51 protein-coding genes and 1 riboswitch (2 of these 52 only partly in view) are annotated in these 56,620 nt (G+C 69.1%); of the genes, 24 read left to right on the top strand and 27 right to left on the bottom strand.

Going from position 1 to position 56,620, the window contains the following annotated elements:
• The 3 genes in view from ASC55_RS05640 to mfd are tightly spaced (at most 34 nt apart) and all read right to left on the bottom strand, a layout consistent with a single transcriptional unit that may run on beyond the window.
• Positions 1-1,909, bottom strand: the 5' portion of a protein-coding gene (locus tag ASC55_RS05640) for an aminotransferase (RefSeq protein ID WP_055873492.1). The gene continues 1,061 nt to the left of window position 1, outside the view; only the first 1,909 of its 2,970 coding nucleotides appear in the window; it begins with the start codon at positions 1,907-1,909; its stop codon lies beyond the left edge, outside the window.
• Positions 1,906-2,532, bottom strand: a complete 627-nt coding sequence (locus tag ASC55_RS05645; RefSeq protein WP_017828749.1) for a gamma carbonic anhydrase family protein — start codon at positions 2,530-2,532, stop codon at positions 1,906-1,908. Before ASC55_RS05645 ends, ASC55_RS05640 begins: the two co-directional genes overlap by 4 nt.
• A gap of 34 nt (positions 2,533-2,566) precedes the next feature.
• Positions 2,567-6,142 carry a transcription-repair coupling factor gene (gene mfd / locus ASC55_RS05650; protein ID WP_055873494.1) on the bottom strand — a complete coding sequence of 1,192 codons (3,576 nt, stop codon included), beginning with the start codon at positions 6,140-6,142 and terminating at the stop codon, positions 2,567-2,569.
• 77 nt (positions 6,143-6,219) lie between these two features.
• Here mfd and ASC55_RS05655 point away from each other — a divergent pair, with 77 nt between their 5' ends.
• The 7 genes from ASC55_RS05655 to ASC55_RS05685 all read left to right on the top strand — a co-directional run bounded on the left by ASC55_RS05655 (position 6,220) and on the right by ASC55_RS05685 (position 11,828).
• On the top strand, positions 6,220-6,783 hold the full coding sequence (locus ASC55_RS05655; protein ID WP_055864695.1) for a GNAT family N-acetyltransferase: 564 nt from the start codon (positions 6,220-6,222) through the stop codon (positions 6,781-6,783).
• 81 nt (positions 6,784-6,864) lie between these two features.
• Positions 6,865-7,728 (top strand): Fpg/Nei family DNA glycosylase, encoded by an 864-nt coding sequence (locus ASC55_RS05660; RefSeq protein WP_055873497.1) that lies wholly within the window; start codon positions 6,865-6,867, stop codon positions 7,726-7,728.
• Between the two features lie 77 nt (positions 7,729-7,805).
• Positions 7,806-7,950, top strand: a riboswitch (FMN riboswitch).
• A gap of 63 nt (positions 7,951-8,013) precedes the next feature.
• Positions 8,014-9,057: a bifunctional diaminohydroxyphosphoribosylaminopyrimidine deaminase/5-amino-6-(5-phosphoribosylamino)uracil reductase RibD gene (ribD, locus tag ASC55_RS05665; RefSeq protein WP_055873500.1), complete on the top strand. Its 1,044-nt coding sequence runs from the start codon at positions 8,014-8,016 to the stop codon at positions 9,055-9,057.
• Positions 9,057-9,686 (top strand): riboflavin synthase, encoded by a 630-nt coding sequence (locus ASC55_RS05670; RefSeq protein WP_055864704.1) that lies wholly within the window; start codon positions 9,057-9,059, stop codon positions 9,684-9,686. The genes ribD and ASC55_RS05670 overlap by 1 nt, the downstream gene beginning before the upstream one ends.
• Positions 9,683-10,951: a bifunctional 3,4-dihydroxy-2-butanone-4-phosphate synthase/GTP cyclohydrolase II gene (locus tag ASC55_RS05675; RefSeq protein WP_055864707.1), complete on the top strand. Its 1,269-nt coding sequence runs from the start codon at positions 9,683-9,685 to the stop codon at positions 10,949-10,951. The genes ASC55_RS05670 and ASC55_RS05675 overlap by 4 nt, the downstream gene beginning before the upstream one ends.
• The gene (ribH, locus tag ASC55_RS05680; protein ID WP_055864713.1) at positions 10,948-11,421 is read left to right on the top strand and encodes a 6,7-dimethyl-8-ribityllumazine synthase; all 474 of its coding nucleotides are present in this window, start codon (positions 10,948-10,950) and stop codon (positions 11,419-11,421) included. The genes ASC55_RS05675 and ribH overlap by 4 nt, the downstream gene beginning before the upstream one ends.
• 53 nt (positions 11,422-11,474) lie before the next feature.
• A complete protein-coding gene (locus ASC55_RS05685) occupies positions 11,475-11,828 on the top strand; it encodes a hypothetical protein (protein WP_017828757.1) in 354 nt (117 codons plus the stop codon).
• Between the two features lie 6 nt (positions 11,829-11,834).
• On the opposite strand, the gene ASC55_RS05690 is transcribed toward ASC55_RS05685, so the two are convergent.
• Genes ASC55_RS05690 through ASC55_RS05735 form a run of 10 tightly spaced genes read right to left on the bottom strand, consistent with a single transcriptional unit; the run spans position 11,835 to position 21,990 of the window.
• A complete protein-coding gene (locus ASC55_RS05690) occupies positions 11,835-13,241 on the bottom strand; it encodes an FGGY-family carbohydrate kinase (RefSeq protein ID WP_055873503.1) in 1,407 nt (468 codons plus the stop codon).
• Positions 13,238-14,722 (bottom strand): FAD-binding oxidoreductase, encoded by a 1,485-nt coding sequence (locus ASC55_RS05695; protein WP_055873506.1) that lies wholly within the window; start codon positions 14,720-14,722, stop codon positions 13,238-13,240. Before ASC55_RS05695 ends, ASC55_RS05690 begins: the two co-directional genes overlap by 4 nt.
• A gap of 51 nt (positions 14,723-14,773) precedes the next feature.
• Positions 14,774-15,550, bottom strand: a complete 777-nt coding sequence (locus tag ASC55_RS05700) for an SDR family oxidoreductase (RefSeq protein ID WP_017828760.1) — start codon at positions 15,548-15,550, stop codon at positions 14,774-14,776.
• 29 nt (positions 15,551-15,579) lie between these two features.
• Positions 15,580-17,052, bottom strand: coding sequence for an NAD-dependent succinate-semialdehyde dehydrogenase (locus ASC55_RS05705; RefSeq protein ID WP_055873514.1), 1,473 nt, complete (start codon positions 17,050-17,052; stop codon positions 15,580-15,582).
• On the bottom strand, positions 17,049-17,990 hold the full coding sequence (locus tag ASC55_RS05710; protein WP_055873517.1) for an NAD(P)-dependent oxidoreductase: 942 nt from the start codon (positions 17,988-17,990) through the stop codon (positions 17,049-17,051). Before ASC55_RS05710 ends, ASC55_RS05705 begins: the two co-directional genes overlap by 4 nt.
• Before the next feature lie 5 nt (positions 17,991-17,995).
• Positions 17,996-18,520: a formaldehyde-activating enzyme gene (gene fae / locus ASC55_RS05715; protein ID WP_017828763.1), complete on the bottom strand. Its 525-nt coding sequence runs from the start codon at positions 18,518-18,520 to the stop codon at positions 17,996-17,998.
• A complete protein-coding gene (locus tag ASC55_RS05720; protein ID WP_017828764.1) occupies positions 18,520-19,461 on the bottom strand; it encodes a glycine betaine ABC transporter substrate-binding protein in 942 nt (313 codons plus the stop codon). Before ASC55_RS05720 ends, fae begins: the two co-directional genes overlap by 1 nt.
• A 39-nt stretch (positions 19,462-19,500) precedes the next feature.
• Complete coding sequence (locus tag ASC55_RS05725; RefSeq protein WP_055873520.1) at positions 19,501-20,292, bottom strand: ABC transporter permease; 792 nt, start codon at positions 20,290-20,292, stop codon at positions 19,501-19,503.
• Positions 20,293-20,294: 2 nt separating this feature from the next.
• On the bottom strand, positions 20,295-21,332 hold the full coding sequence (locus ASC55_RS05730) for an ABC transporter ATP-binding protein (protein WP_288967751.1): 1,038 nt from the start codon (positions 21,330-21,332) through the stop codon (positions 20,295-20,297).
• Positions 21,325-21,990 (bottom strand): ABC transporter permease, encoded by a 666-nt coding sequence (locus tag ASC55_RS05735; protein ID WP_055873523.1) that lies wholly within the window; start codon positions 21,988-21,990, stop codon positions 21,325-21,327. The genes ASC55_RS05730 and ASC55_RS05735 overlap by 8 nt, the downstream gene beginning before the upstream one ends.
• A gap of 116 nt (positions 21,991-22,106) precedes the next feature.
• Here ASC55_RS05735 and ASC55_RS05740 point away from each other — a divergent pair, with 116 nt between their 5' ends.
• A complete protein-coding gene (locus ASC55_RS05740) occupies positions 22,107-22,967 on the top strand; it encodes an IclR family transcriptional regulator (protein ID WP_055873526.1) in 861 nt (286 codons plus the stop codon).
• 92 nt (positions 22,968-23,059) lie between these two features.
• On the opposite strand, the gene ASC55_RS05745 is transcribed toward ASC55_RS05740, so the two are convergent.
• Positions 23,060-24,046 (bottom strand): LacI family DNA-binding transcriptional regulator, encoded by a 987-nt coding sequence (locus tag ASC55_RS05745; protein ID WP_082524335.1) that lies wholly within the window; start codon positions 24,044-24,046, stop codon positions 23,060-23,062.
• Positions 24,047-24,205: 159 nt separating this feature from the next.
• Between ASC55_RS05745 and ASC55_RS05750 the strand changes: the two genes are divergently transcribed.
• From ASC55_RS05750 to ASC55_RS05770, 5 genes are all read left to right on the top strand, one after another.
• Positions 24,206-25,123 carry a carbohydrate ABC transporter permease gene (locus ASC55_RS05750; RefSeq protein WP_017828770.1) on the top strand — a complete coding sequence of 306 codons (918 nt, stop codon included), beginning with the start codon at positions 24,206-24,208 and terminating at the stop codon, positions 25,121-25,123.
• Between the two features lie 46 nt (positions 25,124-25,169).
• A complete protein-coding gene (locus tag ASC55_RS05755) occupies positions 25,170-26,015 on the top strand; it encodes a carbohydrate ABC transporter permease (protein WP_017828771.1) in 846 nt (281 codons plus the stop codon).
• A 69-nt stretch (positions 26,016-26,084) separates the two neighbouring features.
• Positions 26,085-27,440: an ABC transporter substrate-binding protein gene (locus ASC55_RS05760; protein WP_055873532.1), complete on the top strand. Its 1,356-nt coding sequence runs from the start codon at positions 26,085-26,087 to the stop codon at positions 27,438-27,440.
• An 85-nt stretch (positions 27,441-27,525) separates the two neighbouring features.
• Positions 27,526-29,295: a glycoside hydrolase family 35 protein gene (locus tag ASC55_RS05765; protein WP_055873535.1), complete on the top strand. Its 1,770-nt coding sequence runs from the start codon at positions 27,526-27,528 to the stop codon at positions 29,293-29,295.
• Between the two features lie 115 nt (positions 29,296-29,410).
• Positions 29,411-30,871, top strand: coding sequence for an MFS transporter (locus ASC55_RS05770; protein ID WP_055864728.1), 1,461 nt, complete (start codon positions 29,411-29,413; stop codon positions 30,869-30,871).
• A 23-nt stretch (positions 30,872-30,894) separates the two neighbouring features.
• Here ASC55_RS05770 and ASC55_RS17755 read toward each other — a convergent pair whose 3' ends face one another.
• Positions 30,895-31,020 carry a hypothetical protein gene (locus tag ASC55_RS17755; protein WP_268775989.1) on the bottom strand — a complete coding sequence of 42 codons (126 nt, stop codon included), beginning with the start codon at positions 31,018-31,020 and terminating at the stop codon, positions 30,895-30,897.
• A gap of 98 nt (positions 31,021-31,118) precedes the next feature.
• On the opposite strand from ASC55_RS17755, the gene ASC55_RS05775 reads away from it, so the two are divergent.
• On the top strand, positions 31,119-33,005 hold the full coding sequence (locus tag ASC55_RS05775) for an ABC transporter ATP-binding protein (protein ID WP_055873538.1): 1,887 nt from the start codon (positions 31,119-31,121) through the stop codon (positions 33,003-33,005).
• 143 nt (positions 33,006-33,148) lie between these two features.
• Here ASC55_RS05775 and ASC55_RS05780 read toward each other — a convergent pair whose 3' ends face one another.
• Entirely contained in the window at positions 33,149-35,011 is a 1,863-nt protein-coding gene (locus ASC55_RS05780) for a phosphoenolpyruvate carboxykinase (GTP) (protein ID WP_055864739.1), read from the bottom strand.
• A 112-nt stretch (positions 35,012-35,123) separates the two neighbouring features.
• On the opposite strand from ASC55_RS05780, the gene ASC55_RS05785 reads away from it, so the two are divergent.
• Positions 35,124-36,566 (top strand): helix-turn-helix transcriptional regulator, encoded by a 1,443-nt coding sequence (locus ASC55_RS05785; protein WP_017828778.1) that lies wholly within the window; start codon positions 35,124-35,126, stop codon positions 36,564-36,566.
• 98 nt (positions 36,567-36,664) lie between these two features.
• Here the strand turns inward: ASC55_RS05785 and ASC55_RS05790 are convergent, their stop codons facing one another.
• Both ASC55_RS05790 and ASC55_RS05795 read right to left on the bottom strand, forming a co-directional pair.
• Positions 36,665-37,711, bottom strand: a complete 1,047-nt coding sequence (locus ASC55_RS05790) for a winged helix DNA-binding domain-containing protein (RefSeq protein WP_055873540.1) — start codon at positions 37,709-37,711, stop codon at positions 36,665-36,667.
• Between the two features lie 44 nt (positions 37,712-37,755).
• A complete protein-coding gene (locus tag ASC55_RS05795; protein ID WP_055873543.1) occupies positions 37,756-39,204 on the bottom strand; it encodes a glyceraldehyde-3-phosphate dehydrogenase in 1,449 nt (482 codons plus the stop codon).
• A 194-nt stretch (positions 39,205-39,398) separates the two neighbouring features.
• On the opposite strand from ASC55_RS05795, the gene ASC55_RS05800 reads away from it, so the two are divergent.
• The 3 genes from ASC55_RS05800 (at position 39,399) to ASC55_RS05810 (ending at position 41,506) form a co-directional block, all read left to right on the top strand.
• Positions 39,399-39,767 carry a DMT family transporter gene (locus tag ASC55_RS05800; RefSeq protein ID WP_055864747.1) on the top strand — a complete coding sequence of 123 codons (369 nt, stop codon included), beginning with the start codon at positions 39,399-39,401 and terminating at the stop codon, positions 39,765-39,767.
• Positions 39,764-40,087, top strand: a complete 324-nt coding sequence (locus ASC55_RS05805) for a DMT family transporter (protein ID WP_157559415.1) — start codon at positions 39,764-39,766, stop codon at positions 40,085-40,087. The genes ASC55_RS05800 and ASC55_RS05805 overlap by 4 nt, the downstream gene beginning before the upstream one ends.
• A 72-nt stretch (positions 40,088-40,159) precedes the next feature.
• Positions 40,160-41,506 (top strand): amidohydrolase, encoded by a 1,347-nt coding sequence (locus tag ASC55_RS05810; protein WP_055873546.1) that lies wholly within the window; start codon positions 40,160-40,162, stop codon positions 41,504-41,506.
• A gap of 186 nt (positions 41,507-41,692) precedes the next feature.
• Here ASC55_RS05810 and ASC55_RS05815 read toward each other — a convergent pair whose 3' ends face one another.
• The 8 genes from ASC55_RS05815 to ASC55_RS05850 all read right to left on the bottom strand — a co-directional run bounded on the left by ASC55_RS05815 (position 41,693) and on the right by ASC55_RS05850 (position 50,963).
• Complete coding sequence (locus ASC55_RS05815) at positions 41,693-42,682, bottom strand: methyltransferase family protein (RefSeq protein WP_055873548.1); 990 nt, start codon at positions 42,680-42,682, stop codon at positions 41,693-41,695.
• A 71-nt stretch (positions 42,683-42,753) separates the two neighbouring features.
• The gene (locus tag ASC55_RS05820; protein ID WP_055873551.1) at positions 42,754-43,452 is read right to left on the bottom strand and encodes an alpha/beta fold hydrolase; all 699 of its coding nucleotides are present in this window, start codon (positions 43,450-43,452) and stop codon (positions 42,754-42,756) included.
• Positions 43,453-43,486: 34 nt separating this feature from the next.
• The gene (locus ASC55_RS05825) at positions 43,487-44,074 is read right to left on the bottom strand and encodes a TetR/AcrR family transcriptional regulator (protein ID WP_017828786.1); all 588 of its coding nucleotides are present in this window, start codon (positions 44,072-44,074) and stop codon (positions 43,487-43,489) included.
• 47 nt (positions 44,075-44,121) lie between these two features.
• The gene (locus ASC55_RS05830; protein ID WP_055873555.1) at positions 44,122-44,955 is read right to left on the bottom strand and encodes an ATP-binding cassette domain-containing protein; all 834 of its coding nucleotides are present in this window, start codon (positions 44,953-44,955) and stop codon (positions 44,122-44,124) included.
• The gene (locus tag ASC55_RS05835) at positions 44,952-46,736 is read right to left on the bottom strand and encodes a dipeptide/oligopeptide/nickel ABC transporter permease/ATP-binding protein (protein ID WP_055873558.1); all 1,785 of its coding nucleotides are present in this window, start codon (positions 46,734-46,736) and stop codon (positions 44,952-44,954) included. Before ASC55_RS05835 ends, ASC55_RS05830 begins: the two co-directional genes overlap by 4 nt.
• On the bottom strand, positions 46,733-47,674 hold the full coding sequence (locus tag ASC55_RS05840) for an ABC transporter permease (protein WP_055864765.1): 942 nt from the start codon (positions 47,672-47,674) through the stop codon (positions 46,733-46,735). The genes ASC55_RS05835 and ASC55_RS05840 overlap by 4 nt, the downstream gene beginning before the upstream one ends.
• 76 nt (positions 47,675-47,750) lie before the next feature.
• Positions 47,751-49,280, bottom strand: a complete 1,530-nt coding sequence (locus tag ASC55_RS05845; protein WP_235563104.1) for an ABC transporter substrate-binding protein — start codon at positions 49,278-49,280, stop codon at positions 47,751-47,753.
• Between the two features lie 342 nt (positions 49,281-49,622).
• A complete protein-coding gene (locus tag ASC55_RS05850) occupies positions 49,623-50,963 on the bottom strand; it encodes an HNH endonuclease signature motif containing protein (protein ID WP_055873564.1) in 1,341 nt (446 codons plus the stop codon).
• A gap of 142 nt (positions 50,964-51,105) precedes the next feature.
• On the opposite strand from ASC55_RS05850, the gene ASC55_RS05855 reads away from it, so the two are divergent.
• The gene (locus ASC55_RS05855; RefSeq protein WP_055873567.1) at positions 51,106-51,486 is read left to right on the top strand and encodes a DUF4259 domain-containing protein; all 381 of its coding nucleotides are present in this window, start codon (positions 51,106-51,108) and stop codon (positions 51,484-51,486) included.
• A 6-nt stretch (positions 51,487-51,492) separates the two neighbouring features.
• Here the strand turns inward: ASC55_RS05855 and ASC55_RS05860 are convergent, their stop codons facing one another.
• Positions 51,493-52,455, bottom strand: a complete 963-nt coding sequence (locus ASC55_RS05860; RefSeq protein WP_055873570.1) for an aldo/keto reductase — start codon at positions 52,453-52,455, stop codon at positions 51,493-51,495.
• A gap of 99 nt (positions 52,456-52,554) precedes the next feature.
• Here ASC55_RS05860 and ASC55_RS05865 point away from each other — a divergent pair, with 99 nt between their 5' ends.
• The 5 genes in view from ASC55_RS05865 to ASC55_RS05885 are tightly spaced (at most 32 nt apart) and all read left to right on the top strand, a layout consistent with a single transcriptional unit that may run on beyond the window.
• Positions 52,555-53,289: an SDR family NAD(P)-dependent oxidoreductase gene (locus ASC55_RS05865; protein ID WP_055873573.1), complete on the top strand. Its 735-nt coding sequence runs from the start codon at positions 52,555-52,557 to the stop codon at positions 53,287-53,289.
• Between the two features lie 21 nt (positions 53,290-53,310).
• Complete coding sequence (locus ASC55_RS05870) at positions 53,311-54,423, top strand: zinc-binding dehydrogenase (protein WP_055873576.1); 1,113 nt, start codon at positions 53,311-53,313, stop codon at positions 54,421-54,423.
• 8 nt (positions 54,424-54,431) lie between these two features.
• A complete protein-coding gene (locus ASC55_RS05875; protein WP_055873579.1) occupies positions 54,432-55,391 on the top strand; it encodes an aldo/keto reductase in 960 nt (319 codons plus the stop codon).
• Positions 55,392-55,423: 32 nt separating this feature from the next.
• The gene (locus ASC55_RS05880; RefSeq protein WP_055873582.1) at positions 55,424-56,422 is read left to right on the top strand and encodes an alpha/beta hydrolase; all 999 of its coding nucleotides are present in this window, start codon (positions 55,424-55,426) and stop codon (positions 56,420-56,422) included.
• Positions 56,419-56,620: the 5' portion of an alpha/beta hydrolase gene (locus ASC55_RS05885; RefSeq protein ID WP_055873585.1), read on the top strand. It continues 782 nt past the right edge of the window; only the first 202 of its 984 coding nucleotides appear in the window; it begins with the start codon at positions 56,419-56,421; the stop codon falls past the right edge of the window. The genes ASC55_RS05880 and ASC55_RS05885 overlap by 4 nt, the downstream gene beginning before the upstream one ends.

Consider the following 56,620-nt stretch of genomic DNA (forward strand, 5'->3'; position numbering starts at 1 on the left):
GGAAGCGGGAGTTCGTGGCGAGAGTCCGCAGCTGGCGGTCCGCGGCGTCCGCGACCTTCGGATGGGCGTGGCCGAGACCTGCGACGTTGTTGACCATGTCCACGTACGTGCGCGCGGTGGTGTCGATCAGGTAGTGCTGCCAGCCGCGTTCGATCTGCGGGGGACGCTCGTAGTAGCGCTCCTGCGCCGCAGCGAAGATCCTCTCGCGACGGCCGAGCTCCGCCGCGGCATCGTCGTGCTGCGTGAAAGAGGGCAGTCCGAGGACGGGTGCGGGGTCGGCGGTCAGCCGGCTCCACGCCGGGACGCGGTCGGGGGCGACCAGGGCTGCGCCGTCCGCCTGTTGCTCCGGAGCATCGTCTCGCCGGATGCCCACCGTCAGCCGCCGCGGTTCGAAAGCTGCGGCGAGCCACCCCACGGTCTCGCCGGCGCCCACAGGGCGCTCACGGCGCTCCTCCGCATCGAGTCCCGTGATCTCGAGCACCCAGTCGTGGCCGCCGTCAGGATCGTCGAGGTCGAGGATGAGCCGAGCGGTCCCGCCCCGTTGCGTCACACGCCCACTCGCGGGCGCCGCCACTCGCGCCCGGGGCCCCGGAGGGAAGTGCAGTTCGCAGGCGGTCGCCCAGGTCTGCCCCGCCTCTGCGTCGTCGACGCGCGCTCGCGTCAGCCGGAACGCGCCGTACGGCATCACCGCCACGGCGACCCCGAGCTCGATCGCCTCGGCGATCAGCTCCTCCTCCGCGTCCTCCCGGAGCCAGCGCCCGCCGTCGAGGGCTGCGGACTCGACTCCGGGATCGATCACGGCGACGCGGCCGGTGAGATCCGGCAGCAGCGAGGCGAGAGGGGCGACCTCCGCCTCCGCCGCCAGATCCGCCGCATCGAAGCCGCCTTCGTCGATTCCGACCGCGACGAGCACGTGCTCGGTCATCTCGACCAGCGGCAGCAGGGTCGCGGCGTCGAAGATCGCCTGCTCGCCCGCGATCCGCTCCCGCGCGTAGTCGTTGTCGCCGTCGATCTCGAGCTGACGCCACCCGCTCGCCACCAGCAGCGCGGCGCGCAGCACCACGAGAGGCCAGACCGCTCTGGCCTCCGCCACGCTCAGCGGGGCATCCCGGTGGAAGGCGGCGATCGTCTCGATCACGCGCAGCGGCCGCTCCGGCTCGTGGTGCAGCATCGACGATGCGCACACCGCGAGCTCGGCCACGCGCCATCCGAGTCCGAGATCGCCCAGATCGAGGACCGTGTGCGGATGCAGGCGGGAATCGTCGCCCCGCGTGCCCATCACGTTGTCGTCGGTGAGGTCGCCGTGGATCGCCTGCACCGGAAGGCCCGCGGCGAGCGGGGCGAGAGCGGCATCCGCCTTCGCCGCCGCACGCAGCACGCGCCCTCGCAGTGCGGCGTCGGCGATGGACGGTGCGAGTGCCGTGGTCTGCTCGTGCGCGACGCGCATGTCCCACATCTGCGGGCGATCGAGACCGGGATGACCGAGGGGCGCCAGCGCATTCGCGGAAGCGGCGGCGAGCGCGCCGAACTCGGCGAGCACCACCGGGGCGAGGTACCCCGCATCCACCAGCGGCTCCCCCGGGGCGAACTCGCTGCGCCGCACGGCGAATCCGTTCCAGTGCTGGGTGAGCGCACCGTCGAGACCCGGGAGCACCGCCGGCACCCGGACCCCCGCGTCACGGTAGGCGTCGAGGGCGGCATGCTGCGCGTCGCGCGCCGCATCACCGAACACCGCGTTGTCGATGCGCAGCACGCTCTTCGCGCCGTCCTCCGCCGTGAGGAGGAAGTTCCGGTCCTGATTGCTGCCGAGCTCCTGCGCGCTCGCCGTGATCCCATAGCAGTCCAGGGCGATGCGCGCGGCATCCGCCGTGCTCACGTCGGGGCGGACCAGGCCCACTCCGCCCGTCATGCGCGGTGCTGCCGGTGGTGCGCGCCGTCGATGCTCACGTCGTGCGCATGCCGTGCGAGCGACGTGCCGTAGCGCTCGGTCAGCTGCACCATCAGGTCGGGGGTGTCGCGGTCGACACCGAACACATGCCCGGGGAAGTCGAGATCGGGCTGCGCCGCCGCGATCTCGGCCTCGCGATCCGGCGAGAACAACTGCGCGGGGTCGCCGACGGCCACCCAGCCGATCGGGACGACGGTGCCCTCCGGCAGCACGGCACGACGGAGCACGATCGCATTGACGCGCACCTCGCAGCGCGGCCCGATCAGCGCACCGTTGAACAGTCGCGACCCCGAGGCGAGGAACGTCTCCTCTCCGACGGTCGCGCCCGCGATGCTGGACAGCGTGCCGATCAGGGTGTGCGACCCGATGTGCACGGCGTTCGCCGCCGTGGCGCGGATGAGCGCGTTCTCCATCACGATGACGTGCTCACCGAGGGTGATCGCTCCTCCCTCGGCGGTGATCACGGCGCCGTGCAGCACCTGGCAGCCCGGCCCGATCTCGACGTCGCCGGAGATCACGGCGGTGGGGGCGATGACGGCGGTGTCATGGACGCGGGGCCGAGCCCCGAGGTGCTCGTACAACATGCCGCCAGACTAGTCCCGCGGCCGCGGCGGCGCGCTACTCGGACGCGGCCGGCTCAGGGAAGATCGCAGTGAACAGCTGACCGACCCACTCGAGCAGCTGCGCGTCGGGAAGCGGCTCGAGCCCCACGCCGACGGCGGCGGGGACCGTGGGCATCGGCACGACCAGCGCCTCTCCCCCTCCCACGAGCTTCGCCTTCGGGTAGAGCCGCTGCAGCCGTACCTTGATCGAATCCTCGAGCCGGGCGGGCGCGATGCGCAGATTCGACCCCATCACCACGACGTCCGTCAGGCCCGCACGCGCGGCGCGCCGGCGCAGGCGCGAGATCGCCAGCAGCCCCTCGACCTCTTCCGGCGGCGTTCCGTACCGGTCGACGAGCTCTTCGATGACCAGGTCGATCGCGTCGTCCTTGGCCGTCGCCGCCGAGGCGGCGGAGAGCTTCTGGTAGGCCTCCAGGCGCAGCCGCTCGCTGTCGATGTAGTACTCGGGGATGCGCGCGTCGAGGGGAAGCTCGAGACGCAGTTCCTGCCCCGTCTCGACCTCGTCGCCGCGGAAGGTCGCCACGGCCTCGCCGATCATGCGCAGATACAGGTCGAACCCGACGCCGGCGATGTGACCGGCCTGCTCGGCGCCGAGCAGGTTGCCCGCGCCGCGCAGCTCGAGGTCCTTCAGGGCGACCTGCATACCGGAGCCCAGGTCGTTGTTGACCGCGATGGTCTGCAGCCGGTCGGCGGCGGTCTCGCTCAGCGGCTTCATCTCGTCGTACAGGAAGTACGCGTACGCGCGCTCGCGCCCTCGCCCGACGCGCCCGCGCAGCTGGTGCAGCTGGCTGAGTCCGTACTTGTCGGCGCGGTCGATGATGATCGTGTTCGCGTTCGCGATGTCGAGACCCGTCTCGATGATCGTCGTCGAGACGAGCACGTCGAACTTGCGCTCCCAGAAGTCGTCGACGACCTGTTCGAGCTGGTGCTCGCCCATCTGTCCGTGCGCGACGGCGATCCTGGCTTCGGGCACGAGTTCGGCGAGCTCGCTCGCGACGCGCTGAATCGACTGCACGCGGTTGTGCACGAAGAAGATCTGCCCCTCGCGGAGGATCTCGCGACGGATCGCCGCGGCCATCTGCTTGTCGCTGCGCGGACCGACGAAGGACAGGATCGGATGCCGGTCCTCGGGCGGAGTCGCCAGCGTCGACATCTCACGGATGCCGGTCACCGCCATCTCGAGCGTGCGCGGGATCGGGGTGGCGCTCATGGCGAGGATGTCGACGTTGGTCTTCATCTTCTTGAGCGCGTCTTTGTGCTCGACGCCGAAACGCTGCTCCTCGTCGATGATCATCAGACCGAGGTCTTTGAACATCACCTGGTCGGTGAGGATGCGGTGGGTGCCGATGACCATGTCGACGGACCCCTCCAGCAGACCCTGCAGAGTGAGCCGCGCCTCCTTGTCGGTCTGGAAGCGCGACAGCGGCCGCACCTTGACCGGGAAACCGGCGAAGCGCTCGGTGAACGTCTCGAGGTGCTGCTTCACGAGCAGCGTCGTCGGCACGAGCATCGCCACCTGTTTGCCGTCCTGGATCGCCTTGAAGGCGGCCCGGACGGCGACCTCGGTCTTGCCGAAGCCGACGTCTCCCGAGAGGAGGCGGTCCATCGGGATGGGCCGTTCCATGTCGGCCTTGATCTCGTCGATCGTCTGCAACTGGTCCAGGGTCTCCGCGAACGGGAACGCCTCCTCCAGCTCGCGCTGCCATGGCGTGTCAGGGCCGAAGGCATGGCCCTTGGCGCTCATCCGTGCGGAATAGAGCTTCACGAGCTCGACCGCGATGTCGCGGACGGCCTTGCGGGCCTTGCCCTTTGCCTGCGACCAGTCGCTGCCGCCCATCTTCGACAGGGTCGGGGCCTCGCCGCCGACGTACTTCGAGAGCAGGTCGAGCTGATCCGTGGGCACGAACAGCTTGTCGCCCGGGTACCCGCGCTTGGACGGCGCGTATTCGAGCACGAGGTAGTCGCGGATCGACTTGGTGGCGTTGCGCCCGCCGGTGGACACCTCGCGCTGGGTCATCTCCACGAAGCGGCCGATGCCGTGGGTCGCGTGCACCACGAAGTCGCCCTGCTTGAGCTGCAGCGGGTCGACGACGTTCTTGCGCCGCGATGCGAGCTTCTTGACGACGCGCTGGTCGCCACCGATCGTGCGACCGTAGAACTCGTTGTCGGTGAGCACGGCGAGCTTCGCCTCGGCCACCTGGAAGCCGGCCTCGACGGATCCGGTGACCAGCGTCGCGACACCGCCCTCCGGCGCCTCGGTGAGCGTCTCGACCACACGGGCCGCGAGTCCTCGGTCGGCGAGCACGTCGCGTGCGCGGTCGACCAGGCCGTGACCGGCGGCGATCACGACCACGCGCCAGCCGTCGGTGACCTTCGCCTCGACGAAGGAGATCGCGCCGTCGACGTTGCCGTGGAAGGAGGGGATGACGGCGGCGCCGAGGTTGGTGGCCTCCGCATCGCCTTCGCCGAGTCCGGCGCCGAACGGGCTGAGCCGCCACCACACGCCGCCCCGGTCGCGCACCACCTCGCGGAGGTCGGCGATCGTCAGGAAGTCGCCGGCGCCCAGATCGATGGGCGCGGAGGCGCCGGAGGTGGCCGCGCTCCAGGCAGCATCCAGGAACTCGCGGTTCGTGTCGCCCAGGGTGATCGCACGTGCGGTCGCGCGCTCGGGGTCGATGACCGCCGTGGCGCTCCCGGAGGGCAGATACTCGGCGAGCGACTTCAACGGGCCGGCGACGGCGGGCAGCAGCGACTCCATGCCCTCGACCGGGATGCCCTCGGCCATCTTCTCGAGCATTCCGGAGATCGCTGGGAAGCCGCCGACGAGCGCGCGGGCGCGCTCGCGGACCTCTGCCGTGAGCAGCAGTTCGCGGGTCGGAGGAAGGTCGACGCTCGCGACATCGCCCGGGAGCGAGCGCTGGTCGGCAACCGAGAACGCGCGGATCTGGTCGATCTCGTCGCCGAAGAACTCGATGCGGTACGGGTGCTCGGAGGTGGGAGGGAAGACGTCGAGGATGCCGCCGCGCACCGCGAACTCGCCGCGCCGCGACACCATGTCGACGCGCGAGTAGGCGCGCTCGACCAGCTGCTCGACCACGCGGTCGAGTTCGTGTCCTCGGCTGCCGGCGGCGAGCTCGAGCGGGGCGATCTCGCCCAGGTTCCCCGCGATCGGCTGGAGAGCGGCCCGCACCGATGCCACGACGACGAGCGGGTGATCCCCCGACCACTCCGCGATCCGTCGCAGCGTCTGCAGGCGCTGCCCGACGGTGTCGGGGCTCGGGCTGAGGCGCTCGTGCGGCAGCGTCTCCCAGGCGGGGAAGGTGAGGATGTCGGCGTCGGGCAGATAGGCGTGCATCGCCAGCGCGAGGCTCTCGGCCCGCCTGCCCGTCGGCACGACGGCGAGGAGGGCGGCCGGGTGTCCTGCCGCCGTCCGCTTCTCGAGCAGGCCGGCGAGCGCCGGGGCGTCGAGCCCGTCGACCAGGCCGAGGTCGGCATCGGTGCGCGCCCAGCTGAGGGCGTCACGGTACAGAGACGCCTCTTCCAAGGCGCGCAGAATCCCCGGAACAGTCACCGGATAAGACTAGTCGCGCCCACGGACACTCCGGCCGCTGCCCCTGCCACGGGTGCGCACCTCAATAGGCTGTCGGGATGGATTCCGTCGCCCTCACCACCGAACGCCTCGTCCTGCGCCCCCCGACGGAGGGCGACATCGATGCGATCACCGTCGCCTGCCAGGACCCGGAGATCGGGCGCTGGACCACGGTGCCGAGCCCGTATGCACGCGAGGACGCCGAGGAGTTCGTGCGTCTCATCGCGGGGTGGTGGGCCGACGGCTCGGAGGTCGTCTGGGCGATGTACGCCGACGACCTGCTCGTGGGCATGATCGGTCTGCACAACATCGCCGACCACTTCACGGGCGCTGCCGCCGAGCTCGGCTACTGGGTGACGGCCGACGCCCGGGGCCGGGGGTATCTCACGGAGGCCGCCCGCGCGGTGCTCGACTGGGGCTTCGGCGAGCTCGGGCTCGTCCGCATCCGTTGGCAGGCCGTCGTCGGGAACATCCCCTCGGCCCGCGCCGCCCGCGCTCTCGGCTTCCGCTACGAGGGCCTCCAGCGGCAGGCGCTCACGAGCCCCCGCGGTCGCGACGACGGATGGATGGCCGCTCTGCTGCCGGACGACGACCGCACGCCGGTGGACTGGCCGGTGCTCTGAGGCGCGAGCGCACCGGGTACGAGCCCGAGGAGCGACAGGTCACCAGGTGACAGTGTCGGCGGCCGATGACAGGATGAACGCATGCCGGAGATGCCGGAGGTCCAGGGCCTGACCGCCTTTCTCGCCGAACGCGCCGTCGGGCGCACGATCACCCGCGCGACCGTCTCGGCGATCGCCGCGCTGAAGACCTACGATCCGCCGATCACCGCGCTGCAGCAGGCCACGATCACGGCGTCTGCTCGCCTCGGGAAGTTCGTGGTGCTCTCCTGCGGCGACGACCTGCACCTGGTGTTCCACCTCGCCAAGGCCGGGTGGCTGCGCTGGTACGAGACGCTCCCGGCGACGCTCATCAAACCCGGCAAGTCGCCCATCGCCCTGCGCATCGCGCTCGACGACGGCAGCGGCTTCGACCTCACCGAGGCGGGAACGAAGAAGTCGCTCGCGGTCTACGTGGTGCGCGATCCGCACGACGTGCCCGGCATCGCGCGACTCGGCCCCGACCCCCTCGACGCCTCCTTCACCCGCGACGCGTTCGCGGCACTGCTCGAGGATCGGCGCATGCAGATCAAGGGGCTGCTGCGCGATCAGGCGGTGATCGCCGGCATCGGCAACGCCTACTCCGATGAGATCCTGCATGCCGCACGCATGTCGCCGTATGCGATCGCCGGAAAGCTCGACGATGCCGAGATCGACCGCCTGTTCACCGCCATGCGCGAGACGCTCGGCGAGGCGGTGGCCGCAGCCTCCGGCAAGCCCCCCGCCGACCTGAAAGACGCCAAGCGCCGGGGGATGCAGGTGCATGCACGCCGCGGCGAGGCCTGCCCGGTGTGCGCAGACACGGTGCGCAGCGTGTTCTTCGCCGACCGCTCTCTCGAGTACTGCCCCACGTGCCAGACCGGCGGCAAGGTGCTCGCCGACCGGCGTCTGTCCCGACTGCTCAAGTGACGGCGGGCGATCGGAGGGCACCGATCCATGTCTTGGAATGAAATCTGCGCAGACGCGTTGAGTACACTCAGAGCAACAACGTGCTCCGGGGTCGGTGGGAATCCGAACCGGCGGTGACAGTCCGCGAGCGTCTCGAGAGATCGAGATGCCGATCCGGTGGAATTCCGGGACCGACGGTGATGCGAGGGAGACCTCGCTAGTCCGGAAGGGAGGCAGCACGAGACGCATCCGTGCGTCCGTTCCGCCACCCCTGTCTGACCCCGGAGCCTCAGAGGAGGACGACGGATGGCAGTGAACGCGGCAGAGCGAAACGCGATGGATCGCGCGCTCCACCTCGCCGCCCGAGGGCCGCGCGGGGCGAACCCGCAGGTCGGCGCGGTCATCCTCTCCCCCGACGGCACGGTCCTCGCCGAGGGCTGGCACCATGGCGCCGGCACCCCGCACGCCGAGGTCGACGCGCTCTCGAAGCTCGCCCCCGGCGAAGCCCGCGGCGCCACCGCCGTCGTGACCCTGGAGCCGTGCAACCACACCGGCCGCACGGGGCCCTGTGCCGTGGCGCTCATCGAAGCGGGGATCGCCCGAGTGGTCTACGCACTCGATGACCCCGGCGCCGTCTCGGGCGGCGGTGCGGAGCGTCTGCGGTCCGCGGGTGTCGACGTCGAAGCGGGCGAGCAGGCCGATGCCGCGCACGCCCTGATCGCCGGATGGCTCACGGCCCAGCGCCTCGGACGCCCGCAGATCACCGTCAAGTGGGCGCAGAGCCTCGACGGGCGCGCCGCCGCCGACGACGGCTCCAGCCAGTGGATCACGGGTCCCGCAGCCCGCGCCGACGTGCATCGCCGCCGCGCGGAAGCCGATGCCATCGCGGTCGGCACCGGAACCGTGCTCGCCGACGATCCGGCCCTCACCGCCCGCGACGGCGACGCCCTGCTGCCGCACCAGCCGATCCCGGTGGTCATCGGGTCGCGGCCCACCCCTGCCGACGCCGCGGTGCACCGGCATCCGCACTCCCCCCTGTTCTTCGACACGCACGATCTGCACACGGTCGTCGCCGACCTGCACGCCCGCGGGGTGCAGAGCCTGTTCGTGGAGGGCGGTCCGACGCTCGCCAGCGCCTTTATCCAGGCCGGGCTCGCCGACCGCCTGCTCGTCTACATCGCGCCGGTGCTGCTCGGCGGCGGCCGCCTGGCCCTCACCGACATCGGTGTCGCATCCATCGGCGAGGCACGCCGCCTGACCATCGACGAATGGGTCCCCCTCGGGAGCGACCTGCTTGCGATCGCGCACCCTGCGCACGACGCACACCCGCGGAACGAAGGAGCGGCCTGATGTTCACCGGAATCATCGAGGAGATGGGCGAGATCACCGCGATCGCGCCCGCGGGCGACGGCTGGCGCCTGACCGTGCGCGCACCCCGCGCGGCAGCGGACGCCGTACACGGCGAGTCGATCGCGGTCTCCGGCGTGTGCCTGACCGTCGTCGGCTCGACCGCGGACACCTTCGACACCGACGTGATGAAGCAGACGCTCGACGTCGCCGCGATCGGGTCGGCGACGGTCGGCACCCGCGTCAACATCGAGAAGGCCATGCCGGTGGGGGCGCGACTGGGCGGGCACATCGTGCAGGGCCACGTCGATGGGGTCGGCGACGTGCTCGAAGTACGACCGGGCGCCCAGTGGAGTGTGCTGCGCATCAGCCTGCCCGCCGACCTCGCCCCGCTCGTCGTCGACAAGGGTTCGATCTCGGTCGACGGCACGTCGCTGACCGTGAGCGCGGTGAGCGCGCCCGCAGACCCCTCCCCCTGGTTCGAGATCTCACTGATCCCGGAGACCCTCGCCGCGACCACCCTCGGCATCCGCGCCGTCGGCGACCGCGTGAACCTGGAGACCGACATCCTCGCCCGGCACGTCGAGCGCCTGCTCGCGTTCCGCGCCGCACCGGAAGGAGGCTCGCGATGAGCCTTTCCACGATCGCCGAGGCCCTGGAGGCGCTGCGCGCCGGGCGCCCCGTTCTCGTCGCCGACGACGAGAACCGCGAGAACGAGGGCGACGTCATCCTGTCGGCAGAGCTCGCGACGCCGGAGTGGGTGGCCTGGACGGTGCGCTGGTCGTCGGGATTCATCTGCGCTCCGATGCCGGCCGACCTCGCCGACCATCTGAACCTTCCGCCGATGGTGGCCGCCAGCGAAGACGCCCGCTCGACCGCGTACACCGTGAGCGTCGATGCCGCCCAGGGCGTCACCACCGGCATCAGCGCCCACGATCGCGCGCACACCCTGAACGTGCTGTCGAACCCGGAATCGACGTCGACGAGCATCATCCGCCCGGGGCACGTGCTGCCGCTGAGGGCTGTCGACGGCGGCGTGCGCGAGCGCAGCGGCCACACCGAGGCCGCTGTCGAGCTCATGAAGCTCGCCGGACTCCGACCCGTCGGCGCGATCGCCGAGGTCGTCGCGGAGGACGGCAGCATGATGCGCCTTCCCGGGCTGATCGAACTCGGTGCCCGTGACGGCGTGCCGGTGATCACCATCGAGCAGCTCATCGCCCACCTCAACGAGATCGACCCGGACGGAGCGACCCCGAGCGCGCACCGGGGCCGCCGGGTGAGTCTGCGTGCCGACGCCACGGTTCCCACCACGCACGGCACCTTCCGCTTCCTCGCCTACAAGGACCGCGTCACCGGCACCGACCACATCGCGGTCGTCTCGGGCGAGCTCAGTGAGACCGCGCTGGTGCGCGTGCACTCGGAGTGCCTGACCGGCGAGGCGTTCGGCTCGCTGAAATGCGAGTGCGGCCCCCAGCTCGACTCCGCGCTCGACGCGATCGAGAAGGAGGGCGGGATCGTGATCTACATGCGCGGGCACGAGGGGCGCGGGATCGGCCTCATCAACAAGCTGCGCGCGTACAGCCTGCAGGAGGAGGGCCTCGACACGGTCGATGCCAACCTCGCGCTGGGGCTGCCCGCCGACGCCCGCGACTACGCCGCGGCCGCCGGCATCCTCTCCGACCTGGGCGTGTCGAAGGTGCGTCTGCTGACGAACAACACCGACAAGGTCGCGCAGCTGCGTGAGCTCGGCCTCGACGTGATCGAGCAGGTGCCGCTGATCGTCGGAGTGGGACCCAACAACCATCAGTACCTGGAGACCAAGCGTGACCGCATGGGTCACATCATCGGCGAAGCGGAACTCGCAGAGGCGCTCGCCCACGGAGAGGACGACGAATGAGCGGCGCAGGAGCACCCGAGACCGGCAACATCGACGGACGGGGACTGAACGTCGTCATCGTCGCCGGCACCTGGCACGAGACGATCTCCAACGGCCTGATCGCCGGCGCGGAGCGTGTGCTGGATGAGGCGAAGGCCACGCACCGACTGGTGCGCGTGCCCGGATCATTCGAGCTCGCGATCGCCGCGCAGGCCGCGTTCGCCGGCGGAGCGGATGCGGTCGTCGCGCTCGGCGTGATCATCCGCGGAGGCACTCCGCACTTCGAGTACGTCTCGGCGGCGACCACCGACGGCCTCACCCGCGTCGCCCTCGATGCCGGCAAGCCTGTCGGATTCGGTGTGCTCACCCTCGACGACGAGCAGCAGGGTCTCGACCGCGCCGGTCTCGAAGGCTCCAAGGAGGACAAGGGCGCCGAAGCCGCCGATGCCGCGTTGCGAACGGCCCTGGTCACCCGGGAGCTGCGCGGCTGAGGTCAGCCTGCCCTTGCTAGCGCGGAAGGGCGCCGCACTCGTACGGTGAGGGCATGGAGACCCTCCGCCACATCGTGCTGTTCGTCCACCTCATCGGATTCGCCGTGCTCTTCGGCGCCTGGGCCGCCCAGGCATTCGGAGGCAAGCGGGAGTTCACCCGGCTGATGAACATCGGCATGGCGATCGCCGCGGTCGCCGGCCTCGCTCTCGCCGCACCGTGGGGGCTCTCCTACGAGCTCAACTACGTCAAGGTCGGCGTCAAGCTCGTGATCCTGCTCGTCATCGGCGCCCTGCTCGGTATCGGCCTGGCTCGTCAGCGTCGCGGAGCAGCCATCCCGTCCGCGGTGTTCTGGCTGGTCGGCATCCTCACCGCGGCCAATGCCGCGATCGCCGCGATCTGGCGCTGACCGCACTCAGTCCGTCTCGCTGAACAGCCGACGGATGCGCGGTATCACCGTCGCGTAGGTCCGCGCGACCTCCTCGTAGCCGCGCGCCATTTCGAGGTCGACGTCGACGCGTTCGCCCTCCCGGACCATCGCGTCGACCGCGCCCTCCCAGCTCCGATGCATGCCGACACCGACCGCGGCGCAGATCGCCGCTCCCATGCCCGCCGCATCTCGCACCAACGGGGTCCGCACCGGCACGCGATACACGGCGGCGAGGATCTGCAGCATCAGCGGTGAACTGCTCCCGCCGCCCGTGACCACCAGACTTCTCCGCCTCCTCCCGAGAACTGCGCGTGCGCGGTCATCACTGGCTGCCGTCTCGATCGCGAGCGCCTCGAGGATCGCCCTGTAGATGTGGAACCGGCCCTGCGTTCCGTCGAAACCCACGAGCGCACCCCGACGCCACGGTTCGTCGGGCGGTGCGAGCCAGTCCAACGCCGCGACGATCCCGCCCGCGCCGACAGGCACCTGCGCGGCACCGACGTTCAGCTCCTCTTCCGTCATTCCGCACCCGGACGACGAGATCAGTTCACGGAACCAGCTGACGGTCCACATCCCCCGTCGCACACCGTTGCTCTCGTAGAGGTAGGCGCCCGGCTCCGCTCCGAAGTTGGTCCAGACGTCCGCATTCGAGCCGAGCGGGCGATCCCCTACCGTCATGGTGGCCACATATGTGCCCAGCGACAGCAGCGCGTCGCCCTCTTCCCGAAGGCCTGCCCCGAGCGCCTCCACAGCCTTGTCGTTCGAAGTGGCGATCACGGGGATGCCTGCCGGGAGCCCGGTCCGGTGCGCAGCCGCTGCCGTCACACGTCCCAGTGCCTCCCCCGGCGCAACAAGCTCGAAGAGCATCTGCGGATCCATGCCAGTGCGGGCATATTCGGAGGCGTCCCCGCTCCACGTCCACCGTTCGGAGTCGATCGGCCACATGCCCTGATAGTTTCCGGCGGCATCACGACGTTCACCGGTGAGCCGATGCCCGATGTACCCCGACGAGGTCGTGACGTACGCCGCATCTTGGACTTCTCGTTCGTACGCGTGAGGCAGTCGTTCGTCCATCCAGCTCATGATCGGCTGCGCCAGGGAGCCGTCGTTGCGCAGCACGGCACGGCAGAAGCGGATGGTGCACAAGCCGACGCCGCGGATCTCCGAGTGATCACCGTCGAAGCGCGCGAGGGCCTCACGCACAGCGGCGACCACCGAGTCCCAGAGGTCGTCGTCCGGGTGTTCCCAGCGGCCGGGCGAAGGCGACGCGTACGGGCGCAGCGGGACGCGCGCGCTGGCGTGCACGACCCCGTCGCCGTCGACGATCAGCACCTTCGTGCTCTGGGAGCCGTTGTCTATGGCGACGACGTACCCTCGCGCCGTCACGGTCACGCCGGCGACGCCGTCTCCGCTGCATCCAGCGGATAGATGGTGCCGTGGTTCATGATGCCGTGAGGGTCGATGCCGTCCTTCAGCACGCGCAGCAGCTCGAAAGCGCTGCCATGTTCCTCGAGCGTCCAGGGCGTGCGGTACTTCCCGATGCCGTGGTGGTGGACCATGGATCCGCCGAGCCGCAGCGCCTCCTCGACCACGATGGCGTTGAGCGGCTCGTGATACACGGTGATCTCCTCGCGCGGCTCGCACGAGATGTCGTAGTCGTACACGAAGTACAGGTTGGTCCCGGTCTGGTAGCTGTGGGAGGAGTGCGCGCCGAGCATCGTGAGGTCGGCCGCGTGCGGGAACTCGGTCCGCGCGCGCCGCATCACGGAGTCGAAGAGCTCCGCGACACCCGACCAGTCGATGGAGACCTCGGTGGTGTAGCCGAGGTGCGACTTCTCGAGCATCTCCCGTTTCTCGGCATCGATCTTGTCCTGGCCCCAGTTAAGGTTGTCGAACCAGTTCTCGATGAGTGCGGGGTCGACCTTCTCGTGCGGGATGCCGGCGAAGATCGCCTCCACGCCGTCAGCGGTCGCGTCGGCGATCGCCTTCGGCCCCTCCGTGACGACCACGACCACGGCCTTGCCGTCGGCGAAGTGCGAGAAGTGCTGCGCGGCATCCTCTTCGGAGTATGCTCTGGCGACCGAGGGGTGATACCCCGCGACGATGATCTCGCGCAGTCCCGCGACGCCCGCGGGCAGCGAGTCGACCAGATATCCGAGGAAGCGGTTGTTCTCGGGCTGGTACCGGAACACCTTCACCGTCACTTCGGTGATCACGCAGAGTGCGCCTTCGTTGCCGATCACGATGTGCCGGATGTCGGGACCTGCGGCACGACGGGGCACGTTCTTGATCCGGGTGACCCGTCCACCGGGGAGCACCGCTTCGAGGCCGACCACCATATCCTCGATGCCACCGTAGAGCGTGGAGAACTGGCCGATGGAGCGCGTCGCGACGAGTCCGCCCATCTGCGCCAAGGGCTTGGACTGCGGGGAGTGTCCTGTCGTCAGGCCCTGCGCGCGGAGGGTGTCCTCGAGCACCTGGAGCGGAACCCCGCACTGCGCGGTGACCATCATGTCGATCGGGTCGATCTCGAGGATCGCGTCCATGCGCGAACCGTCGAGCACGATCGTGTCCTCGACGATGGTCTCCAGCCCGCCCTCGGTCGCGGTCCTGCCCGTGCGGGGCACGATGTTGATCAGGTTCTCCTCTGCGAAGGAGAGGATCGCCGAGACGTCCTCCGTGGAGCGGGCGTAGGCGATCGCCGCGGGGATCGGTCCGTCGAAGATCCCGTGCACCGACGTGTACTTCTTGAAGCGATCGACGCTCGCCTCGCGCAGTTCCCGGGCGTCGGTGTCGACCTGATCATCGCCGATGAGATCGCAGAGTCGGTCGACGATCTCCGCGCGGGTGAGGGCGGATCGTGAAGCAACCATGGGAGAGATTTCCTGTTCGTTCGTGGATTCGAGGTGCAGCGGGTCAGCGCATCAGCGCACGAGATAACCGCCGTCGACGGTCAGCACGTGGCCGTTGACGAAGTCGGATGCGGGGCTGGCGAGGAACACTGTCGCTCCCATCAGGTCGGCGACATCGCCCCACCTCCCCGCGGGGGTGTGATCGATGATGCGGCCATTGACGGTGGGGTCGGCGCGGGACTCCTCTGTGATGCGGGTCTTGAAGTAGCCCGGCGCGATCGCGTTCACCTGGATGCCGCTTCCTCCGAGCTCGTCCGCATAGGCGCGGGTCAGTCCGACGATGCCGTGCTTGGTCGCGGCATAGGCGGGTGAGCCGAGACCGCCGAGGAAGGAGAACAGCGAGGCGATGTTGATGATCTTGCCCGCACCCTGCGGGATCATCCGCTTCGCCACCTCGTGGGCCATGTCGAACGCCGCGGTGAGGTTGACGGCGACCATGGGGTCCCATTCCTCCCGGCCGAACTCCGTGACATCCGCGATGCGGCTTATCCCGGCGGAATTGACGAGGATGTCTACTCCGCCCAGGGCCGCCACGCACGCGTCCACGGCCCTGGCGGGCGCTCCGGGCGCGGTGATGTCGATCATCTGCTGCTCGTACCGGCCGCCTTCCGCATGCACGAGGTCGGCGGTCTCACCGCCGTCGTCGAAGAGTGTCGGCACGGAGACGTCCGCTCCCGCCTTGGCCAGGGCGAGCGTGAATGCCTGCCCCAGTCCGGTGTTCCCGCCCGTGACGATCGCTCTCCTACCCCGCAGGGAGAAGTGGTCCAGGGAGAAATCAGTGATGTGCAATGCAGGCTCCTTCAGAACGTGCGGACGGATCAGGCGAAAGGGTCTGAGATGCCGATGTAGGTCGTCTCGAGGTACTCGTCGATCCCCTCGAATCCGCCCTCCCGACCGATCCCGGACTGCTTCACGCCACCGAACGGTGCGGCCGGATTGGAGACGAGACCGGTGTTCAGCCCGAGCATCCCCGTCTCCAGGCGCTCCGCGAGACGCAGCGCGCGGTTCAGATCGCGGGTGTAGGCGAAGCAGACGAGTCCGTACTCGCTGGCGTTCGCCAGTCGCACCGCCTCCTCCTCATCGCGGAACGTCGTGATGGGGGCGACCGGCCCGAAGATCTCTTCGCGGAGGATGCGCGCATCCTGCGGCACATCGACCAGCACCGTGGCCGGATAGAAGTAGCCCCGCCCGGACGGCACGACACCTCCGAGGGCGACCCGTGCACCGTCTTCGACGGCACCGGCGACGAGTTCGGCGACCTTCTCCCGCGTGGACTCGTCGACGAGAGGACCGAGAGTGGAGGCGGGCTCGGTACCCCGGGCGTTGACGTAGCCGGCCATGCGCTCGATCAGCCGAGCTGTGAACTCCTCGGCGATGCTCTCGTGCACATGGAAGCGGTTCGCCGCGACACACGCCTCTCCGCCGTTGCGGAGCTTGGCGAGCAATGCGCCCTCCACGGCTGCGTCCAGATCGGCGTCTTCGAAGACCAAGAACGGGGCATTCCCACCGAGCTCCATGGACACCCGGAGCACCTGGTGCGCGGCATCGGCGATTAGGCGACGTCCCACCTCGGTGGACCCGGTGAAGGAGAGCTTGCGCAGCCGGCGGTCGGTGATGAGCGGTCCGGTCACGGCACCGGCGCGGGTGGTCGGGATGACGTTGACGACGCCATCAGGGACGCCCGCCTCGCGCAGTATCTCCGCGAACAGGAGGGCGGTGAGGGGCGTGAGGGCGGCAGGCTTCAGCACCGAGGTGCAGCCCGCGGCGAGCGCGGGTGCGATCTTGCGCGTCGCCATCGCCAGCGGGAAGTTCCACGGCGTGATGAGCAGGCTCGGACCGACAGGTCGCTTCGCGACGAGCAGGCGGTTGCGGCCGTCAGGCGCGGTGGCGTAGCGCCCCGAGATGCGCGGTGCCTCTTCCGAGAACCACCGGAGGAACTCCGCACCATACGCCACCTCCGCACGGGACTCGGCGAGCGGTTTGCCCATCTCGAGCGTCATGACGAGCGCGAAGTCCTCGGCGCGCGCCGTCACCAGCTCGAACGCCCGCCGCAGGATCTCCCCACGCTCGCGCGGGGCGGTGGCGGCCCACGATGCCTGAGCGGCCGCGGCCGCATCGAGGGCCGCGGCGCCGTCTTCCGGAGACGCATCCGCCACGTGGGCGAGCACCTCACCGGTTGCAGGGTCGACGACAGGGAACGTGGCACCGGAGTGCGCGACGCGCCACTGCCCAGCGATGAACAGGCCCGTGGGGACGGCGGCGAGCAGCTCGGCCTCGTGTGCGGCGCTCATGCGGCCACCTCCCGACGAAGGTCGCGGCCGAGGAGTTCTTCGTACAGTCGCACCGGCGTCATCTCCCCCGCGCGATCACCGTACTGAGCCCGCGCCCGCCGGAAGATCTGCTCGACCAGCGACGACAGCTCGACCGGCATCCCGACCGAGCGCGCCAGGTCGACGGACAGGCCGAGATCCTTGCACGCCAGCGCGATCGCGAAGCCCTCGTCGTAGTCGCCGTGGTCGAGGATCGAGAGCACGTCGCGGGAGACGAACGTGCTGTTCGCCGGACTGGCGATGAGCGCATCACGCAGCACCCCGAGGTCCACCCCGGCGGCGACGCCGACCGAGAGCACCTCGGCGGTGGCGACCAGGTGCGAGAACCACAGCTGGTTGATCATGAGCTTGACGGCGTATCCCGCGCCGTTCCCTCCGACGTGGAGGATGCGCTCTGGATCACCCATCGCCTCGAACACCGGGCGCAGACGGGCCACGTCGTCGGCGTCTCCCCCGATGAAGATCTGCAGCATGCCGGTCGCTGCGCCGACCGACATCCCGCTCACCGGAGCATCGAGCAGATGCAGCCCCCGGCCCGCCTGCTCGATGCGCACGGCCTCGAGCACATCGGGAACCGACGTCGACATGTCGATCCAGGTGCCGCCGTCGGGTAGTCCGGCGATGAGGCCATCCGCCCCGGCAGCAACCGCAGCGACGTGCTTCGGCGTCGGCAGCATGGTGATGACGAGATCACTCGTGGCAGCGACCTCGCGCGGCGTCTCCGCCCATCGCGCGCCGCCGGCGATGAGCTCTGCTGCCGACTCGCGGCGGAGATCCGTGACGACGAGCGGGAAGCCTGCGGCCTGCAGGTTCCTCGTCATGCCTGATCCCATGTTGCCGAGTCCGATGAACCCGACGGTGGGGAGGGCCTCGGCGAGCGGAGGCGTGGGGGAACTCATGGGGCTTACGTGTCCTTCGTGGTGGAGAGGGGGGTGAAGAAGGGATTGGTCGGGTGATCGCGGGCGGCGAGCACCTCGTCGAGGGCCGGCAACGACGCTGCCCCGTTCGCGAGCGCCGCGCGGGTCGCCTCGCGGTTGTTGCGGTAGACCGTCTCGGCATCGTCCGCGGCCGGGTTGACCCACACCGCGGCGATCACCGCGTGCGTGTCGGCGGCTTCCCGCGGGATGACCCCATCTGCGACGGCATCCGCGACGCCCGCGGCGACCCCGGCCTGCGCGGGACCCCAGATGAGGAGCCCGTGCTCGTCGCCCGCCGGGGCGGCCTTCGTGACGAACAGGGTCATCGGCTTGACCGGGAGTGAGGGACGCAGGACCGCGACGAACGGTACGTGACCCTGACTGGGGCTGGCGAGGGCTGTGGCCCACGCCGTCCCCGCCGGCCCGTCACGGTGGCCGAGGACCGTGTTGATGTGCGCAGCGTTGACGCCGTCGCCGACGAAACTCTCGCCCAGCTGGACAGCAGCGGTCATCAGATGAGTCCCTGGTCCTCGAGCCATTCGATCGCGACGTCTTCCGGGTCCTCGCCGTCGACATCGACCTTCGCGTTGAGCGTCTGCATGACCTCGGTCGTGAGCAGCGGGCTGAGCTCGGCGAGGACGTCGGCGATCCCGGGGTGCTCGTCGAGCGTGCTCTGCTTGAGGGTGAATCCGCCCTGGTAGCTCGGGAAGAACTCCTTGTCGTCCTCCATCACGACCAGGTCGAGAGCGGGGATGCGGCCGTCGGTCTGGAACACCTCGCCGAAGTTGCAGTCGTCGCCCTTCTGGGTCGCGGTGTAGATCACGCCGGTGTCGAGCATCGTCACATTGGCGGCGGGTGCATCGAATCCGTACGCCGCAGAGAGCCCCGGCCATCCGTCGTCGCGCGTCGAGAACTCGCTCTCGATGCAGAACGTCTGGTCGGCGCTGGGGAGCTTCGCGACATCGCTGAGCGTCTTCACACCGAGCTTGTCGGCCTCGCTCTGCCGGATGGCGAACGCGTAGGTGTTGTTGAACGGTGCGGGGTCGAGCCACGCGATGCCGCTCTCGGCGTCGGCCTCCTTTACGGCCTCGAACTGCGCCTCGGCTCCTTGCACCGGCGTCGTGTTGCCGTTGTAGGTGATCCACGACGTGCCCGTGTACTCCCAGTAGCCCAGGAACTGGTCGTTCTCGAGTGCCTGGCGCACATTCGCCGAGCCGACGAGCTTGGTGTTCGCCTCGACGTCGGCGCCATGGGCGTTGAGGAGCTCAGCGGTCATGTAGGCGAGGATGTACTGCTCGGAGAAGTCCTTCGAGCCGATCTCACCGGTGAGACCTTCCAGCTCGTCGCCCTTGGCGCCGGAGCCGCCCGCGCCGCCGGCGGTACAGCCGGTGAGGAGGAGTGCTCCGGCGGCGAGTGCCGCCAGTGTTGCCGTTGCGAGGGTGCGCGATGTCATTGCAGGTTCCTTTCGGGAGGGATTACGAGAGTCGATGACTCAGAGGCCTTTGGGGCGGACGATGTCTTCCACGACGCTGGCTGCCCAGTCGATGAGCACGGCTATCGCGGCGACGAGGATCGCCCCGACGATGAGCACGGGATAGCGCTGCAGCTTCAGACCGTTGATGATCATGTCGCCGAGGCCACCCGCGTTGATGAAGGTCGCGACGGTCGCCACTCCGACCGCAAACACCAGTGCGGTGCGGAGCCCGGCGAGGATCACGGGGGAGGCGAGCGGCAACTCGACCCGACGTAGCACCTGGCCGGAGGTCATCCCCATGCCCCGCGCCGATTCCTTGATGTTCGGGTCGACCTGCGCGAGGCCAGCGATCGTGTTCTGGAGCACGGGGAGGAAGGAGTAGATGACGAGCGCCACGAGCGCCGTCGTGAAACCTGTCTGCCACACGATGGCGAGGAGGATCACGACGCCGATGGCCGGCGTCGCCTGTCCGATGTTCGCGATGCCGATCACGACACCACGGAAGACACGTGATGACGAGCGGCTGACCGCGATGCCGGCGGGGATCGCCAGCACGGCCACCAGGATCGATGCCGTGATCGACAGGATCAGATGCTCGCCGATGCGCGCCGTGATGTAGTCGGCGTTGAGCGTGCGCTGTTCGATCGAGTCGAGCTCGAGCGTCGAGATCCAGAGGAACGTGACCAGCAGCACGGCCGCGACGACGATGAGCGGCATCATCCTCCGCAGCAACACGGGCATACCGCGCCGCTCGACGGACTGCGTCTGCAGGACCGTCGTCGCGGAGGGCACGATATCGGGCGCCTGCATGGTCACTCGCCCTCCGTGCGGCGTGCGGGTGCGATGGCCCCGAGCGCGGCGGAGATCGCCGCCTGATCGATGGAGCCGACGATGCTCCCCCCACGCGTCACGTTGACGCGCGGGGCGCCGGTCAGGACCAAGAGGTCGAGCGCCTCGCGCAGCGAGGTCTGCTCGTCGATCGTCGCCACGGGAGCGTGGGAGTCCGGTGCGCCCACGTGCGCGCCGTTCACGGGGATGAGCGCGAGCCGCTTCAGCGCCGCCCCTTCGCCGATGAACGAGCGCACGTACTCGTTGGCCGGGTTCGCGAGGATGCGCGCCGGGGTGTCGAACTGCTCGATCCGGCTGCGCTCGCTCAGCACCGCGATGCGATCACCCATTCGGATGGCCTCTTCGAAGTCGTGCGTGACGAAGATGATCGTCTTGCCGATGTCGGCCTGCAGCCGGAGGAACTCCGCCTGCAGCTTCTCGCGCGTGATCGGATCGGTCGCGCCGAACGGCTCGTCCATGAGCATCACCGGAGGGTCGGCGGCGAGGGCTCGAGCGACTCCGACCCGCTGCTGCTGCCCGCCGGAGAGCTGGCGCGGGTAACGATCCGCGAAGGTACCAGGGTCGAGCTGCACCGTGTCGAGGAGCTCCTCGACACGTGCCGCGGTACGCGCCTTCGACCAGCCGAGCAGCTTCGGCACGACGGCGATGTTCTCCGCGATCGTGAAGTGCGGGAAAAGCCCGATCTGCTGGATCACGTACCCGATGTGGCGGCGCAGCTCGTTGCCGTCGAGGGAAAGGACGTCGTCGCCGTTGATGCGGATGGATCCGGATGACGGCTCGATGATGCGATTGATCATCTTCATCGTGGTGGTCTTGCCGCAGCCGCTGGGGCCGACGAACATGACCAGCTCGCCGGGCTCGATGCGCATCGAGAAGTCCTCGACGGCGGGAGTCGACTGCCCCGGGTACTGCTTGGTGATGTGGTCGAGGACGATGTCGACGCCGCCCTGCTGCGAGGCGAGAGAGGTGAGTACGCCGGTGTTCGTGGTGATGTCAGACACGGAGGCCCCTTGAGGTGGTGAGACGGGCGATGAGCACGAGGATGCCGTCGAGGACGAGCGCGAGGAGGATCACGGCGACGGTGCCGGTGAGCGCGTAGTTGAGGGCGTTCTTGGATCCCAGGGAGGACAGCCCCTTGAAGATGTACTCGCCAAGTCCTGGGCCGGCGACATAGGCGGCGATCGCTGCGATGCCGACCGTGAGCTGCGCGGCGACGCGGATGCCGGTCATGATCACCGGCCAGGCGATCGGCAGCTGCACGGTGAAGAGCACCCGGGTGGGGCTGAGGCCCATCCCCCGTGCAGATTCCAGCACCGAGATCGGCACCTCACGGAGTCCGACGACGGTGTTGCGCACGACAGGGAGCAGGGAGTAGAAGACCAGCGCGACCACGGTCGGCAGCCAGCCGAGGCCGAGGATCGGGCTGAGCAGGGCGAGCAGCGCGAGCGAGGGGATCGTGATCGCGACAGCGGCGGCGGTCAGCACCGTCGTCCGGGCGATGCGTCGATTGCGGACGAGGATCCCCAGCCCGATCCCGATGGCCGAGGCCAGCGCGACGGAGATGAGCACGACGACGAGGTGATCGCGGGTCAGCTCGAGGATGTCGTCTGCGCGACGTGTGAGGAAGACCACGAGGTCTTCCCAGTTGAATCCGGTCAAGAGGGCTCCTGTCTCGTCGTTGAGGCCGGTACCGGGATGTCACTCACCGTAGCCGCTGTAACCATTTCGTCAAAGGGTGTTGTGACTATGGCAACTATGCGAGATAGACTCACGCTGTGAACACCCCGAAGACTCCCCCCGCGCCCCGACGGAACTCCTCGGGTCTGGGGCGTGATATCGAGATCCTCGAACTGCTCGGCACCGACGAGGCGCTGAGATCCGGGGGGCTCGGCGTCTCCCAGGTCGCACAGTCGACCGGACGGGACAAGGCGGTGGTGTCACGCACCCTGGCGACGCTGGCCGAGAGCGGCCTGGTCGAACGGGACGACGACACGCTGCGCTACCTGCTGGGACCGCGGCTGTACGCACTCGCCGCCCACACCGCCAGCACGACCCTCGTGCACGCCTCGCGCAGCATCCTGCGCCGGCTGGTCCAGTCGACGAGGGAGACCAGCCACCTCTGCGTGCTTCGCGGAGGCAACGTCCTCACCCTGTTGAGCGAACTCAGCCCGCACGATGTGCGGACCACAGGCTGGGCGGGTACGACCACGGCCGCTTGGCGCACCCCCTCGGGGCGGGCACTGCTGAGCGACTGGGATGAGGAGTCCCTCGCGCGATGGTACGAAGATCACGGTCAGGACCGGCCGCTGGTCGGCCGATTCGACCAGTCGGACCCCTCGGTGTTCCCCGTGCTCGATGCCCCGCCCCCCGGCAACGCCCCCGTGACCGATCTCGCCAGCCTCCTGACCGAGCTCGACCGCATCCGCGAGCAGGGTTACGCACTCTCCGACGAGGAGCTCGAGTTCGGCGTCGTCGCCGCGTCCGCACCGATCACTGACTTCACGGGGCGCATCGTCGCCGCGGTGAACGTCAGCGCTCCCAAGGCGCGCATCGGACAGCGCCTCGACGCCCTGGGCGTCTTCGTCTCACGCGCCGCACGGGAGCTCTCGTCGCGGCTGGGAGCGAGCGGAGTCTAACCCGGGCGGAGCCTCGCGCCTCAGGAGGATTCCGTTCTCACTCCCCTCCCCATGCAGGATCTTCTCCGCGACAGCGCGCGGAGTGAGTCGACTCAGCGCTTCCGCGGTGCCGCCGTGCTCTCGCGCACGATGAGTTCGGTGGCCACCAGCGGGGTCTGCTGCCGTTCGACGCCGTCGAGTTCCGCGAGCAGCGCGTCCACCGCGAGCGCTCCCACACGCTCCGGATGCTGCTGCACCGTCGTCAGCGGCGGCCACAGCTGCGCGGCATCGGGCAGGCCGTCGAACCCGACGATGCTGACGTCTTCCGGAACGTCGCGCCCGACCTCACGGAAGGCGCGCAGCACTCCGATCGCCATCTGGTCGTTCGCCGCGAACACGGCGGTGACCCCGTCGATCTCGCGCAGCTCCACACCGGCCGCGTAGCCGGATGCAGCGGTCCAATCGCCCGACAGAGGAGCCGGGACATCACGTCCGTGCCCTTCGAGGGTCTGCTGCCATGCTTCGCGCCGACGCTCCGCGGAGTACGAGCGCGCGGGGCCGGTGACATGCCACACCGTGTCGTGCCCGAGCCCGAGCAGGTGCTCGGTCGCCAGACGCGCACCCTGCGCCTGGTCGGTGTCCACGAACGGGTGGGTGTCTCCGCGGTTCGAGTCGACGAACACGACCGGAAGCGCGTCGGGGATCTCGATGTCGGCCTCGTCGAGCTGATGAGCCTCGATCACGATGATGATGCCGTCGACCGCGTGTTCCTCCAGTCGTCGGAATGCTCCGGCCACCGTCTCACCGGCACTGGATTCGACGGGGATGAGGGTGAGGGCGTAGCCGAGCTGGGCGGCGCGTACGGCGATCGCATCGAGCGTGCGCTGGTTGCCGTACGAGCTGAACGAGAACATCACGACACCGATGGTGCGGAATCGCCCTGATCGCAGCGCTCGAGCGGCACTGTTGGGTCGATAGCCGAGGCTGTTCATGGCCGCTTCGACGCGCTCGCGCGTGGCGGCGCCGACGTATCCCCTGGCATTCACGACGCGGGACACCGTCTGACCGGAGACACCGGCCTCCCTGGCGACGTCTTCCATCGAGGGCTCGCGTCTGCGCGTCGACGTCGCTGTCGGATGCTCTGGGGTCACGATCACCCATCCCCTCATATGTTGACGTTGACACACTACCAGTCCATCCAATATGTTGACGTTGACACACGGCGCACGGTGCGCCCGAAACGTAAGAAGGACTCGTCGATGACGACTGAAATCCCCGCAGCCCTGGGTGCCCCCGGCATCCGGCGCCGCGACAAGCGCGACTGGAAGGGATGGGCCTTCGTCGGCCCGTTCATGGTCGTGTTCGCCCTGGTGTTCCTGACACCCCTCGCCTATGCGCTCTACCTGAGCTTCTTCCAGGAGAAGCTCATCGGCGGCACCGCTTTCGTCGGGCTGGACAACTACGCACGCGCACTCTCCGATCCGCAATTCTGGGAGGCGTTCGGCCGCGTGCTGGTCTTCCTCGTCGTGCAAGTGCCGATCATGCTGATCCTCGCGCTCGGAGCCGCTCTCGCCCTCGACAGCGCCCGCCTGCGCGGAGCATCCTTCTTCCGCATCCTGATCTTCCTGCCCTACGCCGTCCCCGCGGTGGTGGCGGTACTGATGTGGGGCTACATCTACGGAGACCAGTTCGGTCTCACGAGCAACATCAACGACTTCCTCGGGGTCGACGCGATCACCCCGTTCGCGAAGGAATGGATGCTGCTCTCGATCGGCAACATCGTCACGTGGGAGTTCGTCGGCTACAACATGCTGATCTTCTACTCCTCACTCAAGACCATCCCGACCGACATGTACGAGGCCGCTTCCCTCGACGGCGCCGGGGCCTGGCGCACGATCTTCTCGATCAAGATCCCCTCCGTGCGCGGGGCGCTCGTGATCGCGACGATCTTCTCGATCATCGGGAGCTTCCAGCTCTTCAACGAGCCCAACATCCTGCGTCCGCTGGCACCGAACGTGATCACCACGTTCTTCACCCCGAACATGTACGCGTACAACCTGTCGTTCGCCGGGCAGCAGTTCAACTACGCCGCGACGATCGCCATCATCATGGGCGTCATCACCGCGGTCATCGCCTACGTCGTGCAGCTGCGCGGCTCGAAGTCGGAGGTGCGCTGACATGGCACTCCCCCTCGCCCGTCCCTCTCGCAGACGCCATGACCCGATGAATCCGCGTAAGTCCAACACGCTGCTCATCGTCATGATCCTGTACGCGCTGTACACCCTCGTCCCGCTGGTCTGGCTGCTGTTCAGCTCGACCAAGACGCAGGCCGGACTCTTCAGCTCGTTCGGACTGTGGTTCGCCGACGACTTCGCCTTCATCGACAACCTCGTCGCCACGTTCTCCTACCGCGACGGCATCTTCCTGCGCTGGTTGGGCAACACCCTGCTGTACGTGGTGGTGGGTGCGGGAGGAGCGACGCTGCTGGCCACCATGGCGGGTTACGGACTCGCGAAGTTCCGCTTCCCCGGGCGCCGTGCGGTGTTCGCCGTGGTCCTGGGCGCCGTGGCCGTTCCCGGCACCGCCCTCGCGGTCCCGACCTTCCTGCTCTTCAGCGAGCTCGGGCTGACCAACACCCCGTGGGCGGTGATCATCCCCTCGCTGATCAGCCCGTTCGGTCTGTACCTGATCTGGGTGTTCGCGTCCGAGTCGGTGCCCACCGAGCTGCTCGAAGCGGCCCGTATCGACGGTGCCGGCGAGTTCCGCACGTTCTTCACGATCTCGATGCGACTGCTCGCACCCGGCATCGTGACGGTCGCGCTGTTCACGGTGGTCGCCACCTGGAACAACTACTTCCTGCCCCTGATCATGCTGTCCGACCCCGCGTGGTATCCGCTCACCGTCGGGTTGAACCAGTGGAGCGCCCAGGCCATCGGGGCCGGATCCCAGCCCATCTACAACCTCGTGATCATGGGCTCGCTGCTCACGATCATCCCGATCGTCATCGCCTTCCTGCTGCTGCAGCGTTTCTGGCAGTCAGGTCTCACCGCGGGAAGCGTCAAGCAGTAGCTCCCCGCACCTCCCCTGCATCACCTCGGCGATCCGACGCTGGATCGCCCCTCCCGAAAGGACACAGCAATGAAGCACCTTCCCTCCCCGACGCGGCGCACCCTCGCGGTGCTGGCCGCGGGAACCGTGGCAGCGCTGGCGCTGGCCGGTTGCAGCACCGGCGGCGACACCGGTGCCGGCGGCAACGCGGGCTCCGGCTCCTTCGACTCCATCGAGGCCGCACTCGAGAAGGGCGGCGAGATCACGTACTGGTCGTGGACGCCGTCTGCCGAGGCGCAGGTCGAGGCGTTCCAGAAGGAGTACCCCAACGTCAAGGTCAAGCTGGTGAACGCCGGGACCAACAACGAGGAGTACACCAAGCTGCAGAACGCGATCAAGGCGGGTTCCGGCGCGCCGGATGTCGTGCAGATCGAGTACTACGCCTTCCCGCAGTTCGCCCTGACCGACGCCTTCACCGACCTGTCCCAGTACGGTTTCGCGGACTTCGAGGACGACTACACCGCCTCGACCTGGAACTCGGTGACCGACGGCGACGCGATCTACGGCCTGCCGCAGGACTCCGGCCCCATGGCGCTGTTCTACAACAAGACGGTGTTCGACGCCGCCGGCGTCGCCGTGCCCACCACCTGGGACGAGTACTACGAGGCCGCCAAGGCGATCCACGCGGCGAACCCCGACGCGTACATCACCAACGACACGGGAGATGCAGGCTTCGCGACCTCGATGATCTGGCAGGCCGGCGGAAAGCCGTTCGAGACCTCGGGTACCGACGTCACGATCGACCTGCAGGACGCCGGGTCCGTGAAGTGGACCGAGAACTGGAACCGCCTCGTCGAGGAGGACCTGCTCGCACCGTACGGCAGCTGGAGCGACGAGTGGTTCCGCGCCCTGGGCGACGGCAGCCTCGCCAGCCTCGTGATCGGCGCATGGATGCCCGCGAACCTCATCTCGGGTGCCCCCGACGGTGCCGGAGACTGGCGCGTCGCGCCGATGCCGACGTACGACGGCGCCCCGGCGAGCGCGGAGAACGGCGGTGGCGGCCAGGCCGTCACGAAGCAGAGCAAGAACCCGGAGCTGGCTGCCGGATTCCTGTGGTGGCTGAACAACTCGGAGGAGAGCATCTCGATCTTCCTCGAGACCGGCGGCTTCCCCTCGACCACCGCTGAGCTGTCGAGCAAGGAGTTCCTCGCCGAGGCCCCGGAGTACTTCGGCGGTCAGAAGATCAACGAGGTCCTCGCCGCTGCGGCCGATGACGTGGTCGAGGGCTGGAGCTACCTGCCCTACCAGGTCTACGCGAACAGCATCTTCGGCGACACCGTCGGCCAGTCGTACCAGGACGGCACCGACCTGAACAAGGGCCTCACCGCCTGGCAGGACGCGCTGGTCGAGTACGGCAACGCGCAGGGCTTCAGCGTCAACAAGTGATACCCGCGGGCTGAACCGGTTCCGGCCCCCCATCCCCCACCCCACGGGACCGGTTCAGCCCGCCTCATCGAAAGCACCACGACACGTGACATCCTTCTCCCTCGGCGACACCGACTTCCTCCGCGACGGACAGCCGCATCAGGTGATCTCCGGCGCCATCCACTACTTCCGCGTGCACCCCGACCAGTGGCAGGACCGCATCCGCAAGGCCCGGTTGATGGGGCTGAACACGATCGAGACCTACGTCGCCTGGAACGCGCACGAACCGCGACGCGGCGAGTGGGACGCGAGCGGATGGAACGACCTCGGACGCTTCCTCGACCTGATCCACGCCGAGGGCCTCGACGCGATCGTGCGACCCGGCCCCTACATCTGCGCCGAGTGGCACAACGGAGGACTTCCCGTGTGGCTGACCGGGAGCGTCGAGGGGCTGCGCTCCTCCGCTGCCGACTTCCTGGTGGAAGTGAGCGCCTACCTGCGCCGCGTGTACGACATCGTCGCTCCGCGGCAGATCGATCGGGGCGGCCCCGTCGTGCTGGTGCAGATCGAGAACGAGTACGGCGCCTACGGATCCGACCGGGCCTATCTCGAGGCTCTGGTCGCCGTCACCCGCGATGCCGGGATCACCGTTCCGCTGACGACCGTCGATCAGCCCGTCGATCAGATGCTGAGCGACGGCAGCCTCCCCGAGCTGCACAAGACCGGGTCGTTCGGCTCCCGCAGCGCGGAACGGCTGGCGACCCTGCGCCGGCACCAGAGCACCGGTCCGCTGATGTGCTCGGAGTTCTGGGACGGCTGGTTCGACTGGTGGGGCGGCGTGCATCACACCACCGATGTCGCCACGGCCGCCGCCGACCTCGACGAGCTGCTGGCGGCCGGGGCTTCGGTCAACATCTACATGTTCCACGGCGGCACCAACTTCGCGCTGACCAACGGCGCGAACCACAAGGGTCGCTATCTGCCGCTGGTGACCTCATACGACTACGACGCCCCGCTCGACGAGGCCGGCAACCCCACGGAGAAGTTCTTCGCCTTCCGCGAGGTCATCGCCCGGTATGCGCCGGTGCCGGATGAGCTTCCGGCTGCGGCCGAGGCAGCGCCCGCGTTCGAAGTTCCGCTCACGCCCGCGGGCGCCTGGACGGACCTCGCGGGTCCTGCGTCGACGACCGCGCAGCCCGAGACCTTCGACACACTCGGCCACCTCAGCGCCCTCGTGCGCTACGACACCGAGCTTCGGGATGCACGCGGCGGATTGCTCGTCGTCGACGAGGTGCGCGATCTGGCGTGGGTGAGCGTCGACGACCGCGTGGTCGGCACGCTCTCGCGCACCCGGCACGACCGGGCGATCCGCATCCCGGACGGCCGGACCCTCAGCATCCTGGTCGAGGATCAGGGTCGGGTGAACTACGACCACCGCCTCGGCGAGGAGAAGGGTCTGATCGGCGAGATCACCCTCGACGGCGCGCCGGTGACGGGCTGGCGCTCGACGCCGTTGGATGTCGCCGCGATCGCGGCGGAGGTCGACGCCGAGATCGATACCGAGTTCGATGCCCCTGCCGGTGCCGACGCCGCCGATGTCCTCAAAACGGGCCCGGCCGCGTGGACCAGCTCGTTCACCCTGGATGCACCGACGGACCTCTTCCTCGACACCATGGCCTGGAGCAAGGGCTACGCGTTCGTGAACGGTTTCTTCCTCGGCCGCTACTGGCGCAACGGTCCGCAGCGCACGCTCTCCGTGCCCGCACCTGCCACGAGAGAGGGGGCGAACCGTCTGGTCGTGCTGGAACTCGAGAACGTCGTGGAGCCGCGCGCCGTCTTCGTCGGTGCCCCCTCGCTCGGCGACACGGAGGAATAGCACCGCTGAGGTGCCCTCCCGGATGACACGCGAAAAGCGCGCACAGCAAACACTCAGGAAGGCGTAAACTCGCCCGAGTCCCTTGGTATACCGGGGACTCGATCGGAGGAGTTCCATGAGTACTGCCACTGCGCCCGCGAATCCTCGCTCGCGCGTCATCACCGCGAGCCTGGTCGGCACCACGATCGAGTTCTACGACTTCTACGCCTATGCCACGGCTGCCGTACTCGTGTTCCCGGTGCTGTTCTTCCCCACCGGGAACGACACCACCTCGCTCCTGTCGTCGTTCGCGGTGTTCGGCGCCGCGATGGTCGCCCGCCCCATCGGCGCCGTGGTGTTCGGCCACTTCGGCGACAAGTTCGGGCGCAAAGCCACGCTGGTGGCCTCGCTGCTGACGATGGGCATCGCGACCTTCGTCATCGGCCTGCTGCCGACGTACCAGGACATCGGGTGGTGGGCGGCACTCCTGCTGCTGATCCTCCGGCTCGCGCAGGGCTTCGCGCTCGGCGGCGAGTGGTCGGGTGCGGCGCTGGTCGCCACCGAGAACGCCCCGAAGGGCAAGCGCGCCTGGTACGGCACCTTCCCGCAGCTGGGGGCACCGCTGGGCTTCATCATCGCGAACTTCCTCTTCCTCGCCATCAACTGGCTGCTGCCGCATGCCGAGAACCCGGTGCTGAAGTCCGAGGCGTTCCTCTCCTGGGGCTGGCGCATCCCGTTCCTGTTCTCGGCCGTGATGGTCATCATCGGGCTGTGGGTGCGACTGAAGCTCGTCGAGTCCGACACCTTCAAGAAGGCCGAGACGAAGGGCGTGATCCGCAAGCTCCCGCTCGCGACCGTCTTCCGTCACCACTGGAAGCAGCTCATCCTCGGCACGTTCATCATGCTGGCGACCTACGTGCTGTTCTATCTGATGACGAACTTCACCCTCGCCTACGGCACCAAGCCCGCATCGCTGGAGACGGCATCGGCCGCAGCGAAGGCCGCGGCAGAGGCGACGGGCGCCCCGTTCGACCCGACCAAGTTCGCGGCCCAGTTCTATCCCGGCCTCGGCTTCGGCTACACCGACTTCGTGCTGATGCAGATCATCGGCGTCGTGTTCTTCGGCATCTTCACGCTCCTCTCCGGCCCCATCGCCGACGCGATCGGACGACGCAAGCTCCTGCTGTGGGTCACAGGTGTGATCATCGTGTTCGGCTTCACGTTCAACACGTTCCTGCTCCCTGCCGCCGACCCGAAGTTCACCGGTGCGCTCGCACAGGCCTTCCTGGTGTTCGGCTTCATGCTGATGGGAGCAACGTTCGGCCCGATGGGCGCTCTGCTGCCCGAGCTGTTCCCGACCAACGTCAGGTACACCGGCTCGGCGATCGCGTACAACGTGTCGTCGATCCTGGGCGCGGCCGTGGCGCCGCTGATCGCGCTCTGGCTGTGGTCGCTCGGTGACGGCGCTCCGTGGCTGGTGGGCCTGTATCTGTCGGCGATGGGTGTGCTGACCTTCATCGCGCTCCTCCTCAGCCCGGAGACCAAGGACCACGACTACGACGACGACCTCGGCGTCGCGGCTGCCGTCGAGCTGTGATCCTGCGGCCGTGACGACTCACGTCACGGCCGCAGGAACTCCTCGATCGCGGCGATCGTGGTGGTGGTGTCGAGATGCCGCGCGGCGCGGATCCCGCGCACTCGATCAGTTCGTGGGTGCCGGTGCCGCAGCAGGCGTCCCAGATGCATCGACGATTCTGCCGCCACCGAGCCGCGTTCAGCCCCTCCATAGGATTCGACCGCGAACGAAGTACGGTCGAAGTACCATCTCCAGATAGAGGTCCCGCATGTCCGGTTCGGCGACAGCACGCCGCCGCGGACGTGGCGCACAGCCCGAAGGCCCCCGCGCCACCTTCCGCCAGCTCCTCCCCTTCCTCTTCGAGCACAAGCGCACCCTGATCGTGGTCGCCGTGCTCAGCGTCATCGGCGCGGCGACGTCGCTCGTGCAGCCGTTGCTCGTGGGTCAGGTCATCGAGGCGGTGCAGTCCGACACCGGCATCGGGATCCTCGTGTGGCTGCTCGTGGGCTTCGTGGTCGTGTCGTCTGTCATCTCCGGCTTCCAGCACTACCTCCTCCAGCGCACGGGCACGGCGGTCGTGTACTCGAGCCGCCGCAAGCTGATCGCCCGCATCCTGCATCTGCCCACGTCGGAGTTCGATGCCCGCCGCACCGGCGACCTCGTCTCGCGCGTGGGCACCGACACGACCCTGCTCTACGCCGTGCTCACCCAGGGCCTCGCAGACGCGGTCGGCAGCGCCGTGCTCTTCCTCGGCGCGCTCATCGCGATGCTCGTGATCGATCCCATCCTGCTGCTGCTCATCGTCGTGGTGATCGGCATCTCGGTCGCGGTGGTCGTGTTGCTCAGCGGGCGCATCCGCACCGCATCGACCGCGCAGCAGGAGAAGGTGGGCGAGCTGGCCTCCGGTGTCGAACGCGCCGTGGGCTCGATCCGCACCATCCGCGCGTCTGGTGCGACCGAGCGCGAGACCACCGCGGTGTCCGAGCTCGCCTCCGACGCCTACGGCATCGGCGTGCGCATCGCCAAGATCTCCTCGATGGTCGTGCCCGTCTCCGGCATCGCCCTGCAGCTGTCGCTGCTCGTCGTCCTCGGCGTGGGCGGATTCCGCGTGGCCGCAGGAGCCATCACGATCGCCTCGCTGATCTCGTTCATCATGTTCCTGTTCCTGCTCGTGATGCCGCTGGCCACGACGTTCGGAGCGATCACCTCGGTGAACCAGGCCCTCGGGGCGCTCGGACGCATCCAGGAGGTGCTCGACCTGCCCACCGAGTCGCAGGACGATGAGAAGATCGCCGCGTCGCTGCCCCGTGAGACGGCAGCACCGGATGCGCCGGCGATCGAATTCCGCGACGTGCGCTTCCACTACCCCGCGAACGTCGTGGCCGCGCGTCAGGCCGCCGCCAAGGAAGCACGGAATCTGCTCGCCGACGCGCACCTGGAATCGGCAGAGGATGCCGCGCCGGCCGCCCAGGACCACGAAGTGCTGCGCGGGGTCTCCTTCGCCGTGCCGCACGGCTCCCGCGTCGCGCTGGTCGGCCCCAGCGGTGCGGGCAAGAGCACGATCCTGTCGCTGATCGAGCGCTTCTACGACCCCACGGGCGGATCGATCCGCCTGCACGGTCACGACGCGCGCACCTACCCGCGCGACGAGCTCCGCGCCCACTTCGGCTACGTCGAACAGGATGCGCCGACGCTGGCCGGCACACTCGCCGAGAACCTGCGGCTCGCCTCCCCCGAAGCGACGGACGCCGACTGCGAACGAGTGCTGCGCGCCGTGAACCTGGGCGACGTGCTGGAGCGCAACCCGCTCGGCATCGAGGCACCGGTGGGCGAGGACGGCGTGATGCTCTCCGGTGGTGAGCGTCAGCGTCTCGCGATCGCCCGCGCCCTGCTCACCGACGCCCCGATCCTGCTGCTCGACGAGTCCACGTCATCACTCGACGGCGTGAACGAGCAACGCATGCGCGAGGCCATCGACGCGGTATCCACCGACCGCACGCTCATCGTGATCGCGCACCGCCTCTCGACCGTCGTCGACAGCGACCTGATCGTGGTGCTGCAGGACGGCGTCGTGGTCGGCCAGGGTACGCACACCGAGCTCGTGGAATCGACGCCGCTGTACCGCGACCTCGCACGTCACCAGCTGCTCGCCTGACGCCACCCGTTCCCGGGCAACACGAAGGCGGGACGTCGGAGACCACTCAGCCATGGGTTCGTCTCTGATGTCCCGCCTTCGCGGGTCTGCAGGGCACGGAGCCCTGAGGGTGCCGGCTCCCCCGAACCGGCACCGGTCTGGGGTTACGCCTTGTCGAGGCGGTAGCGCAGCGAGGCCAGCTCGGCGCGCAGGGCCGCGGGAACCTTGTCACCGAAGGTGTCGTAGAACGCCTCGGTCAGGTCGGCCTCGGTCTTCCACGCCTCGGCATCGACGGAGAACAGCTCGTCGAGGTCGGCGGCGGGGATGTCGAGTCCGTCGAGGTTGAGGTCCTCCACGCGCGGCAGGCGTCCGATCGGGCTGTCGACCGCGGAGACATCGCCCGCGATGCGGCGGATGATCCAGTCGACGACACGCGAGTTGTCGCCGAAGCCCGGCCACAGGAACCGGCCGTCGGCACCGCGGCGGAACCAGTTCACCTGGAAGATGCGCGGCGCCCGGTCGAAGCGAAGACCGCGACCGACCTTGAGCCAGTGACCGAAGTAGTCCGCCATGTTGTAGCCGCAGAAGGGCAGCATCGCGAACGGGTCGCGGCGCAGCTCCCCCACGGTTCCCTCAGCGGCAGCGGTGCGCTCGGACGAGATGTTCGAGCCGAGGAAGACGCCGTGCGTCCAGTCGGTGGCCTCGACCACGAGCGGGACGTTGCTGGCGCGGCGTCCGCCGAACAGGATGACGTCGAGCGGCACGGCCTCTTCCCAGTCCTCGGAGATCTGCGGGCACTGCGCCGCCGACACCGTGAAGCGGGAGTTGGGGTGCGCGGCCGGTCGGCCGGACTCAGGGGTCCAGTCGTTGCCCTCCCAGTCGATCAGGTGCGCGGGCGCCTCGTCGGTCAGACCCTCCCACCACACGTCGCCGTCGGGGCGGAGCGCGACGTTGGTGAAGATCGTGTTGCCCCACAGCGTCTCGACCGCGGTGACGTTGGTCGACTCGCCGGTGCCGGGTGCGACGCCGAAGAAGCCGGCCTCGGGGTTGATGGCCCACATGCGGCCGTCTTCGCCCGGACGGATCCAGGCGATGTCGTCACCGAGGGTCTCGACGCGCCAGCCGGGGATGGTCGGGCGGAGCATCGCGAGGTTCGTCTTCCCGCAGGCCGACGGGAAGGCTGCGGCCACGTGGTACGCCTTGCCCTGGGGGTCGATCACGCGGATGAGCAGCATGTGCTCGGCGAGCCAGCCCTCGTCGCGGGCGATCACCGAGGCGATGCGCAGCGCGAAGCACTTCTTGGCCAGGATCGCGTTGCCGCCGTAGCCCGAGCCGTAGGAGTAGACCTCGAGCGTCTCGGGGAAGTGCACGATGTACTTGTCGTCGTTGCAGGGCCACTCGGCATCCTGCTCGCCCGGTGCGAGCGGAGCACCGACCGAGTGCACGGTCTTGACCCACGGCGCACCCTCGGCGATCTGACGCGTCACGGCATCGCCGACGCGGGTCATGATGCCGATGGAGGCGACCGCGTAGGCGCTGTCGGTGATCTGGACGCCGATGTGCGAGAGCGGGCCGCCGACGCGTCCCATCGAGAACGGCACGACGTACATCGTGCGGCCGCGCATCGATCCCTCGAAGATCTCGTCCATCTTGGCGTGCATCTCGGCGGGGGCCGCCCAGTTGTTCGTGGGGCCCGCGTCCTCTTCGCGCTCGGAGGAGATGAAGGTGCGTCCCTCGGTGCGGGCGACATCGCTGGGGTGCGAACGGGCGAGGTAGGAACCGGGGCGCCATTCGGGGTTGAGCTTGATCAGCTTGCCCTCGTCGACGAGTCCGCGCAGGAGCCAGTCGTTCTCGGCGGGCGAGCCGTCGACCCAGTGCACGGCGTCGGGCTGGGTGAGTGCGCGGATCTCCTCGACCCAGGCGGCCAGCTCGGCCATCGCGGGGGTGTCATACGTCGGAGCCGCGCCGAACGTACGCGTCTGTGCGACGGGAGACGTGCGGGGGGTGAAGACTTCGGCGATAGCCATGACGTGTGCTCCTTTGAAGTGTGGGGCGTTGCACCTATCTTCTTCCGGTTCGAGCGCGACTTTCGGCCATTTCGAGCGATAAGAACTTCAATTCTTTCGCTAGACTCAAGGAATGGCGTCCTCCGGCATCCACCTCACGACTCTCGGCCACCGCATCCGTCACCACCGGTTGGAGAACGGGTTCACGCTCGACGAGCTCGGTGCTCTCGTCGGCGTCGCCGGTTCGCAGCTGAGCCTGATCGAGAACGGCAAGCGCGAGCCGAAGCTCTCGCTGCTGCAGGCGATCGCCCAGGCGACCAAGACGGAGGTGACCGATCTCATCTCCGGGGAGCCGCCGAACCGCCGTGCCGCTCTCGAGATCGCCCTGGAACGCGCGCAGGAGAGCCCGGTCTTCCGCCAGCTCGGCGTCGCGCCCGTGCGCGTGACCAAGGGCATGAGCGACGAGACCATCGAATCGGTCCTCGGCCTGCACCGGGAGCTGGAGCGTCGCGAACGCGAGGCCATCGCCACACCGGAGGAGGCGCGGCGCGCGAACACCGAGCTGCGGCTGCGGATGCGCGCGCAGAACAACTACCTCCCCGAGATCGAGAAGCTCGCCGAGAAGCACCTCAAGGCCGCGGGACACGTGCAGGGCGCTCTCACGCACCGCACCGTGAGCATCATGGCCGAGAAGCTCGGATTCGAGCTGATCTACGTCAACGACCTCCCCCATTCGACCCGATCGGTCACCGACCTCGAGAACGGACGCATCTACCTGCCGCCGGCCTCGATCCCCGGCGGTCACGGTCTGCGGTCGATGGCGCTGCAGGCCATGGCGCACCGCCTGCTCGGGCACGCCCCGCCCACCGACTACGCCGACTTCCTGCAGCAGCGCCTCGAGATCAACTACTTCGCCGCGTGCTGCCTGATGCCGGAGACCGCATCGGTCGCGTTCCTGCAGCAGGCGAAGAAGGATCGCAACCTCGCGGTCGAGGACTTCCGGGACGGCTTCGGCGTGACGCACGAGGCGGCGGGCATGCGCATGACCAACCTGCTGACGCAGCACCTCGGCATGGCGCTGCATTTCCTGCGCGTCGACTCCACCGGCGCCATCACCCGCGTGTACGAGAACGACGACCTGCCGCTGCCGATGGATGTGACGGGCGCGGTCGAGGGACAGCGGGTGTGCCGGAAGTTCCAGGCGCGCGCGGCGTTCACGCAGCAGAACCGCACGGTCGAGCACCATCAGTACACCGACACCCCCTCCGGCACGTTCTGGTGCTCCACCCAGACCGGCTCGTCGAGCGATGGCGAGTTCTCGGTGACCGTCGGCGTGCCCTTCGACGACGCACGATGGTGGCGTGGACGCGAGACCGGCGACAGGGCCGTGTCGACCTGCCCCGACGAGTCGTGCTGCCGACGCCCCTCGGCCGAGCTGAGCGACCGTTGGAGCGGACGGGCCTGGCCGAGCGCACGCGTGCACACCCACATGTTCTCCCCGCTCCCCCGCGGCGCGTTCCCCGGTGTCGACGACAACGAGGTCTACAACTTCCTCGCACGCCACGCGAGCGAGTAGTCGCGGCGGCCGGTCGAGGCAGGAGCGCGCGCCGAGGCGGGAGCGGGCGCCGCGGCGGAGCAGGAGCGGGCGCCGAGGCGCGAGGATGCCGCGCCGGCTCAGTCGTCGGCGAACGCGGCGAACCGGGCGAGGGCGGCGGCCACCGCGGCGGGATCCTCCGGCCGCTCGAACAGCGCGGGCGGAGCGTCGCGTGTCGCGCCCGCGTGCGACCAGGTGCCGATCACGCGCCCCTGCTCGACGAGGGTCGGACGCACCATCCCGTTCTTGCCGGGGCCGACGGCTGCGAGATGCTCCTGCGCGCAGACGGTCGTGCGGTCGGCGTAGGAGATGTAGTACTCGTCGAACGCGCCGAGGGCGTGGACGGACGGCGCCCCGGTCGTGCGTCGAGGGCGCCGGCGGGGCGCGAAGAGTCCGTCGCCGAGGTCCTCCACCCTCTCGGCCGCCCGCGCGGCCGCCTCGCGCGCCTGGCCGAGGGTGAGCCCCGACCACCAGGCGAAGTCGGCGATCGCGGCGGGGCCGTGTCCGTCGATGTAGCGGACGAACAACTCGGCGAGCGGATCGTCGGGGACGGCGTGCTCGCGGATGTGTTCCTCCACGAGCACGAAACGCTGCTCGCGGGTGACACCTTCCCGCGGGACGACGGGTCCCTGGCAGATCAGGCCGTCGATCGTGAGGGTGAACAGCAGATGGATGCCGCGCTGGCCCGCGGGATCGATGCCGATGCCCTCGAGGATCTCGAACACCTCGGCACGGGTGCACCCGCCGTCGCGCAGCGCCGGGGTCAGTGCCCTGACGGCCGCGACGACCATGTCGTCGTCGATGCCGAGGTCGCGGTGTCGGGAGGCCGCCTGCTGACGCTGCCGCCCGGCGGTGACCTGGAGCATCCAGCCGAGGTCGCGCGCGGGAACCGTGTGCAGTGTGCCGCGCATGGTCCAGCCGCGCACGATGTCACCGCGGTCGAAGGCGCGGTCGACGTCGCGCAGCCGCACCGGGTTCGCGGTGCGGACGGCGAGCGCCCATCGTCCGGCCGTGAAGTCCTGACTCTGCACGGCGAGCATGTGATGCGCGGCATCCGTCACGGTGCGTGCCGGCGCCGTGAGCCGGTGCGATCGGAGGCGCTCGGCGAGCAGGGTCGCGGTCTTCATGACCTCATCATGCCGGGCGCCACCGACCCGGCGCACGGATCGCGTCAGCCCTGCAGGGTGACCTCTGGACGTTCGGGGAGCACGATCGGGTGCGAGCCCGCCATGACCTCGAGCACGCGGATGACCTGGCAGGAGTACCCGAACTCGTTGTCGTACCAGACGTAGAGGATGAGGGTGTCCTCGTCGGCGATCGTGGCGAGGCCGTCGACGATGCCCGCCCGGTGGGAGCCGACGAAGTCGGTGGAGACCACGTCGGGGCTCTCGACGTAGTCGATCTGCTGACGAAGCTTCGAGTGCAGCGACACGCGGCGCAGGTAGTCGTTGACCTGGTCCTTCGTGGCGGGGCGCGCGATCGTCAGGTGCAGCACGGCGAGCGAGACGTCGGGGGTGGGAACGCGGATCGAGCTGCCGGTGAGCTTGCCCTCCAGCTGCGGGAGCGCCTTGGCGACCGCCTTCGCGGCCCCCGTCTCAGTGATGACCATGTTGAGCACCGCCGAGCGTCCGCGACGGTCGCCCTTGTGGAAGTTGTCGATCAGGTTCTGGTCGTTCGTGAACGAGTGCACGGTCTCGACGTGCCCCTTGACGACGCCGTACGCCTCGTCGATCGCCGCCAGCACGGGCGTGATGGCGTTGGTCGTGCAGGATGCGGCCGAGAGGATGCGGTCGGTGTCGGCGATCGTATCGTCGTTGATCCCGTGGACGATGTTCTTGAGGGGGCTCTTCCCCGGCGCGGTGAGCAGCACACGGGCGACGCCCTTGGAACGCAGGTGCTGCGAGAGGCCGGCTTCGTCGCGCCAGCGCCCGGTGTTGTCGACGACGATCGCGTCGTGGATGCCGTGGGCGGTGTAGTCGATGGTCGCGGGGTCGTCGGAGTAGATCACCTGGATGCGGGTGCCGTTCGCGATGATCTGCTCGGCTTCCTCGTCGACGGTGACCGACCCGGCGAACCGACCGTGCACGGAGTCGCGCAGCAGCAGGGATGCGCGCTTGACGAGGTCGTTCTCGGCGCCGCGGCGGACGACGATGGCGCGCAGACGCAGTCCGCTGCCTCCGCCGGTGTGGGCGATGAGGATGCGGGCGAGGAGGCGACCGATGCGTCCGAAGCCGTAGAGGACGACGTCGGTGGGTTCGGCGGCGACGGCTCCCATGGCGGGCGCGAGCACCTCGGCGAGGTAGGTCTCCAGCGGCTGCCCGCTCTCGGCGTGCCCGGCGACGAGCCGGGCGACGTCGAGGGAGGAGGCGCCGGGAGCAAGTGCATGGATCGCTTCCAGCACGGCGAGGCTGTCTTCGATCGGGAGCCGCTCATGCCCGAGCTGCGCGACGCGCTCGTGCACTTCGACGAGGCCGGTCGCCGACAGGCCGAGCAGCCGGTGCCCGTGGAGAGAGGTGACCACGTCGTGTTCGCGTCGGAGCGCCCCGATGAGCGGGATCATCCGCTCCGCCAGCTCTTCGCTCTCAGTCCAGTCGTCGCGGTGTGCCGCGGAATCGTTCATCTGCGTCCTTGCATGTGTGAGCGCGCGCCGAGATCGCCGGCGCGCGGGTTGCCGGGTGAATCGGGGGATGCATCCAGCGTACAAGTCGCGGGAACGCGTGCCGAATCGGGACGTCGACGGTGCCCGGTCGCCGGCGGGAATCCCGCGCGCCGCGCGTGCGTTCTCTTCGTCGGATGCTCGATGAAAGGCCGCCGATGACAGATCACCCTCGCCGCTCGGCGTGGCCGCCCCTGCTGCTCGCGATCGCGCTCGAGGTCACCGCGACCCTCTCGCTGCGCGCGGCCGAGGGCTTCACCCACCCGCTCTGGCTGATCGTCGTGGTCATCGGCTACTCCGGCTCGCTGTGGCTGCTGTCCGTCGTGCTCGATCGCGGCATGGCCGTGGGCGTGGCGTACGGTATCTGGTCGGCGATCGGAGTCGTGCTCACCGCCGTGTTCGGCACCGTGCTGTTCGGCGAGCTGCTGGGACCGGTGCAGATCATCGGCGTCGGCGTGATCGTGATCGGCGTGCTGCTCGTCGAGCTCGGCTCGCACACGCGTGAGGCGAAGGAGGTCACCCCATGATCTGGCTGCTCCTCGCCCTCGCGATCGCCAGCGAGGTCACCGCGACGCTGAGCCTGCGCGCCTCCGAAGGCCTGCGCCGCCGCCGCTGGATCCCCGTGATCGTCGTGGGCTATCTCGCCGCGTTCACGCTGCTGGGCACGATCCTCGCGCTGGGGATGCCCGTGGGCGTCGCCTACGGCATCTGGGCAGCGGCCGGTGTCGCGCTGACCGCGGTGCTGGGGCGGGTGATCTTCAAGGACCACTTCTCGACCATGATGGCCATCGGCGTCGCGCTGATCGCCGTCGGGGTGGGGATGATCGAGTTCGGCGGCGGACACTGACCACCAGCCCTCGTCGGCGTCTGCTCGAGCCGCTCCTCTTCGTCGTCATTTTACGTCTACACTGGTGGAATAATGACACAGTCACTCCACGGCGACGAGGCCGATCTGATCATCCGCGGCGGACACATCCACACCCTCGACCCCTCGGATGCGATCGTCGGAGCTCTCGCCGTCCGTGACGGGGTGATCGTCGCCCGAGGCGACGATGCGGAATCCCTCGATGCCCGCGCCGTGATCGAGCTGGATGGACGCACGGTGATCCCCGGCATCAACGACGCCCACCTGCACGCCGCATGGTTGGGCGCACGGTGGCCCCACCTCTTCTTCTCCGACACTCCCCCCGAGGAGCAGCCATCCGGGCGGCTCGTGTCGAGCGCAGGAGAGCGCCGCACAGCGCTGCGGCGGGCGTGGGCGCTGCTGGCCGAACTGGGCATCACCAGCTACACGGAACCCGGGATCGGCCCCGGCGAGGATGACGGCGAGACGGGATGCTTCGGCTCCGACATGCTCGACACCTATCTCGAGCTGCACCGCGAACGCGCGCAGACCTCCCGCGTGACCCTGCTGCGGCTGTTCGGCACGATCGACGGGGAGAGCACCCTCGCCGACTTCGAGAGAGGCATCCGCACACCTCCCCCCGCCTCGGATGCCCGGTGGCTCGCGGTCCCCGGAGTGAAGATCTTCGCCGACGGCATCCCACCCCTGGCGACCGCCTGGGTCGATGAGCCCTATGCCGACGGCACGACGGGCGGCCTGCTCACCCGTGGCGAACCCGACGCCCGCGCCGCCTTCCGACGCATGCTCGAACTCGCCTCGGCTCGCGGAATGCAGATCGCCGTGCATGCGACGGGAGACCGCTCGATCGCCGAGTTCCTGTCCGTGCTGGAGCGACGGCACGGCGATCACCCCACGCCGGCGGGGCCGCACTACGTCGTGCACGGCGACCTCGCCACGACCGCGCAGATCGCCCGGATGGGGCGGATCGGTGCGGGGTTCGCCGTGCAGCCGCTGATCGCGGCGCACACGCACTCCTGGGCAGCGGTGCAGCTCGGAGAGGCCCGACTCGCCACCGCCTGGCCGCTCGCCGAGATGCTGACCTCCGACGCGCTGACCACGGTCACCAGCGACTCCCCCATCGCCAGCCCGGATTGGCGACTCGGGCTCGATGCCTCCCTCGCCCTCCTCACCGCTGCAGGGATCGCCGACGACGCGCAGAGCAGGAACCGGCTGCTGCGGTCCATGACCGTCGAGGCCGCCCGACAGGACGGCGCCTCCGCGTGGAAGGGGTCGCTGGAGGTCGGCAGGGTCGCCGATCTCACGGTGCTCGATGAGGACCCGCTGACCCCCGGCCGCGACTTCGCGACGATCGGGGTCGCCCGCACGATCGTCGATGGGCGCACGGTCTTCACCCGCGGCTGACCGGCCCACCCGCGACCGACCGCCCGGCGACCGACCGCCCCGCGGCCGACTGGCCCGCCCACACCTCGCCGAGGGGTCGCACACGAAAACGGCGGGCGGCATGCTCTCACATGCCGCCCGCCTCTGATCCCCCTCGGACCAGTCGTGTGCCCCGGCACCGGATCGCGTCCGATGCCGGGGCGAGTCTCACACCGCGGTCGCCACGAGCACCCGCGGGCTGCCGGGCAGGGCCACCTTGTCGCGCACCGACCACCCGGCGTCGGCGAGCCATCCGCGCACCTCCGCCTCGGGGTACACGACGGTGCCGTCGATCACCAGGTACTCCCCCGCGTGCAGCGCGTCGAGGCCGCGCTGCTCCGCATCCTCGTCCAGGAAGAAGTCGAGCACGGTCAGGGTCGCCCCCTCGACGGCAGCCGCGCGCAGGTTGCGGAAGATCTGCGCGTTCTCCTGCGCGGAGAAGCGGTGGATGACGTGGTTGGCGAACACCACGTCGTACTCGCCTTCCGGTGCGGTGGTCGCGGTGTCACCGACCTCGACCGCGGCACGATCGTGCATCCCGGCGGCCGCCACCGCCTCGACGATGCCGTCTTCGAAGCCGGGGGCGTAGAGGAAGGTCGTCCGCAACGCGGGGTTCTTCGCCATGACCGACAGCGCGAACTCGGCGGAGAGCCCACCGAAGTCGAGTGCCCTGGTCGCGCCTTCGAGGTCGACGAGACGACCGAACTCCTGCGCGTGCAGGCGGTTGTACGTCATGACGCCCGCCATGAAGGTCGCCCAGCGGGCGTCGTCCATCTGCAGATCGCCCGGTTCGGTGGTGTCGACCGTGTGCGCGAACTGCAGCCAGTGCGGGTAGCTGATCTCGTCGAGGAAGGTGAGGAACGGCGCGAGGTCGATCGCTGCCTCCTCGCCGACGAGGTACGCGGCGGCGTCGTCGGCGAGCTCATAGCGCCCCGCGGCGCGGATCAGCAGACCCTTCGCGGTCATGGCATCGGCCAGCAGCGCCGCGATGCGCTCACTGACTCCGCACCGCTCGGCGATCTCGCCCGCTGTGTCGGCCCCGTCGGCCACCGCGGCGAACAGCCCGATCCGGCTGGCCTGGAAGAGCTGCTTGGAGGCCATGTAGCCGGTGGCGATGTCGAGGATCCGCGCCGCATCGGCGGTGGGAATGTCAGTCATGAACGAGCCTTTCAATTTGTCTACAAATGTTGGAAATAAAGGTCATGGAAGAGCCGGCCGCGAGAGGGGGCTCACGCCGCGAGGAACTCGTGCACGGCCCCGCGGAACTCCGCTGTGTGCAGGGCCGAGAGATGATCGCCCGGCACGCGCCGCGCTCGCGCATCGGGGAGCATCGCGGCGAGATCATCGATCCCCGCCGCCATCTCGTCGTCCGCCCCGCCGAGCAGCAGGACGGGCACGGCGGGCGCGCTGCGGCCGGGGACGAAGGGCTCCGCCGCCAGGCCCTCGATCAGCGAGAGCAGGTCGGCAGGACGATTTCCGGGCATCGACACCATCTGGACGATCATGCCCGTGAGCGGGTCCCGGAGCGGGCGGTCGCCCGCGAGAGCCGCTCGAGCCGCCGGAAGATCGACGAACGCGAAGGGCTCCCCCGCGCTGAGTCCACCGAGCACCAGCCGTCGGACCGCGACACCGGGGTGGTGGGCCAGGTCCCACGCGAGCCGTGCCCCGAGCGAGTAGCCGACCAGGTCGACCTCTTCCGCACCGATGGACGATGCGATGGTGTCGAGCACGACCGATGTCGTCGCGGAGCCGAGCGCGACACTGTCGCCGTGCGCCGGCAGATCGATCACCATACGCGGGCGCTCTCCGAGCACACCCTCCCACTCCCGATCCGGCCAGTCCACGGAACCCCGCGAGGCGAGGCCGTGCAGGAACGCGACAGGACGCCCCTGGCCGGGGCGGTGGGTGACGGACAGGGACACGGTCATGAGACGCCTTTCTCTCGAATGCGGCGCCTCGCGATCAGCGCAGTCGCGCCAGGAACTGCTGGATGTAGTCCTGATAGTCGGCGATGCGCTCGCCCTCGGGATACATGAGGTTGATCACGGTCGCCCCCACGGCGACCGAGATGAACTCGTTCGCGAGTGCCGCGTAGTCCTGATCGCGGATGGCGCCCGCATCGCGCGCCGCCTCCATCCGCTCGACGAGCATCGCGTGCCACCGCCCGAGGTGCGTGCGGTACAGCTCCGTGAGCTGATCGTTCGACATCGCGTACTCCCACAGCGCGAGGAGCACCCGCCCGCTCGCGATCTCGCCGACACTGCTGGGCAACGTGCCCTCGAGCACCTGCTGCAGCATCCGCTCGGGCGTCGCGCCCTCGGAGATCGACTGCTGGAGCCAGGTGTCGTGCTCGAGCAGCACCGTCTCGAACGTGGCGGCGACGATGCTCTCCTTCCCGGGGAAGTAGTGCTTCAGCGCTCCGTTCGCGAATCCGGCCTCGGCCGCGATGCTGCGCATCGTCGCCGCCTCGAACCCGCCCTTCAGGATGATGCTCTTGGCCACGTCGACGATGTCCCGTCGACGCTGGTCGTGGTCGATGATCTTCGGCATGACGTCCTTCCGGCCGATTCTGCTGCGTGGAGTGTTCCGGCCTGGAGCTACCGTACCGCCGCATCGCGCACCTCCCGCAGAGCGAGCCACTGGGCACGGCGCTCGCGTTGCGCAGCCGGATCGGCGACGGGCGATGCCAGACGGAGCCGCTCGGAGTACGGATGCTGCGGAGCGCGGGTGACCTGCTCCCCGGCACCGACCTCGACGAGTTCGCCGCGATACATCACGGCCACCCGATGGCAGACTCTGCGCACGACGCCGAGGTCGTGCGAGACGAACAGGTAGGCCACGCCGGTGTCGCGCTGCAGCTCGATGAACAGATCGAGGATCGTCGCCTGGGTCGTGAGGTCGAGCGCGCTCACGGGCTCGTCGCACACGACCAGGCGCGGGCCGCGCACCAGCGCACGGGCGATGGCCACTCGCTGCCTCTGCCCACCGGAGAACTCGCTCGGATAGCGATCCATGGCCGCCGACGGGAGGCGCACGCGATCGAGCATCTCCCGCACCTTCGTCTCGGCGGCCCTGGCGCCGATCCCCGTCGTGAGAAGGGGCTCGGCGAGGATGTCTCCGATCGTCATCGCCGGATTCAGCGAGCCGTAGGGGTCCTGGAACACGACCTGCACGTCGTCGGCGAGCGCTCGGCGCGCGCGATGGCTCAGACGGCTGATCTCCTGCCCGTCGAAGCGGATGCTGCCGGCGGTGACCGGAGCCAGCCCGAGGATGGCCTTGCCGAGCGTGGACTTGCCCGATCCCGACTCCCCGACCAGGCCGAGGCACTCCCCCGGTGCGATGTCGAGAGAGACGCCGCGCAGGGCGCGGAACGCCCGCCGTCCGCGGCCGTACTCCACGACGAGGTCGTTCACTTCGAGGAGGGGGCTCATGCGGGGACTCCCGTCGTGGTGCGGTCGAGTTCGACTCGGCCGACGGCGTCGTCGAGGGAGGCGGCGATGAGCTCCCTCGTGTACGGCTCGGCCGGGGAGGCGAACAGGGCGTCGACGGGACCGGACTCCACGATGTCGCCGCTGCGCATCACGATCACGCGGTCGCAGATGTCGGCCACGACGCCGAAGTTGTGCGTGACGATGAGAAGGGCCATGCCGTACTCCGCCTGCAGCTCGCGCAGCAGCTCGAGCACCTCGGCCTGCACCGTGACATCGAGCGCCGTGGTGGGTTCGTCGGCCACGAGGAGTGAGGGCTTGCCGGCGATGGCACCGGCGATCAGCACGCGCTGCGCCATCCCCCCGGACACCTGGTGCGGGTAGCTGCGCATCACCCGGTCCGGGTCGGTGAGGCCGACACGCACGAGCATCGCACGTGCGCGCTCCTTCGCGGCCGACCTGCTCAGCCCCTGCGTGCGGCGCAGCGGTTCGATGAGCTGATGACCGATCGTGTACGACGGATCGAGGTTGCTCATCGGCTCCTGCGGCACGTAGCCGATCGTCCGCCCGAGCAGAGCCCGGCGCTGCTTCGGGGTCGACGATGTGACATCGACCCCGCCCACCCAGATGGCGTCGGCGGTGGCGCGCCCCGTCGCGGGGAGCAGATCGAGCACGGAGAACACGGTCTGCGACTTGCCGGATCCCGATTCGCCGACGATGCCGACCACCTCGCCCGGCGCGACGTCGAGGGTCACGCCGTGCACGACCTCCGTCTCCCCGGTCGGCGTGGCGTGCACGACGCGGAGGTTCTCGACCCGCAGCGCGGACCCCTCCGCCGAGTGGTGAGCGCTGCCGCTCGGAGCGCTGGCGGGCATCGCTGCGGCTTCATCGCGCTTTCGCCGGGCGACCCGGGGCGTCCGCACCTGCACGAGCTCTGCGAGGGTCGACCCCATGATCGCGAGCACGGCGATCGTGAGTCCGAGCGCGGCCGACGGCCACAGCAGCATGAGCGGGTACGTGAGCATGAGTCGGAAGCCCTCGAGCATCATGGCGCCCCAGCTCGGGACGTTCGAGTCGCCGATGCCGAGGAACTGGAGCCCTGCCTGCATGCCCATCGCGATCCCGGCGGTCAGGGCCGTCTGGATGATGACGGGCGGGTACACGGCCGTGATCACGTGGCGGAAGATGATCCGCCCGTCTGACAGACCGGAGACGCGCGCCGCGTCGATGTAGGGCTCGCCGCGCACGGCGAGCGTCTGCGAGCGGGCGATGCGGAAGTAGCCCGGCACCATGAAGACGCCCACCGTGGCCATCAGCAGTTCGAAGTTGTTGCGGGAGCCGGCGGCGACGACGAGCAGGATGATCATGCCGGGGATCGACTGGAGCGCATCGCTGATCCAGGTGGCGGCCCTGTCGAACGCTCCCCCGAAGTAGCCGGCGGCGACGCCGGCCGGCACGCCGATCACGAGTGCGGTCACGATCGTGATGAGCGCGCCCCAGAGCGTGGTGCGGGTGCCGTAGATGAGGCGGCTGAGGATGTCCCGACCGGTGGAGTCGCCACCCAGCAGATGCTCCGGCCCCGGCGCGGCCTTGGCGGCGGACAGATCGACGAAGTTCGGATCCATCGGCGCGAGCAGCGGCGCGAAGATGCCGACGAGCACGATGAGGACGAAGATCGCGAGCGGGATGTAGCCGCCGGGGTGGCGGAGGAAGCGCCGGAACAGGCTCGATCGGCGCTTCTGTGCTGCCCGATCGAAGGCGACGCGGATGTCTGTCGTGGTCATGCGACGCGCACCTTCGGGTTGATCCAGCCGAGCACGAGGTCGAGCAGGAGGTTGATGAGGACGACGAAGACGACGGAGATGACCGTGATGCCGAGGAGCATCGGGATGTCGCCGTTCTGCGAGGACTGGTTGGTGAGCTGGCCGAGACCGGGGAGGCTGAAGATCTGCTCGACCACGATCGCGCCGGAGAGGAGTCCGACGAACATCAGCGCGATCACCGTGAGCGCCGCGGGTGAGGCGTTGCGGAGGATGTGCAGGTTCACGCGGGCGGTCGAGAGGCCCCGGCTGCGCAGCGTGCGCACCCAGTCCTGCCTGCTCTGCGCGATGACGGCGTTGCGCAGCTGCTCCGCGACGGCGACGATGCCGCCCAGCGCCAGCGAGATCGCCGGGAGGGTGATGGAGCGCAGCCACCCATCGACGGACTGCGTCGGGGGCACGTAGCCCACTGCGGGGAACCACTTCAGCTGCACCGCGAGCCACATCACCAGCACGAGGCTGACCCAGAAGCCGGGGAGCGCGAACAGCACGACGGAGATGCCCTTGATGACGCGGTCGAACCAGGTGCCGGGGCGCAGACCCGTGATCATGCCGAAGGCGATGCCGACCACCGCGGTGATGAGCGTCGCGAACGTCACGACCGAGAGGGTCACCGGGACCTTGATCGCGAGCTGCGCGCTGACCGGCTGGAAGTTGCGCCAGGAGACGCCGAAGTCGAGCAGCGCGGCATGCGACAGCCAGTCCCAGAACTGCACCAGGAGAGGACGGTCGAGGCCGATCTTCTCGGCCAGCGCCGCCTGTTGCGCAGGACTCGCCGTCGTACCGAGGAGCGATGCGGTCGGGTCGCTGATGGCGAGGTGCGCCAGGAAGAAGGTGCCGATCGAGACCGCGACGAGCAGGAGGATGCCGGACAGCACCCGCTTCGCCGTGAACACAAGCATGGAAACCTCTCGGGGGTGGAGGGGTCGGAGGGGGAGGATGCCGGGGCGGCCGACGTCGCGGCCGCCCCGGCGGGCGTCAGCCCTGGGTGATGTAGCGCAGGGTGGGGAACATCATCCCGACGATGGGCTGCAGCTGGATGCCGGAGGCCGTGTAGTAGATGTTGTTCGCCTGGTACCAGACAGACCACCACGCCTGGTCGACGAGCGCCTTGTTGAGCTCCTCGACGGCGTCGGTCTGCGCCTCGCCGCGTTCCGTCTGCACCTTCTCGACGAGCGGGGCGATGACCTCGTTCTGGGCGTAGTCGGGTGCGGGGTTGAACCACTGCACGCTGGTCACCTGGCGCGCGACCGTCGCGACATCGTTGCCGTCCATCGCGAGGAACGAGATGAACATCGGGTAGTTCGGCGCGTTGAGCTGGTAGTCCGGCATCTGCATGTTGTCCCAGGTGACCTTCACGCCGAGCTCGGTGAGCGCCTGCTCGGCCGAGGGCTTCCACATCTCGAAGATCGGCGACATCGGCATGGAGATCTCGAAGCCGTCGGCGTAGCCCGCGTCGGCCAGCAGCTTCTTGGCCTTGTCCATGTTGTGGGCGTAGGTCTCGTTGAGGGCGGGATCGTTGATCGTGCCGCCGTCCGGGAAGACCTGGTTGGTGGCGACGCCGGCACCGCTGCCGACGGCGGCGAGGATCGCGGCACCGTCGAACGCGTAGTTCAGCGCCTGCCGGACCTCGAGCTTGCCGAGGGCCTCGCTCTTGGCTCCGGTGTGGTCGGTGATGACGAGTCCCGCCCAGCCGGAGACGCGCTCCGCGGTGTTCCAGCCCTGCTGCTTCGCCTGCTCGAGGTTGGCGACGTCGCCGTACTGCACATTGATCTGGCCGCTGAGCATGGCGTTGTGCCGCGCTGTCGCATCGGTGATCGGGAAGATCGCGAGGTCGGCGAACGGGTAGGCCTCGGCATCCCAGTGGTCGGTGGTCTTGGTGAAGTGGTACTCCGCGCCGGCGATGCTGGTGTCGCCGTCGAGGACGTAGGGTCCGGAGCCGATGGGCTCGCTGCCGAGGGTTCCCGCCTCGATCGCTGCCGGAGAGACCACGTAGCTGCGGCCCAGCCCCATGAAGTAGAGGATCGTGTCGTCGCGCTGGGTGAGGAGGATGCGAACCGTGTCGTCGTCGACCTTCTCGAAGGCGGAGACGTTCAGATAGGCCTCTCCGGAGCGCGCGCCCTGCTTGAGGTAGTCGAGGCTCGCGATCACGGCGTCGACGTCGACCGGGGTGCCGTCGCTGAACACGGCATCGGTACGGATGTCGAGGTCGATGCTGAGGTCGTCGTCGGCGACGGTCCATTCGGTCGCGAGGGACGGGACCGGCTTGCCGTCCGCGTCCAGAGCGATCAGGGCATCGTAGACGGCGGAGAGGTAGGGGCCGTCGAAGCCGATGTCGGCGAGCGAGGGATCCCACGACGTGACGTCGAGGAAGTTGCCGATGTTGAGGGCGTCAGGGCCGTCGGCAGCACTGCCGTCGGACGGGGAGGGTGTTGCGCCTGCGCTGCAGCTGGTGAGCGCGAGGGTCGCGGCCACGGCTGCGGCGAGCGCGAGGGGCATTCGTTTCATGGTTCCTTCTCTCGGGTGCAAGGGTGGTGAAGAAGGCTCGGAGTGCCGCTGACCGGAGACCGGATCCGGCGTCACCTCGATGTGTCGCGCTGGTTAGTCTACATGCGTGGAAAAAGAGCGCAAGAGCCTTTCGCTTCCCTGGCGGCCCCGCTCATGCCCCGGCGCGCACCGGGCTTGTCCGAGCGTGCAGGCATGGTGGAGCGCCGGTCGCCGGCGAGACGCGCAGGCAGCGTGCTCAGGCGGCGCTTTCGGGGCCACGCACTCACGCCACTAAATCCATGGCCACGCGTTCAGGCCACACATCCACGCCACGCGTTCAGGCCATGCGTTCAGGCAGCGCGTTCAGGCAGCGATGTCGAAGCGCGCCCTGCCACCCAGGCGCGGAGCCCGCGCAGGGTCGACCGTGGCCGGTGGGAGAAACCACACCCTGCCGCGGCTCCCACCGCCATCGATACGGATATCCCACCCGTTGTCATGGATCCGATGGTGGCAGGTCTCGCACAGCAGCACGCCGTTCGAGAGATCGGTCGGACCATGGTCTCGACTCCACCATCGGATGTGATGCGCCTTCGTCATCTCGGGCGGCAGCGCGCACATGGCGCATCCACCATCCCGCTCGACCAACGCCAACCGTTGCGAGCGCGTGAACAGGCGCTTCTCCCGACCCCAATCGAGCACTTCGCTCGCCGCACCGAGCACGCAGGGGATCACTCCCCCGCCTGCGGCCATCCGTCGCGCCGCGCCGACGCTGACCGGCTGCTCGATTCCGTCGACCTCGGCGGAACCGGCGCCGGCTTCCAGGTCGTCGAGGCTCATCCGCACCACGACGGTCGCACCCGCCAACGGCACCCGGGCGTCGCACTCGAGAACGTGGCCCGCGAACACGGAGAGAGCGTCGGCCTGGATCATCGGCACGGTGCGACGATCGGCGTCCGGCGCGTCCGGCGCGGCCGCGTTCTTTCGCGCGGCGAACGCGGCGGTCACGTAGCCGCGGATGGCCGTCACGACAGGAGCGGCGGTCTCGGCGTCGAGGACGGCGTTCAGATGCACCATCCCGTCGCGCTCATGAATGGTCAAAGCTCGGCGGGAACGCTGCTCCTCCAGGCGCGGCTCCACCCCATCCGGGTCCAGCCACGCCTCGGCCCTCACGACCAGCTTGCGCACGTCGTCGAGAGCGAGCCCGACCGCCTTCTCCACCAGCAGAGACTCCGCCTCGGCGACCCGCACCGGGCCCGCCGAGACGCGACACCGATCCAGCAGGGCGATGATCGCGGCAGCCACCTGAGCACTCAGCGCGCCGGACCCGAGCGCCTCACGCACTCTCGGATACTTCGCCGGCAGAGGCGCCCCGAGGAGATCCTCGCGCGGCGCGACCGCCTCTCCGACCTTCACCAGCCGGGTCGCATCGCCACGCGAGACGCCGACGGTCGCCGCGATCAACGTCGCCGGATTCCGGTAGCCCTGCTGCTTCGCGAGACCCTCCGCACCCAACTCGGGACGAGACTCGCGCGAGATGCATGCCGCGACCTCGATGTGCACCGCATCCAGCCGCCGCTGCAGCAGCCCGATGGATGCGCTCACGGCGATCAGCTGCTCTCGCGACAGCTCACCGGATCCATCGGCGTCGGCCCATGCCGCATCGAGGCGGGACATCGCCTCGTGCAACTCGACCAGCTTCGACATGATTCGATTTTACCGAATCACCTCTCGACATTCGAACTTATCTTCGAACAAATGCCGGCATTCTGCCGCTGACCCTCCGCCCGACACCACGCTCACATGGTTCACTGGGTCCGACCGCAACAGCCGACAGGAAGAGGAAGACATGGGCACGTGGGGACCGGGAAACTTCGACGACGACACGGTCGCCGACGCACTGAGCGAGATCACCGACGAGCTCATCGCGAAGATCACCGAGGTGTTCGCCGATGAGGAGGACGACACCGAGCTGCAGCCGGACGAATGGGGCGGAGCCATGGCTCCCGCGTGGTTGGAGATCCTCACCGACATCGGGTCCGCGGGGCGAGTGGGTGCCACGTTCCCGTCGAGCAGCACGCTCGAGGGCTGGCGAGACCGGTACATCCGGGTCTGGGACGACTACATCGACGAGCTCGAACCGGACGAGGACTACCGCACCGACCGACGCCAGGTCATCGTCTCGACGTTCGAGCGTGCCGTAGCCCTCGCTCACGAGCGCGAGGCGTAGCCGACCTCACCACACACCGTCGGCGCGCACGTCACGGTCGACCCAGCACCCGGCGAGCGCCGCACGCACCTCGGGGCCATGCGCGAGCGCCAGCGCGAGTGCCGCATGGTTCTGCTCCAGCTGCGCGAGCCGGGAGGCACCGAACAGCACGTTCGCGGTCGCGGGGTTCGAGAGGCAGAAGGCGATGCCCAGTGCTGCCGGGGTGACCCCGAATCCGGCGGCCACCCGCGCGACCTCGGGGTAGATCGCGGCGATCTGCTCACGGATCCCTCCGACATCCGCGCCGATCTTCCGCTCGGGCAGCCGGCCGGTGGCGAGGATCCCTCCCTCGAAGACGTCGGACGCCTGCAGGGTGAGCACGCCCGCATCGAACAACGCCCCGTACGCCTCCCCCTCGGCCATCGACCGACGCGCGATGCCGTATTTCAGCTGTGCGAACGCCGGTGCGACAGCCCCCTGCGTCTCCGCCTCTTCGAGAGCCTCCCTGGTGTGGGCGATCTGCCAGTTGTTGATGCCCCAGCTGTCGACGAGGCCTTCCGAGATCAGCGCGTTCACCTCGACGACGAGGCGCGGCATGTCGGGCGCCTCCCCGTAGTCGCCGACCACCACCGTGTCGAAGCGTTCGAGGCCGGCCCGCCCGAGCGAGTCGACGAGCTGTCGGCGAAATCCCTGGTTCGGCCAGTCCCACAGCCACAGCTTGCCGCACAGGGTGATGTCGTCGCGATCGACGCCGCTCGCCCGCAGCGCCTCGCCGAACAGGATGTCGGTCCTCGAGTTCTCGGCATGCGGACCCATGTTGTAGTACGCGATGTCGAAGAGTCCGGCGTCGAGCTCCGTGGCTCTCCGGATCAGCGCGACCGCCTCATCCTTCGACATCCGGTCCCAGGTGTTCCACGACCCCAATGCCAGCGGAGGCACCGGCACCCCTCCACCCTGCAGTGCCGTGCGGGGATATGTCGATTCGGGCATGAAGGCTCCTTCGTCTTCTCTGACACAGGGTTGTGTTTTTCTATGTTTGTAGAATATAACGGAGTCACCCCGTCGCAGCACCCGTCAGTGAGGACGAACATGACCGCATCCCCCCGCCGCATCCTCGTCACCGGTGGAGCCTCAGGCCTCGGCAGAGGCATCGCCGCCGCGTTCGCACGGGCCGGGGATGAGGTGTTCATCGGCGACGTGAACGCGGAAGCCGTGCAGAGCGTCGCGAACGAGCTCGGCGCCACGGCCGTGCACCTCGACATCTCCGACGAAGCCTCCGTGCAGTCGGCGGCCGATCGACTCTCCGCCGCGGGCGGACTCGACGTGCTGGTGAACAACGCCGGCGTCGTCGCGGGCGGCGGCACCCTGCAGGAGGTGCCCGTCGAGGCCGTCGATGCCGCCCTGCGCGTCAACGTCCGCGGCACCTTCCTCATGCTCCGCACGTTCGGCGCCCTGCTCGCGGCGACCGGCGGCGGCTCGATCGTCAACATCTCCTCGATCGGCGCCCGCCAGCCCACCCCGGGTCTGGGCCACTACGAAGCCACCAAGGCGGCGGTCGATGCCCTCACCCGCACGGCCGCCATCGAACTCGCCGGATCGGGGATCCGCGTCAACGCCGTCGCCCCCGGTCCCGTGCTCACTCCCCTGACCGCCGACTTCGCGTCGAACCCCGATGCCCGTGCGGCCTGGGAGTCGCGCATCCCGCTCGGCTCGATCGCCGAGGTCGACCAGGTCACCCCGCTCGTGCTGTTCCTCGCGAGCGACGCCGCAAGCCACATCACCGGGGTCTGCGTCGCCGTCGACGGCGGACAGCTCCTGGTCTGACCGTTCCCCGGAGACGACACCATGACCCGCACCGCAGAACTGCCCACCACGACCCGCGCCGCCGTCCTCACCGCCCACGGCGAGCCCCTGACCCTGCAGGAGCTGCCGCTCCCCGCCGAGATCGAACCCGGTGCCGCCCTGGTGCGCATCACCTGCACGACCCTGTGCGGCACCGATATCGAGATCTGGGAGGGGAAGATGACCTTCCCCGGCATGCTCCCCATGGTGCTCGGCCACGAGATGGTCGGCGAGATCGTCGCCACCGGCCCCGACACCCGTGACGCCCTCGGCCGCACCCTCTCCCCCGGCGACCGCATCGGCTGGTCGGAATCGACCTGTGGCGAATGCCACGGCTGCGTCGTGCTGCGCGAACCGGTGGCGTGCGCCCACCGCGGTTACGGCTTCCTCCAGCGCGCGGACGTGCACCCCTTCGCCACCGCGGGTCTCTCCGCCTACGCCTACGTCACTCCGGGCGCCGCGAAACTGCTGCTCCCCTCCGCTGTCAAGGACACGTGGGCGTCGATGGCGGGATGCGCCGCCAAGACCGTGCTCCGCGCGTTCGAGCGTGCCGGACGCATCCGCCCGGGATCGAGCGTCGTGATCCAGGGCTCCGGGGCCCTGGGCATCTTCGCCACCGCCGTCGCGAAGATCGCCGGCGCCGGCCAGGTGATCACCGTCGGAGCACCGTCCGCGCGCCTGGAGCTGGCCGGGCGCTTCGGCGCAGACGTCGTCGTCGACTTCCGCGACGGTCCCGTGGTCGACCAGGTCCTGGAGCTGACGAACGGACGCGGCGCCGACCACGTCTTCGACTTCGCCGGGGCCCCAGGGGTGGGACCGGACGCCGTCGGGATGGCCGCCCAGCGCGGCACGATCGCGATCGTCGGTTCGACCGGACCGGCAGGAGACGGATTCGCCCTCAGCACGATCATGGGCAAGGAGCTCACTGTCGTGGGATCCCTCAACGGCGACATCTCCGACTACGCCAGGGCCGTCGACTTCTTCGCGGCGTTCGCCGACCGCTTCCCGTGGGATGACCTCTTCAGCGCCCCCGTCGGCCTCGCGGAGGCCTCGGCGAAGATCGCCCGCATGCACCATCTCGATGAGGTCAAGGCCGTCATCGACCCGAGTCTGTGAGGACGACCATGACCACTCCCCTTCCGCGCCGTGAGATCGGGCGCAGCGGCCTGCACTCCTCGCTGTTCTCGCTCGGCTCCTGGCACACCTATGACCGGATGGACTTCGCCGACGCGGTGGCCATGCTCCGCGAGGCCGTGGATCGCGGCGTGAACCTCTTCGATGTCGGGGTCTACTCCGCACCGGGTGCCCCACCGGTGTTCACCGACGTGATCTTCTCGGCCATGGTGCGCGCGGCGGGCCTCGACCGTGAGGAGTGGCTGCTGTCGTCGAAGCTCTGGCTCGAGACGTTCGACGCGGAGGGCTTTCGCCCCCAGCTCGACAACGCCCTGATGCGCGTGGGCGTCGAGCACGCCGACCTCGTGATCCTGGGAGACCTGCGCCGTGACGACCTGGATCTGCGCGACCTCGTGCTCGATCTCGCACGCCTGACCGATGCCGGGATCATCCGTGCCTGGGGAGTGAACAACTGGTCGGCATCGAGCATCCAGGCACTGATCGACATCGCGACGGACGAAGACGTGCCCGGCCCGCAGATCGCGCAGCTGAAGTACAGCGTCTCGCGACGTGCCATCCCGGACGGAGCGCCCTTCGCCGGCCTGTGGGAGCAGGGATTGACGTTGCAGGCCTCGGACTGCCTCGAAGGCGGCATCCTGGCGGGCAAGGTGAACGGCGACCGCCAGATCGGTCGCGACCCCGGCGACATCCGCGGGCGTATCCTCGCCGATGTCCCGGCGTTCGCGGCACTCGCGGATTCGCTCGACGCGTCTCCGGCGCAGCTCGGCATCGCCTTCACCCTCACGCACCCGGCGCTCACGACGACGCTGTTCGGGGCGTCGAGCGTCGCCCAGCTGCGCGCGAACCTCGCGGCCGTCGACCTGGTCGATCGTGTCGGCGTCGCAGAACTGCGTCGACTGGTCGCACCGTTCTGGGCGGACCGCGGCATCGTCGACCCCGAAGGCCCCTGAACCGCCCCGCCACCGCTCGCACAAGGAGTTCCATGACCGCCACCGCCGCCGGACGTCCCACCGTCACCCCCGTGCCCTTCGATCCCGAGGTGCAGGCCGTGCTGGATGAGATCGCGAAGGATCCTCAGCCGCCCCTGACCCGCGACGCGCTGCCGCGCGAGGGCGCCGACCGGATGTTCCCCGACAACGACACCGTCATCGCCGGCCGTGACATCGAGTGGGAGGACCGCGTGATCCCCGGCCCTGCCGGGGCTCCCGACATCGAGATCACGATCTTCCGGCCGACCGGAACCCGCGCCGAGGTGCTTCCCGGCTTCATCAACATCCACGGCGGCGGGATGATCGTCGGTCACCGCTCATGGGAGACCGGGCGCGTGGTCGACATCGTCGCGCAGCACCGCGTGGTGGCCGTGAACGTCGAGTACCGTCTCGCCCCTGAAGACCCCTACCCCGCCGGAGTGGAGGACTGCTACGCCGCCTTCGTCTGGGTGCATGCGCACGCGAACGATCTCGGCATCGATCCTGCGGGCATCGTCGTCGGGGGCGGGAGTGCTGGGGGCGGACTCACCGCCGCCGTCGCGCTGATGGCACGCGACCGACGGGGCCCGGCGATGGCGGGACAGCTGCTGCTGTGCCCGATGATCGACAACACCAACACCACGGTGTCGAGCCGGCAGTACGACGGCATCGGCACGTGGCAGCGGGAGCTGAACCTGCTCGCGTGGTCGTGCGTGCTCGGCGACGATCTCGCCTTCAGCCCCGAGGCACCCGCGCATGCCGCCCCCTCCCGCGCGGCCGACCTCTCGGGCCTGCCGCCCGCCTTCATCGAGGTCGGAGAGGCCGAGGCCTTCCGCGACGAGGACACCGAGTACGCCCTGCGCATCTGGGCCACCGGCGGACAGGCCGAGCTGCACGTGTGGGGCGGCGGCGCGCACGGCTTCGACATGTACATGCCCGATGCCGAGATCTCCCGCGCCGCCCTCGCCGCGCGCGCCTCCTGGCTGCGACGGATCTGGCGGGCCGCCCGATGACCGCCCACCCACCGGTCCCCTACGATCCCGAGCTCGTCGCCGGTCTCGCGGCCTTCGTCGACATGGTCGAGATCATCCCGCTGCGCGCCGACACCATCCACGCGAATCGCGATCACTTCGCGACCATCATCCCGCCCATGTCGGCGCAGGCCGACGGGCGCGCGATCACGTGGGAGGACCGGACCGTATCCGGCCCCT

The organism is Microbacterium sp. Root322 (genome assembly GCF_001425645.1).
In the GTDB taxonomy this organism is placed as follows: domain Bacteria; phylum Actinomycetota; class Actinomycetes; order Actinomycetales; family Microbacteriaceae; genus Microbacterium; species Microbacterium maritypicum.

What these genes read in the sequence shown, in the direction of transcription:
- ASC55_RS05820 (WP_055873551.1), bottom strand. Translation starts at nt 43,452, where the DNA reads ATGACCGTGTCCCTGTCCGTCACCCACCGCCCCGGCCAGGGGCGTCCT.
- ASC55_RS05880 (WP_055873582.1), top strand. Translation starts at nt 55,424, where the DNA reads ATGACCGCCACCGCCGCCGGACGTCCCACCGTCACCCCCGTGCCCTTC.
- ASC55_RS05840 (WP_055864765.1), bottom strand. Translation starts at nt 47,674, where the DNA reads ATGCTTGTGTTCACGGCGAAGCGGGTGCTGTCCGGCATCCTCCTGCTC.
- ASC55_RS05695 (WP_055873506.1), bottom strand. Translation starts at nt 14,722, where the DNA reads ATGGTTGCTTCACGATCCGCCCTCACCCGCGCGGAGATCGTCGACCGA.
- ASC55_RS05800 (WP_055864747.1), top strand. Translation starts at nt 39,399, where the DNA reads ATGACAGATCACCCTCGCCGCTCGGCGTGGCCGCCCCTGCTGCTCGCG.
- ASC55_RS05845 (WP_235563104.1), bottom strand. Translation starts at nt 49,280, where the DNA reads ATGAAACGAATGCCCCTCGCGCTCGCCGCAGCCGTGGCCGCGACCCTC.
- ASC55_RS05670 (WP_055864704.1), top strand. Translation starts at nt 9,057, where the DNA reads ATGTTCACCGGAATCATCGAGGAGATGGGCGAGATCACCGCGATCGCG.
- ASC55_RS05760 (WP_055873532.1), top strand. Translation starts at nt 26,085, where the DNA reads ATGAAGCACCTTCCCTCCCCGACGCGGCGCACCCTCGCGGTGCTGGCC.
- ASC55_RS05705 (WP_055873514.1), bottom strand. Translation starts at nt 17,052, where the DNA reads ATGAGCGCCGCACACGAGGCCGAGCTGCTCGCCGCCGTCCCCACGGGC.
- ribD (WP_055873500.1), top strand. Translation starts at nt 8,014, where the DNA reads ATGGCAGTGAACGCGGCAGAGCGAAACGCGATGGATCGCGCGCTCCAC.
- ASC55_RS05795 (WP_055873543.1), bottom strand. Translation starts at nt 39,204, where the DNA reads ATGAACGATTCCGCGGCACACCGCGACGACTGGACTGAGAGCGAAGAG.
- ASC55_RS05865 (WP_055873573.1), top strand. Translation starts at nt 52,555, where the DNA reads ATGACCGCATCCCCCCGCCGCATCCTCGTCACCGGTGGAGCCTCAGGC.
- ribH (WP_055864713.1), top strand. Translation starts at nt 10,948, where the DNA reads ATGAGCGGCGCAGGAGCACCCGAGACCGGCAACATCGACGGACGGGGA.
- ASC55_RS05780 (WP_055864739.1), bottom strand. Translation starts at nt 35,011, where the DNA reads ATGGCTATCGCCGAAGTCTTCACCCCCCGCACGTCTCCCGTCGCACAG.
- ASC55_RS05745 (WP_082524335.1), bottom strand. Translation starts at nt 24,046, where the DNA reads ATGGAAGACGTCGCCAGGGAGGCCGGTGTCTCCGGTCAGACGGTGTCC.
- ASC55_RS05725 (WP_055873520.1), bottom strand. Translation starts at nt 20,292, where the DNA reads ATGCAGGCGCCCGATATCGTGCCCTCCGCGACGACGGTCCTGCAGACG.
- ASC55_RS05875 (WP_055873579.1), top strand. Translation starts at nt 54,432, where the DNA reads ATGACCACTCCCCTTCCGCGCCGTGAGATCGGGCGCAGCGGCCTGCAC.
- ASC55_RS05785 (WP_017828778.1), top strand. Translation starts at nt 35,124, where the DNA reads ATGGCGTCCTCCGGCATCCACCTCACGACTCTCGGCCACCGCATCCGT.
- ASC55_RS05645 (WP_017828749.1), bottom strand. Translation starts at nt 2,532, where the DNA reads ATGTTGTACGAGCACCTCGGGGCTCGGCCCCGCGTCCATGACACCGCC.
- ASC55_RS05755 (WP_017828771.1), top strand. Translation starts at nt 25,170, where the DNA reads ATGAATCCGCGTAAGTCCAACACGCTGCTCATCGTCATGATCCTGTAC.
- fae (WP_017828763.1), bottom strand. Translation starts at nt 18,520, where the DNA reads ATGACCGCTGCTGTCCAGCTGGGCGAGAGTTTCGTCGGCGACGGCGTC.
- ASC55_RS05870 (WP_055873576.1), top strand. Translation starts at nt 53,311, where the DNA reads ATGACCCGCACCGCAGAACTGCCCACCACGACCCGCGCCGCCGTCCTC.
- ASC55_RS05815 (WP_055873548.1), bottom strand. Translation starts at nt 42,682, where the DNA reads ATGACTGACATTCCCACCGCCGATGCGGCGCGGATCCTCGACATCGCC.
- ASC55_RS05830 (WP_055873555.1), bottom strand. Translation starts at nt 44,955, where the DNA reads ATGAGCCCCCTCCTCGAAGTGAACGACCTCGTCGTGGAGTACGGCCGC.
- ASC55_RS05790 (WP_055873540.1), bottom strand. Translation starts at nt 37,711, where the DNA reads ATGAAGACCGCGACCCTGCTCGCCGAGCGCCTCCGATCGCACCGGCTC.
- ASC55_RS05720 (WP_017828764.1), bottom strand. Translation starts at nt 19,461, where the DNA reads ATGACATCGCGCACCCTCGCAACGGCAACACTGGCGGCACTCGCCGCC.
- ASC55_RS05825 (WP_017828786.1), bottom strand. Translation starts at nt 44,074, where the DNA reads ATGCCGAAGATCATCGACCACGACCAGCGTCGACGGGACATCGTCGAC.
- ASC55_RS05850 (WP_055873564.1), bottom strand. Translation starts at nt 50,963, where the DNA reads ATGTCGAAGCTGGTCGAGTTGCACGAGGCGATGTCCCGCCTCGATGCG.
- ASC55_RS05835 (WP_055873558.1), bottom strand. Translation starts at nt 46,736, where the DNA reads ATGACCACGACAGACATCCGCGTCGCCTTCGATCGGGCAGCACAGAAG.
- ASC55_RS05750 (WP_017828770.1), top strand. Translation starts at nt 24,206, where the DNA reads ATGACGACTGAAATCCCCGCAGCCCTGGGTGCCCCCGGCATCCGGCGC.
- ASC55_RS05685 (WP_017828757.1), top strand. Translation starts at nt 11,475, where the DNA reads ATGGAGACCCTCCGCCACATCGTGCTGTTCGTCCACCTCATCGGATTC.
- ASC55_RS05770 (WP_055864728.1), top strand. Translation starts at nt 29,411, where the DNA reads ATGAGTACTGCCACTGCGCCCGCGAATCCTCGCTCGCGCGTCATCACC.
- ASC55_RS05655 (WP_055864695.1), top strand. Translation starts at nt 6,220, where the DNA reads ATGGATTCCGTCGCCCTCACCACCGAACGCCTCGTCCTGCGCCCCCCG.
- ASC55_RS05675 (WP_055864707.1), top strand. Translation starts at nt 9,683, where the DNA reads ATGAGCCTTTCCACGATCGCCGAGGCCCTGGAGGCGCTGCGCGCCGGG.
- ASC55_RS05805 (WP_157559415.1), top strand. Translation starts at nt 39,764, where the DNA reads ATGATCTGGCTGCTCCTCGCCCTCGCGATCGCCAGCGAGGTCACCGCG.
- ASC55_RS05855 (WP_055873567.1), top strand. Translation starts at nt 51,106, where the DNA reads ATGGGCACGTGGGGACCGGGAAACTTCGACGACGACACGGTCGCCGAC.
- ASC55_RS05775 (WP_055873538.1), top strand. Translation starts at nt 31,119, where the DNA reads ATGTCCGGTTCGGCGACAGCACGCCGCCGCGGACGTGGCGCACAGCCC.
- ASC55_RS05810 (WP_055873546.1), top strand. Translation starts at nt 40,160, where the DNA reads ATGACACAGTCACTCCACGGCGACGAGGCCGATCTGATCATCCGCGGC.
- ASC55_RS05860 (WP_055873570.1), bottom strand. Translation starts at nt 52,455, where the DNA reads ATGCCCGAATCGACATATCCCCGCACGGCACTGCAGGGTGGAGGGGTG.
- ASC55_RS05660 (WP_055873497.1), top strand. Translation starts at nt 6,865, where the DNA reads ATGCCGGAGATGCCGGAGGTCCAGGGCCTGACCGCCTTTCTCGCCGAA.
- ASC55_RS05710 (WP_055873517.1), bottom strand. Translation starts at nt 17,990, where the DNA reads ATGAGTTCCCCCACGCCTCCGCTCGCCGAGGCCCTCCCCACCGTCGGG.
- ASC55_RS17755 (WP_268775989.1), bottom strand. Translation starts at nt 31,020, where the DNA reads ATGCATCTGGGACGCCTGCTGCGGCACCGGCACCCACGAACTGATCGA.